Genomic DNA, 57,671 nt, shown 5'->3' with positions numbered 1-57,671 from the left:
AGCGTCTAATAACTTTTGTATAGCCGTTGCTGTGTAAGCGGATTTGTAATTTTTTAATAACTCAGAACTTGCAGTCGTGGTTGTTCCCTGAAGCATAAATACATCTTTAATTCCAAAAGGAATGCCTTCCAATAAACCAATGGCTTCGCCGTTAGCAATTTTATGATCTATTTTCTTTGCTAGGTTAATAGCTGTGTCATCTAAGGTCGAATTTACGGTGTTGTTGGTATTAGCTTTTAATGCTTCTAACTTTTCTTGAACGAGTTGGGTGCAAGATATTTCCTTGTTAACAAGTTGCTGGTGTATTTTGTGTATTTGTGATTCCATAATTACTCTTCTATAATTTTAGAAACCACCAAATAGCCATTTTTTTCTTTTGGGAAGTTCTCTATAATAATCTGTTTTTCGATGGCTGAACTTTCAACGACGATATCGTCTCGCAAATCATTTAATGATACACAATTATTACCCTTATTATTAAAAGAGTTATTATTTGTTGATTGTGCATTTTTAATGACATCAAATAATTTGCTCACGGCTTCACTGGGCTGTGCTCCTTTAATACTCGACAATATGTCGACAGTCATAATTTTACTCATATCTTAAATTTAGTATTAAAAAAAGGCCTTCCACATTTGGAAGGCCTTTCATATTTTTTAACAATAACCTTCCTGTCCTAAAAATTAGGATTATTGAAATTATTATTGTTGTTATTGATTGTCATAGGTTTAATTCTCCTTCAAAGATATATAGAATAAATAGACTAGGAGTAATTTTTTTTATTCAGATTTGGTCTATTGTAGAATTGTTAATAAACGTATGTTTAATTTGTTTTTTCTATAATCGATTTAAAATAATCCTTAAAATTATTAAAACAATTTCTCCAAAAGGCTTGTTAGAATTGATTTAGAACTCTTTTATAGATAGTTATTTCAATGAAATTTGATATTGAAGAACAGCCATGCCTTTGTAGTCTTTTTGTTTTAAGGTTTCGGCTTCAAAGATTGGTCGATGCTGATATCCTAAGCTTATTTTATTGCCTTGAGACCCGTTAATAAGAAAGTTTACAGTAAAATCATAAACTGTCATATGATTATTTAACGCATCCCAATCAGAATATTGTACCGCAATATTAGGTTGAATTACTGTTAAATGATTTAATATCTGTGTTTGCTTAAATGCATAACCAAATTGTCCGTACCATGTTGTGCCTGTACCAATCATAGGAAAGGCAACTCCTGGTCCGTTAAAGTCTGTACCTCCGCCGGTAGTGGGGTTGTTGGCACCCACATTACGAATGTAATTTTTTCCAAAATCATAATCGTAATAGCCAAGATAAGCCGTAATGGCATTACCATTTGCTAATGGTAGGTTTAAAAAAGAGTCTGCAGCAAAATGTGAAATATCATAAATATTGGTTTCAGGAAGGTTTGCATCACCGTCACTCATAGCTTCGGGTTGAAATTGAAAACCGGCACCAATATTAAAAACTTTCTTATTTTGTAGATAGGTACCTATTTGGTATGCAGATTTATTAGATTCGTGTTCAAAAATTTGATATTTAACATACGCCGAGGTTTTTACTCTAGGTTTATTATTAGCAAAATTTACCGAACCATTCGGGATTTTTTTAACATAAAAGGGACGGTTAAAAGTCATTCTATAGTCAAATTTATCTGCTTGACCTTTAAACCAAAAACCGAATAAGCGACCTATGTCATCATTAATCTCCACGGAGTTTAAAGTAAAGAGAGGTGAATCCAGTCCCATAAGTGTCATACTTGATCTAATGTTCCAACGGTTTAATCCTTGCCAGCCCGATTTTCCAAAACCAATTTCAAATTGTTTAAAAAATGAATATTCAATATATAAATCTAGGACTCCAATTGGGAAAGAATCTCCTTTAAAGTTATAATTGTTGCCTCCAAAAATAGCATAGGCAAATATTTTAGGGGTAATTTGAGATGAAACAGGGATGCGTAATCTTCGAATAGAAACATCGAAAAAATCTGATGTGGGTTCGCCGTGAATTTCAGAACCTTCATTAAGGTCGGAATACCTTAGCCAAAATTGAGACTTAAGATTCCACTTGATAGTTGGTTTGAATGGTTTTGGTTCCTGACTGAAAGAATAAAACGTAAAACTTAATGTTAAAAGTAAAGTAATTAAGACTTTTGTAATTGGTCTTTTCATAAGGTAATTTGTTAGTGAAGGAACAAAATTATTGTTTACTTAAGTCTAAAAAAGTGACATACATCATATTCTAATTTTTTTTCTTTTAAACCCTCTTATTTTGAATTTTTAGAGGATTTATTTGATTTTAAAATGGTTTTCAAGTATTAAAATAAGACTTTAGAACGACTTTCTGAAAATTATCTTTTAAAAACGAGTTGAAATTTGTTAAAATCGATTTTAAGATGATTTTTAAGCGATTTAAGCTAGTTTCTCGAAATTAACAAATGTTGATAATTTTATGCATGTATCGATAAAAAGCTTTCTGAAAGCCTTAGAATTTACTATATTTGTTTGTATTCAGAAAGGATGCTTTTCAGCATCTTTTTTTGTGATATAAAGCTTAACTAAAAAGATAATATTTAAAATATGAGCGAAGCAAAAGAAGAATTTAACAAGCACGGGTATTCGGCTGATAGTATTCAGGCTTTAGAGGGAATGGAGCACGTACGTATGCGTCCGTCGATGTATATTGGAGATGTTGGTGTGCGTGGTTTACACCATTTGGTTTATGAGGTTGTAGATAACTCTATTGATGAAGCTTTAGCAGGACACTGTAATAATATTACAGTAACAATAAATGAAGATAATTCGATTACTGTTGAAGATGATGGTCGTGGTATTCCTGTAGATTTACATAAAAAAGAAGGGATTTCTGCACTTGAAGTCGTAATGACTAAAATTGGTGCCGGAGGTAAGTTCGATAAAGATTCGTATAAAGTATCTGGAGGTTTACACGGTGTTGGTGTCAGTTGTGTTAATGCATTGTCAGAACATTTAAAAGCAACTGTACATAGAGATGGTAAAATATGGGAGCAGGAATATGAGCGTGGAAAATCAATATATCCGGTAAAACAAATTGGAGAAACCGATAAACGTGGTACTGTTGTAACCTTTAAACCGGATCCTACAATATTTCAACAAACCTTAGAGTATAGCTACGATACATTAGCAAGTCGATTACGTGAGTTGGCTTACCTAAATAAAGGTATTATTATACATATTATTGATAGACGTTCGACTAAAGATGATGGAGAGTTTGAAGGTGAAACATTTCATTCTGAAGAAGGGCTTAAAGAATTTATAAAGTATCTAGATGCGACTCGTGAGCCTTTAATGAAGGATGTTATTTCTTTTGAAGGCGAAAAAAATGGTGTTCCGGTTGAGGTTGCTATGGTGTATAATACTTCTTATGCTGAAAACTTACACTCTTATGTAAATAATATTAATACCCATGAAGGAGGAACCCACTTATCAGGATTCCGTCGTGGATTAACACATACTTTAAAGAAATATGCCGATGAATCTGGCATGTTGGATAAGTTAAAGTTTGATATTGCAGGTGATGATTTCCGTGAAGGATTAACGGCTATTGTTTCCGTAAAAGTTGCAGAACCTCAATTTGAAGGACAAACAAAAACTAAATTGGGTAACCGTGAAGTATCAGCTTCGGTTAGTCAGGCGGTTTCAGAGATGTTGTCTGATTATTTAGAGGAACACCCTGATGATGCTAAAATTATTGTGCAGAAGGTGATTTTGGCAGCTCAGGCACGTCATGCAGCTCAAAAGGCACGTGAAATGGTTCAGCGTAAAACCGTTATGAGTATTGGTGGTTTACCAGGAAAATTGAGTGACTGTTCAGAACAGGATCCTGCAAAATGTGAAGTGTTCCTTGTAGAGGGAGATTCGGCGGGTGGAACCGCGAAACAGGGACGTGACAGAGCATTTCAGGCTATTTTACCATTGCGTGGTAAGATCTTGAATGTGGAAAAAGCCATGACTCATAAAGTATTCGAGAATGAAGAGATAAAAAATATTTTTACTGCGTTAGGGGTAACTATTGGAACTGAGGAAGATAGTAAGGCATTGAACTTGTCTAAATTGCGTTATCACAAGATTGTAATTATGTGTGATGCCGATATTGATGGTAGTCATATTGCAACACTAATTTTAACATTCTTCTTCCGTTATATGAAAGAGCTTATTGAGGAAGGTCACGTTTATATTGCGACCCCTCCTTTATATTTGGTTAAGAAGGGGAATAAGAAGTCTTATGCTTGGAACGATAGAGAACGTGATAGAATTGCAGAAGAATTTGGAGGTTCTGTAAACATTCAACGTTATAAAGGTCTTGGAGAGATGAACGCGGAGCAATTATGGGATACCACGATGAATCCGGAATTTAGAACGCTACGTAAAGTTCAAATTGATAATGGAACTGAAGCCGATAGAATTTTCTCTATGCTAATGGGAGATGAAGTGCCACCTCGTAGAGAGTTTATTGAGAAGAATGCTGTTTATGCAAAAATTGATGCGTAAAAAGTTAGTAAATTATAACCATAAAAAAAGCCGCTTATAGCGGCTTTTTTTATGGTTATTAATAGTTTTATTTACCTCCATTTGCTTTTAAATCGGCAAGGCACTGCGCGTCTAAAGGTGGGGGCGTACTAGTGTTTGATAAATTTGATATGGCTGCCGCTGATTCTGCTTCCCAGTACATTAGGCAATCTTCATCATTACAATGTTTAGGATGATTGGTGTCTTCATGGTCGGTTTGCATATCTGTTCCTAAATTTGTTAATCCTAGTAAATGGCCTAGCTCATGGTTTATAACGGTACTTTCCAATAAACTTCGGCTGGGTTCTATAGGACTGTTGCTTAAACCCTGAATGGTTTCTTCGAAAATAACAAATGAAGTGTTCCAATAAGCTGTTCCTAGGACAACACTATTAGATTCATCCTTATCTGATTTACCATCTGTAAAGAAAGCCCAAATAGCAAGCTTATCCTTTGTATTGTATTGTGTTCTGTTTTCTCTTTCGATATCCGCTATGTCTTCGGTAGAATACGTTTCTGTTCCTAAGCTAGGTATGGATCGTACTTGTACATCTATTCCATTAGGTTTGTAGGTGTGATTTGTTAAAAAAGTAACAAAATTATCAATGCTAGCCTGTCTGGGTTGAAATCCTTCTACGTATACTAGTTCGATCACTAAACTTTTAAAAGTGTTATCAGATAAAATGTCATTTGCTGAGCTTCCTGTGGTTTGTCGGTTGTTAACAATGTTTTGTTTTGAATCAGTAGTGGTATCCTGACTACAACTGAATGACAAAAATACAGCAGTAAGTATTAGTGCTAATTTTAATTTCATGGGACGTAAATTATACAGAGTTATAATAAATTATCTAATTTAAAACCTCTGCTATGTAAGTTCAAATCTAATTTATATTTTTAAAATAAGCCAAAATATAAGTTGGTTTTAGAAATGTTCTTTAAATAAAACGTCGAATTTTAAGAATATTGTGGGTGTTATTTAATGTTGGAGTAATAGGGTGTTTTTAATAATATTTATCGATTAAAGGTAAAATTAACCGATAAAATGTTGTTTGTGAATGTGTTTTCTATATTTTTGTACGAACCAAATTTAAAATACATGAAAAAAATAATTCTATCAGTAATGGCTGTTATGGCAGCAATGAGTTTACATGCTCAAAGTGGGTTGGGAGGTTTGTTAGATGCTGGTGTAGAAAATGCGGAGCGTTTCTCTAACGATTTTTTAAACCCAGGGGCTAAGGCTGTAATGCATAGTATGAATGCTAACTGGTTTAATTCGGGAGACTCAAAACCATTAGGAGGTTTCGAAATTTCTATTATCGCCAATGCTGCTATTGCCAAAAAGGCCGATAGAACATTTACGATGAATATAGCAGATTATAACAGTGATGATTATAATTTCAAGGTTGAATTTGCAGACGGCCCAAATGTAGTTTCTAAAAATGTTTCTAGCGTGTTTGGAGAAAACAAGGAGGATGTTGAATTAATTATCAAATCGAAAATAAATCCCTTAATTGAAGATCGCATAACATTGCCATCCGGGGTAGGTATCGATTATATGCCAACAGGCTATATTCAGGGTGCCCTTGGTTTAATAAAAGGTTTGGAAGTAAAGGCTCGTTTATTACCAAAAGTTAAAACCGATGAATTTGAAGCCAGTATGGTTGGTGGTGCTTTGCAAGCAGAATTCACAAAATGGTTACCAGCAGATAAAATATTGCCAGTGGCAGTATCAGGGTTAGTGGCTTATACACATTTAGGAGGTGAGTACGATTTAACAGAGTCTTCTGGAATCTTTGGTCAAGATCAACGCATTGAAAACTCAACCGATACTTGGTTGTTTCAATTGATTGCTTCAACAAAATTACCAGTTATTAATTTTTATGGTGGTGTTGGGTATATTTCAGGTGAGTCATCCTCTGATGTATTAGGAACGTATCAAGTTAATAATGGCGTACTTAGTGAAACGGTTACCGATCCTTTTTCTGTAACAAGTACGGTGGAATCTGTTCGTGGAACTATAGGGGCAAAACTAAAACTAAGCGTTTTCAGACTAAATGCAGAATATCATATTTCGGAGTTTAATTCCTTTGCTATTGGTTTAAATTTTGGATTTAGATAATATCATTTTACATAAATTAAATTTATGCGATTTATGGTTTAAATGATATTTAAAAAAATAATATAAAAAAGTGAAAGATAATATCTTTCACTTTTTTATTTAGAGTATTATAATTTGTAATTTGCATGACTAATATCATAAAATAAACACTTTAGTCTATGGAAATTTGTTAGACTAACAAAGTGGAAGAATAAAGTTAACTATAAAATATTAAATTTTAAGACATGAAAGTAACAGTAGTAGGTGCGGGAGCTGTAGGAGCCAGTTGTGCGGAGTACATTGCGATTAAAGATTTTGCTTCAGAAGTAGTTTTGTTAGACATTAAAGAAGGTTATGCCGAAGGTAAAGCTATGGATTTAATGCAAACAGCTTCGTTAAATGGGTTCGATACCACCATTACAGGTGTAACTAACGATTATAGTCAAACAGCTAATAGCGATATTTGTGTTATTACCTCAGGTATTCCTCGTAAACCAGGAATGACTCGCGAAGAATTAATAGGAATTAATGCAGGTATTGTAAAAACGGTTTCTTCTAATTTAATTGAGCATTCTCCTAATGCTATTATTATCGTGGTAAGTAATCCAATGGATACTATGACCTATTTGGTGCATAAATCTACAGGGTTACCTAAAAATAGAATTATTGGTATGGGTGGCGCTTTAGATTCTGCACGTTTTAAATATCGATTAGCAGAAGCTTTGGGAGCACCTATTAGTGATGTTGATGGTATGGTAATTGGAGGGCATAGTGATACTGGTATGGTGCCTTTAACCTCGCATGCAACCAGAAATAGTGTAAGAGTTTCAGAATTTTTAAGTGAAGAACGTTTAGAGCAGGTTGCAGCCGATACTAAAGTGGGAGGTGCGACACTAACGAAATTATTAGGAACTTCAGCATGGTACGCTCCTGGAGCAGCAGTAAGTGGATTAGTTCAGGCAATTGCTTGCGACCAAAAGAAAATGTTCCCATGTTCTACTTTATTAGAAGGTGAGTACGGTTTAGAAGATATTTGTATTGGTGTACCTGTTATTTTAGGTAAAAATGGTATTGAAAAAATCGTTGATATTCCATTAAGTGATGCTGAAAAAGCACATATGCAATCAAGTGCCGAAGGCGTTAGAAAGACAAATGGTTTGTTAGAATTTTAATAATCCATATATTATCACATAAATTATTTAAAGACTGTAGAAATACAGTCTTTATTTTTTTATATTTGGCGCATGAGAGCAAAATGGTACTTTGGTGCTTTATTAATAATTATTACTGCTTTAGGTATATATCAGAATCAAATTTCTGAACCTAATCAGGAAATAGTATTGCAATTCACGGATGCAACAATCACATCTGCTGAAACCGAAAGTGCTATTGTGGTTGTTAAAGAACAGCTTCATGCTATTGGTGTTAGACATATTAATGTTCAAGAGCTTCAGGACGGTCAGATTAAGATTAGTTATTATAGTGCTGCTAATGTTGCAAGTGTAAAGCGCTTATTGTCTGTAAATGAAAATCTGAAGTTAAACTATGCTTCTAATGGTCAAATCTCTAAAACTTCCGATTTACCGACTGAGAAGGATTCTAAAAACTACAATCTTAATGTCTATGAAATTCAAAAAACCAGTAATACTGGTTGGGATTTAGATGGTAAATGTGTCCTTACGGCTAAACAAGATTTAGATCGATTTTATAATCCGAATGTGTATTTCTACTCTAATAATGTAAATGCACATGGCGCTAATAAAATTTCTGAAGAAGCCATAAAAGTCTTCAAAAATATAGCAATTGCTATAGATAATACATTAGGCAATATTCCAGAAGGTCGAGCAGGACCTATTGCTTAGGGATGCTTTGTTATAAGACCACTTTAAAGTGTAATTTAAAGTGACTATCCCGATGATTACAGAAACTTATTATTAAAAAATAAAGAATTACAACACGTAATTTTTTAGACTTTCATACATTCAATTAACCAAATTTAAAGGTTAAAATGCCGAGTACAGTAATACTATAAGGTGTTTTAACGAAACATTAAAAACATGCAAAATAAAGGATTAGTAAAATTATTTGCTGTTTTATTCGGATTAGTAAGTATTTATCAGCTTTCATTCACGTTTAAAGCAAGTCAAATAGAGCGTAATGCCGAGGAGATGGCAATTAATAAAATCTCTGAAGATGAAGAGAATTACCGCGCCAAGCGTAGTGCCGAGGAGATTGAATATTTAGAAAGTATCGCTAATGATACCGTATTCAATATTGGAATTGCAAAGTTCACTTATAATGATGTGAAAGCAAAAGCCATGAACCTTGGATTAGATTTAAAAGGTGGTATCAATGTAATTCTTCAGGTGTCTGTAAAAGATATCTTAAAAGGATTAGCAAATCACAGTAAAAACCCTGTTTTCAATAAGGCCTTAGATGATGCTTCTGCACTTCAAAGAGAAAGTCAGAATACGTATTTACAGGATTTCTTTATTGCTTTCGATAAAATTAAAGGTGATACAAAATTAGCCTCACCAGATATCTTTTATACGAAGGCATTAGATGGAGAGATTGACGGTACTATGACCGACGATCAGGTTAAAAAAGTAATTGAAACAAAAATAGATGAGTCTATTGTTTCGGCTTTTGAAGTATTACGTAAGCGTATCGATGAGTTTGGTGTTACATCTCCAAACATTCAGCGTTTAGGAGATTCTGGTCGTATCCTTGTAGAGTTACCGGGTGTTAAAGATGTTGAAAGAGCAACAGCTTTATTACAAAGTACGGCTCAATTGGAGTTTTGGGATGCATACAAAGGCGAGCAATTTTTTAACTTTTTAATACAAGCTAATGAAACGTTAAAAGATATTGTTAAGGTTGATGCGGATGAAGAAGCTCCAAAAAGTGCCGATGAAGAATCTGCAGATGATTCTACCATTGATGATCTATTAGGAGATGCCACAACCGATTCTACAGAAGTGAAAACTGTAAATCCAATTTTCGACTTACTTCGAGGACAAGGTTACCAGGGAGGTCCTATCGTGGCTCGTTTTGCGGCTGAAGATAAAGCAACTGTTTTAGAGTATTTAAATATGCCTCAGGTAAAATCATTATTACCTGCTGAATTACGTTATGTGAAATTTGCTTTTGGTAAGCCAGAAAAAGATAGCGAGTTAGTAGATTTATATGCCTTAGTCGGTAACAGAGATAATACTCCTGAATTAAGTGGTGCTGTAGTTACCGATGCTCGTAATGCATTCGGACCAACAGGAAAACCAACGGTATCTATGCAAATGAATGCAAAAGGTGCGAAGATTTGGGAAGAAATGACCGGAAGAGCTTATTCTCAAGGTAGTCAGATTGCTATTGTTTTAGATAACGTGGTGTATTCTGCTCCAGGAGTTACTTCAGGTCCTATTTCTGGTGGAAACTCAGAAATTTCTGGAAACTTTACTTTAAATGAAGCAGTCGATTTAGCAAACGTTTTACGTGCAGGTAAATTACCGGCGTCGGCAGACATTATTGCAAGCGAAGTTGTAGGACCTTCTTTGGGTCAGGAAGCTATTGATAGTGGTACAATGTCGTTTATGATTGCTTTAGTATTAGTGCTGTTGTGGATGGTGTTTTACTACGGTAAAGTAGGTGCTTTTGCCGATATTGCAATGTTATTAAACATCTTGTTAATCTTCGGAATCCTTTCTGGATTAGGAGCAGTATTAACATTACCTGGTATTGCCGGTATTGTGTTAACTATTGGTATGTCGGTGGATGCTAACGTACTTATATTTGAGCGTATACGTGAAGAAATAACTAAAGGTAAGGGACAAAAAGAAGCTATTCAGGATGGATTTAACAATGCCTTATCTTCAATTTTAGATGCCAATATTACTACTGGGTTAACAGCGTTAATTTTATTTGTATTTGGTACAGGACCCATTAAAGGTTTCGCAACAACTTTATTAATTGGTATTGGTACATCGTTATTTACGGCTATATTCATTACCAGATTATTAATCGACTGGTATGCTAACCGTGGTGGTAATTTAGATTTCTCAACAGCGCTTACTAAAAACTTATTTAGAAATATTCATATCGAATTCTTAATTAAGCGTAAAGTAGCGTATATCGTTTCTGGAACTATCATTGTTTTAGGTTTAGGGTCGTTATTTACTAATGGATTAGATCAAGGGGTTGATTTTGTTGGAGGTAGAACTTACCAGGTTCGATTTGCTGAAGACGTCAGTGCTTCTGAAATTACAGCGAAATTAGTAGACGTTTTTGGAAGTGCTAATGCTAAGACTGTAGGTAGTGCAAACCAATTAAAAATCGTTACTAAATATAAAGTAAATGAAACGGGTACCGAAGTTGATGAAGAAATCAGATCTGGTTTATATAACGCTTTACAACCATATTTAGATGGTATAACTTACGAAGAGTTTATAGATAATACCAATCAGAATAAGCAAGTTGGTATTATGGAATCATTTAAGGTGAGTCCTACAATTGCAGATGATATTAAACAAGCATCATTCTGGGCTATTTTAGGGTCTTTAATAGTGGTGTTCCTATATATCTTATTCCGATTCAAAAAATGGCAATACTCTCTTGGAGCGGTTGCAGCCGTATTCCATGATGTATTAATCGTATTAGGTGTATTCTCTATTACTTATAAATTTATGCCTTTTAGTATGGAAATCGATCAGGCGTTTATTGCGGCTATCCTTACAGTAATTGGGTATTCGTTAAATGATACTGTGGTGGTTTTCGATAGAATTAGAGAGTACTTTAACGAGCACACTTCTTGGGAATTTAAACGTGTTGTAAACGAATCTTTAAGTAGTACCTTGAGTAGAACTTTAAACACCTCTTTAACTACATTAGTGGTATTACTTGCAATCTTCATTTTTGGTGGAGATTCAATTAGAGGCTTTATGTTTGCCTTAATAGTTGGTGTAATTGTGGGTACTTATTCATCATTATTCATTGCAACTCCTGTAATGTTTGATGCGGTTAAGAAATTAAATAAAAAGAAAAACTAATAAGTAGTTTTTAATAATTTAAAAAGCCTGTCAATATCAATATTGACAGGCTTTTTTTATGCAAAGTCATAATGTATTGTTTTATAAGTTGAAAGGTTTTGATCTAAATGATGTGGTTAGAATTAGGGGTGTAAACCAAAGTGTGTTTTGTTCAGTATTAAAGACAAATACTAAGACTTATAAAACACGTTTTAAGAGACTTTATTAATTTAACAGATATATTTTAGGAGGAAGAATTGGTGTTTTTAAGTCTTATAAAAACTTACTGTTTTTTTTGACTGAAAACCTAAAGTGCTATTAGATACATGAATCTTATAACGATAAAATAAATTTAGAGAGTAGAGTAGGCAATACTATCAGAAACCTTTAAATTCCACATATCAGATAAGCCTGCATTAATTTCTAACACGTATTTAGCCGGGAAATTAGAAGGAAGTGAACGTTCATCAAAAGGTTTTGCGTTTTTTTGAAAGCTTACTATTTTATTGTTTGGATCGATGTAAATAATGTCTAAAGGAATGTGGGTATTTTTCATATAGAAATAACGTTCGGTAACGTCTTCAAAAATAAATAACATTCCTTGATATTGTTCCATAGAGTCTCGATACATTAATCCGGTTTGAATCTCATAATCGGTATTGGCTATTTCAATATCTAAGTTAATTGTTGAGCCATCGGATTTAAATATTTTGAGTTCACCCTCCTTTTTGAAGCTAACTTTGGTTCGATTTACTGTTTTATTGTGCTCCTTACATGAAATCAAGCCTAACGTCAATAGCATTAGGCTTGTTAAAAGGTTAATATGTAATCTGGGCGAATTCACCTTATTTTACTCGTTGTTTTGGTTTGTATACAAACATAAAGTATAAACCAATTAAAATAAACGGAATACTTAACCACTGGCCAGTATTTAGTCCGAACCAGTTAATATATTCCTCTCCTTGTGGTTCCTTTACAAACTCTACAAAGAATCGAATGGTCCATAGTAGAATTAAAAATAGCCCAAATAAGAAGCCTGTTTGTTCTCTTTTTGATGTTTTAGAATAGAAATACCATAATATTAAGAATACGAAAACATAAGAGAATGATTCGTATAATTGAGCAGGGTGTCTGTAAGGCACAGCATCCAGCAAATTTTGAAATTGTGGGTTGTTGGTCACGGCATTATAAGCCTTTTGTGGGTCACGGATACCTGTTAGCTGTACAATTTCCCTTTTATAATATTCGTCCTGAATGAAACGAACACCAAAAGCCGAATCCGTAATTTTTCCAATAATTTCAGAATTTATAAAGTTACCTATTCTAATAAATATGGCTCCTGAGGCTACAGATATAACCACCCGGTCTAAAATCCATAAAAGCGATTTGTATTTATATTTTTTGCGGTATAAATACATACCGATGATAATCCCGATGGCAGCACCATGGCTAGCTAAGCCCTGAAAACCGGTAAATTCTATGCCGCCTTTAAATTTAAATGGCAAAAATATGCTGAAAAAATCTTCGGAGATCAATTCAGATTGATAGAACAGAACATGGCCCAATCGGGCACCAATCATAGTTGCTAAAACGGTATATATAAAAAGTGGATCTAAATATTCTAAGGAAACTTTTTCTTTTGTAAAAATGCGTTTCATGATGTACCATCCTAATATAAATGCAATCACCCACATTAAGCTGTAAAAGTGTAATTTAAAATTTCCGATGATATCGATGCCGGAAACTGGATTCCAATCAAATTTTAATAAGTACATAAAGTTTTATTTTGTTTTAGGATGATTTTTATAATTTCTTAGTCTATTTTTATTTGAGTAATTCTAAAATTTCTACTTCAAATATCAAGTTGGATTTTGGTTTTATACCTCTGTTACCTGTTTCGCCATAAGCAAGGTGATAAGGAATAAATAAGGTGGCTTTATCTCCAACCTGTAGTTGTTGTAGTCCTTCTTTAAAACCTGCTATCATGCGTGCATTTGGGCTGATGTCTGCCTCTAAAGGCTGGTAACCATTGGCTAATTTGCGTTGTTCGTTAAGCGCGCCATTGGCTTCTGCAGTTTCTAATTTACTGGTATCAATGAGTTTGCCGTCTTCATAATATACCGAATAATGGGTAAGTACTTTGGAATTTGAAGTTAAGGCTTCACCCGAACCCTTTTCTGTAATGATATACTGCAGGCCGGAAGGTAAAGTAATGGCTTGAGATTGTTGTTTTTCAAATCGCTCTTTACAAGCTTTAATAATAGCAGCTTCTTTTTCGGCTTTTACTTTTTCTTCATGTTCTACTTGTGCAAAATGCGCTTTAAAAACTTTTGGAGCATCAAATGATTTAACGCTGCGGCCTTTTCTTATAATGTTTAACTGTTCGATAATATCGTTTTTTTCAATAGAATCTATAACTTCCAAGCCTAGAACAATTTCTCCAAATACCGTGTGACAACTTACACGTCGACCAGAACAGTTTTTTAAAATATTATTGTCATCATATGCATCTAACCAAGGGGTTGCCTTGTGTGTTATGTAAAATTGACTGCCGTTTGAATTTTGACCGGAATTAGCCATGGCTAGAATGCCTTTTTTAGTATGTTTTAAACTCGGGTCGAATTCATCATTAAAACGATATCCTGGATTACCAGAGCCATCACCATTCGGATCGCCGCCCTGAATCATAAAATCATTAATAACGCGGTGGAATTTAAGTCCATTATAGAATGGTTTATCTAAATATTTTTCATCAACTAAAGTGTTTTCTCCTTCTGCAAGCGACACAAAGTTAGCCACTGTTACAGGTGTTTTATCGTAGGCTAATTTCGCAACCATAACACCTTTATTTGTTACAAATTCGGCGTATAAGCCATCTTCAAGCTCTGGATATTGCGCTTTACAAGCGGATAATGTAATTGTAAGAACGAGAATTAAGAATTTAAATGATTTAAAAACAAAGGACATGTTAATTATTTTCATTTTTTGTAATAGAGTTAAGAGTAACTTCACAGACTAAGGGCGTATTTCGACCTATTTTATTCTCATCGCCATAATAACCGTATGCTTTTTGAGAAGGGAAAAGAAACGTAACCGTTTCACCAGATTTCATGAGTTTTAATCCTTCACGTAACCCGGTAAATAGTTCCTCTTTATCCATAACATAGGTTTGCGTTTTCAGGTCTTCGATAGAATATATTAATTGGCCTTTTAAAGTTTTTAAACTGTAGTTGTAGTTTACCAAATCTCCAAATTCTGGAGTTGTAAGGCTATCAGAATCAATTTTATTGTTGTAATAATACCAAAACCCGCTTTCTGAGGCGAAGTACGTATGGTGCTTTTGGTCAGTCATTATTTTTTCAATAAGAGCCTGTTCTTTAGCGTTTAATGTTTTATTACGCTCTACGGAAGCATCTATAAATGAGCCAGATTTAACAGATATGGGGCGACGAGCTTCGGGAGATTTACATCCTATAGCTAATATTAAAACGATTAAAATGAGTAATTTATTCATTGTTTAGGGCGTTATTATAACTAGGCAATATACTAATAAATTTCTCAACAGTTTCTTCTAATGTAGATTCACTTCGACCTCCAGCGGCATTTATATGTCCTCCTCCATTAAAATATGATCTGGACATATCGTTTACCGAAAAGTCACCTTTAGAGCGTAAAGAGATTTTTATGATGCCTTCCTGTTTGTCTTCAATAAATATAGCCGCTAAAACAATATTATTCAAGGATAGCCCATAATTAACAATACCTTCGGTATCTCCTTTTTTATAATCAAATTTGTTTAATTCATCCTGCGATAAGGTTATATAAGCAGTTTTATACTCCGGCAAGACTTTTAAGTTTGATAATGCACAACCTAACAATTGTAACTTTTGGTAACTATTTGTGTCGTATATGTTATTATGAATTTCAGAATTCTTAGCTCCTTTATCAATTAAATCAGCTATAATCCGGTGCGTTTTACTAGTTGTACATGGAAACCTAAATGAGCCGGTATCTGTCATTATTCCAGCATACAAACAAGTTGCTACATCAGGATTAATGAGTTCATTATCTCCAAGCATATCTATAAAGTTATACACCATTTCGCAGGTAGAACTCATGGAGACATCACTATAAGTAAAATTAGGATATGGATCTGGTGCCTGGTGGTGATCGATCATGATTTTAATCGCCTCACTTTTAGAAAGAATGCTTTCCATATTACCAGCACGATGTAAAGCATTAAAATCCAGTGTAAATATAATGTCGGTGTCTTGTGTTAATGTACTACAAACCTCTGTTTGAGTATCATATTTTAAAATACTGTTTTCACCAGGCATCCATTTTAAAAAGTGTGGATATTCATTAGGTGAAATAACTTTGACATCATGATTTAGTTGGCATAAGTAATGGTATAAACCCAAGGTAGAGCCAATAGCATCACCGTCAGGATTTTTATGCGGAACAATAATGATTTTCTTTTTACTTGATAATAAGCTCTTTATGTCGGTGATATTTACTTTATTCATAGGGAACGAATATACAATTTTTTTAAAATTGGAGGGGCTTGTTTTTAATGATAAATAGCGTACTTTTGCACGAAAATTAAAGGATTTTCGGATGTAAGCAGGCTTTACAAAGTTTGTGTCTGAATATTTTAAAAGCGATAAAAATTAAATAAATAAAATGGCAACAAACAGAACGTTTACAATGTTAAAGCCAGATGCTGTTGAAAAAGGACACATTGGCGCAATCTTAGAAAAAATTTCAGCTTCAGGTTTTAGAATTGTGGCAATGAAATTAACCCAAATGACAAAGGCAGATGCAGAGGCTTTTTATGCAATACATAATGAGCGCCCATTTTTTGGTGAGTTAGTAGAATATATGACTCGTGGACCAATAGTAGCAGCTGTTTTAGAAAAGGAAAATGCCGTTGAAGATTTCAGAACTTTAATAGGTGCAACAAATCCAGTAGATGCTGCAGAAGGTACTATTAGAAAATTGTACGCAGCTTCAATTGGTGAAAATGCGGTACATGGAAGTGATAGTGATGAAAATGCAGCGATAGAAAGTGCATTTCATTTTTCAGGTAGAGAGATGTTTTAAGACATTTTGATACTAATAAAAATTAAAATCCCGCAACAATGTTGCGGGATTTTTTGTTTCAAAAAAATTAAATAGTATATATTAAATTACTTTTACATTTACTGCGTTTAATCCTTTTTTACCTTCTTTCAGTTCAAACTCAACGTTATCGCCCTCGCGAATCTCGTCAATTAATCCTGAAATGTGAACGAAATGTTCTTTTTGCGAACCTTCTTCAATAATAAAACCGAAGCCTTTTGAGTCATTGAAGAATTTTACTGATCCTGTAATCATGTTAAAATTATTAGTTATTAATATTATAAAAATATGTAAAAAAAAATATCAATAAATAATTTGAACTACTTTTTTTATAAAAAGTTTAAAACAAAAAAAGCTATCAATTTAATTGATAGCTTTTCGTGTAATTGTTAAAGTATATGTTGTTAGACTACTTTTACGTTTACGGCGTTTAATCCTTTTCTACCTTCTTGTAGATCGAATTCAACTACATCACCTTCACGAATTTCATCGATAAGTCCAGAAATGTGTACGAAATGTTCTTTGTTGTTGTCGTCTTCAACGATGAATCCAAAACCTTTAGAGTCATTGAAGAATTTTACGGTACCTTTACTCATTGTATTTGTTATAAAAAATTAAGCAACAAAGGTACACTAAATAATAATAGCTTGTTGTTTTATTTTCGTTTTTCTTTAGAAAAGTTTTTATTCTAATTATCTTAGAATCAATTTTTTAATTATTTCCTTGCCTAAAGCTTCGTTAAGCATGTCGATAATTTTTTGTCTGCCATAGCCCAATTCTTCCCTTAAAACACTGGAGTTCAGTTGAACATAAAGCGTATCGCGTTCTAGATTTATGGCTTTGGTGTAATTGTTAACACCGTTTCCCATTAGTTCTGCCCAGGCATCGGCTACATTAACTTTATTTAAACCTTTTTCTAATTTGTTGGTTTCTACAAATTCCTTCAGCGCATCAGAAATGCTAATATGTTCATTGTTACGTTTTGCCATTGGATGGGTGTTAGGAGTGGTAAAGGTAATAGGTTTTGCAGGTCTATTTGAAATAATTTTTCAACAGGCAGTGTGTTTGGAGTTGAAAAATTGTGAATAAGTACTGATTTTGTAATTATGATAGTCTGAAAATTTCATAGGACTGATGAGCCTGCTTCACGGCATTTTCTGTGCGATCGGTATGGGTATCACTAATAAATAACTGACCGAAATTTTTATCGTCTACCAATTTAATAATTTGAGCAACACGATTTTCGTCTAGTTTATCAAAAATATCATCAAGTAATAGAATGGGATTTACGCCACTTTGAGCTTTAATGAAATCGAATTGCGCAAGTTTTAAGGCGATTAAAAAGGATTTTTGTTGTCCTTGGCTGCCAAATTTTTTAATGGGATGACTTTCAATATTGAATTGTAAGTCGTCTTTATGAATGCCAACGCTGGTATACTGTAGACTTTTATCTTTATTAAGGTTTTTCTGTAAGAGATTGTTTAAATGGTCTTCGGATAAATCACTTCTGTATAGGAGGTCAACTGTTTCTTTTCCATTACTGATGGCTTCGTGTCTGGCTTTGAAAATTGGGATAAAGTCTTCAAGAAAATTTGCTCGTTTTTCATAAATTAAACTGCCATACTCGTTTAATTGGGCGTTGTAAACTTCAAGTGTATCTTTATTAAAGGTATGGTTCAATGCAAAATATTTTAATAAAGCATTTCGCTGAGCTAGAATCTTATTATAATTTATAAGGTGATTCAAATAATTTTTGTCACTCTGCGAAATAACACTGTCTATAAATTTTCTACGTGTATCACTACCTTCAATAATTAAATCACGGTCGGCAGGTGAAATTATTACAAGAGGTAAAAAGCCAATATGTTCACTGAATTTTTCATAGGGTTTACCGTTGCGTTTAATAACTTTTTTTTGCCCACGTTTTAAGCTAATTACAATTTTTTCATCTTTGTTATCTTTAATGTAGTCGCCATTAATTACAAAGAAATCTTGGTCATGCTTAATGTTTTGAGATGCCACAGGATTAAAATAACTTTTACCAAACGATAAATGGTAAATAGCATCGAGTACATTTGTTTTTCCAATGCCATTATTCCCAACAATACAGTTTATTTTGTGATTAAACTGAAAAGTTTTGCTTTTAAAATTTTTGTAATTGAGTAATGACAGGGATGTTAAAATCATAAAATTATTAGCTTAAACCCAACAATAAGCGCAGACTGTTTAAAAGGCGGTGCAAATTATTGAAAAATATCAAATAATTTAGCTTTTAGATATGAAGAAAAATTATATTTTTGCGACACATTAATATAGACAACATAAATGGCGACATATAACAAAAGAGGTTACAAACCAAAAACGAAGGTAGAGAAAGAGCACGATATCGAAGAGGGGTCAACAACGGCAGAGGTATTTAATACGCTTGATGAGACGGCTTCAAAAACAGAACTTTTTGTTGAAAAGAATCAAAAACTTATTTTAATCTTTATCGGTGTTGTAGCTGTTGTGGTTTTAGGGTACTTAGGGTTTAATGAGTTTATATCAAAACCTAAGCAGGAAGCTGCAATGAATGATATGTTCCAGGCCCAGAAATATTTTAACGAAGCCGTTAATGGTGTAGAGCAAGATTCTTTATTCAATTTAGCATTGAATGGTGGAGAAGGTAAATATGGTATGCTGGATATTATTTCAGAGTATAGTGGAACACCTTCTGCGAACCTTGCTAATTATTATGCAGGTACAGCTTATTTACGTTTGAAAGATTACAAAAATGCTGTGGAGTATTTAAGTAAGTTTAAAAGTGAAGATGAAATTTTAGCTCCTTTAGCTAAAGGTAATATTGGAGATGCTTTTGTGCAATTAAATCAACCAGAAGATGCGTTAGATTATTATGAAGAAGCAGCTTCTATGCGTAATAATGATTACACAACGCCCATGTACTTGTTTAAGGCAGGAACTATAGCTTTAGAATTGGATAAGGCTGGTAAAGCTCTTGATTTCTTCGAAAAAATAAAAGAAGAGTATCCTAATTCTACCGAAGCAGGAAAAGTAGATGTGTTTATTGGTAAAGCAAAAGTATTAGCAAGCAAATAAAATATGGCTACGGCAAATAAAAATTTATCGGATTACGATAAGAAAACAATCCCAAACGCGAGTAAATTTCGGTTTGGGATTGTTGTTTCAGAATGGAATGACACTATTACCGAGGGGTTGTTTGAAGGGGCTTATAATGTGTTAATCGAGAATGGGGTTCTGCCTGATAATATCATACGTTGGGATGTACCTGGTAGTTTCGAACTTATCTATGGTTGTAAAAAAATGCAGGATCATATTGTCGATGCTGTCATTGCTATAGGTTGTGTTATACAAGGGGAGACAAAACATTTCGACTTTGTTTGTGAAGGGGTTACACAGGGGATTAAAGACTTAAATGTTTTGCATGAAACGCCGGTTATTTTCTGTGTACTTACAGATAATAATATGCAACAGTCTATCGATCGTTCCGGAGGTATACATGGTAATAAGGGAACCGAAGCTGGTATTGCGGCTATAAGAATGGCTAACTTGCGCCATAATTTCTAAAAATTAGTTCTTAGTATAAATTTGTCCCTTATTTTGTTTAAAAGCTCGTTGATGGCTTAAATTTATTAAGCTTATAGCAATTTGTTGTTAACAATTTTTAGCAAGGCCTCTGCTTCATTCTCCCTATTTTTAAGTATTTTTGAAGTATAAGATGCGGTATTTTGTTTAAACAACGTAAAAATAAAACCTTTAATTATCGACCAAGATTTTCTAAGGAAAACCAAGAATTAGATGATTTCGAGACATCTCGAATTCGCAGTTTTTCTGACAAATGGAACGCTTCACGTGGTAATAATCAAAAAAAACGAGGAGGCATGTCAATTCGTACCTTAATTATAATTTTGGTACTATTATTGATTTGTATGTATATATTAGAAACAAAGTACATGTAAACTTTGTAAAGTCTTAAAATTATGGGTCTTTTAAAAACACGAAAAAATAAAAAGTTTAATTATACACCACGTTATTACAATAATGACGGAGAGGGTAGTCCTTATGAAATTAAACATAAATTTGATCATTTTAGAAAGACCGTTGGACCAAATACCGGATTAAAAACTAAATTTATTAATGCTTTAGACGATTTTAAAAATAATCCAGATAAAGAAGTGAACAAACGTATTTTAATTATCGTTTGTGTACTTATACTGGTATTTCTTTTTATTATCGATTTCGATTTATCTATATTTTTTAAATAATACATGGCCGATATAATACAGCTATTACCTGATCATGTTGCAAATCAAATAGCAGCCGGAGAAGTTGTTCAGCGTCCGGCATCTGTGGTAAAGGAGTTATTGGAAAATGCCATTGATGCGAATGCGACTCAAATTAAACTTATAATTAAAGATGCGGGTAAAACTTTAGTTCAAGTTATAGATAATGGCAAAGGTATGAGTGCAACTGATGCCAGATTAAGCTTCGAACGTCATGCGACATCTAAGATTAGGAGCGCCGAAGATTTATTTCAAATTAATACAAAAGGATTTCGTGGAGAAGCTTTAGCGAGTATTGCTGCGATAGCTCATGTAGAGTTAAAAACGAAACAAGAGTTAGACGATATTGGTCACACCATAGAAATTGAAGGTAGTGAAGTGGTGTCACAAGATGTAGCCGTAGTGCCAAACGGAACGTCTATTTGTGTTAAAAACCTGTTCTTTAATATTCCCGCACGACGAAATTTTTTAAAGTCGAACAATGTAGAATTAAGACATGTGATTGATGAGTTTCATCGTGTCGCTTTGGCACACCCTGACATAAATTTCATGTTTTATAATAATGGGAGTGAAAATTTTAATTTGCCTTCTGGTAATTACAGGCAACGTATCGTAAATATTTTTGGTAATAGAACTAATGAAAAATTAGTGCCTGTAGAGGAAGATACTGAGGTGCTTAAAATTTCAGGCTTTGTTGGTAAGCCAGAATATGCCAAGAAGACTCGTAATGAACAGTATTTTTTTGTTAATAATCGCTTTGTGAAAAGTGCTTATCTAAATCATGCCATAAGTTCAGCTTTCGATGGTCTGCTTAAACCAGGAACACATCCTAGTTATTTTTTAAAACTAAGTGTAAATCCGGAGACGATTGACATTAATATTCATCCGACCAAAACTGAAATAAAGTTTGATGACGAGCATACGTTGTATGCCTTATTGCGTTCTGCCGTAAAACACAGTTTAGGGCAGTTTAATATTGCACCTGTTTTAGATTTTGATCGTGATTCCAGCCTTGATACGCCTTACGATTACTCAAAAAAACCTACAATAACCCCTACTATTGAGGTCGATAAAACCTTTAATCCTTTTAAAGAAGAGGCCTTGTCAGGGGTTCGTGTGGCAGCGGCCCGAGGTGGTGCTTCAAAGGATTCTCCCAGTTGGGAAAGTTTGTATGTCGGACTTGAATCTAAGAGTAATGAGCATGAGGATGATGACTTTAAGGGGGTTGAGTTTGAAAGTGAAGAAACTACGGAAACTATTTTTACAGAAGATAATGAGGTAGAAAAAATTCAAACGACGTATCAAATTCATAACAAATATATTGTTAGTACTATAAAATCTGGCATTTTGGTCTTAGACCAACATCGTGCGCATCAACGTATATTGTATGAAGATTTTCTCCGAAATATGACAATTAAAGAAGGGGTGAGTCAGCAGTTATTATTTCCACTGCAGCTTCACTTTTCAAGTCATGAGGTTCATATCATTGAAAACCTTATGGAAGACTTAACTCATATTGGATTTATATTTTCGAATATAGATGAAGATCTTGTTGAAATAACTGGTGTTCCTGTGAGTGTGCCGGAAAGTGAGGTGTCTATTATTTTGGAACAGCTTATCAGTGATGTGGAAAATGAGGTGCCTGAAAGTAATTTTAGTGCTACCGATTTATTAGCGAAGTCATTAGCTAAAAGTTTAGCAATAAGAACAGGGCAATCGCTACAAAGAGAAGAACAGGAACATTTGGTAAATAAATTGTTTGCATGTAAAGAGCCAAGTGTTTCACCAACTAACCGTACAACATTCATAACAATGAGTGTCGAGGAGTTGGATAAAAAATTTATTTAGTATATGATAAGAATTTCCGAAACCGTAAAACATCTAATAATTATTAATGTTATTGTGTTTATCGGTACCCTAACCATAAGTAATGGCGTTTTTTATGAATGGTTTGCCTTGTATTTTCCTAAAAATCCGGCTTTTCAACCTTGGCAAATTGTTACACATATGTTTATGCATGGAGGCATAACACATATTCTTTTTAATATGTTTGCATTATGGATGTTTGGTACGCCAGTAGAACAGATGTTAGGAAGTAAACGCTTTTTATTTGTTTACTTTTCAGCAGGATTAGGTGCTGTACTTTTACAATTAGGGTATTATTATTTTGAATACGTTCCAAGTTTTAACAATTTAATTGCCTCAGGATTATCTTCAGATCAAATCACCCAAATGCTCTCTACTAATAAAGTAATGGGTAATATTTCTAAGGCTCAATTAATGGAATTGCAAAATATATTTCCTGTTTTCAATGGAAGTATGGTAGGTGCTTCAGGTTGTATTATGGGAGTTTTGGTAGCTTTTGGTATGCTAAACCCGAATGCAGAACTAATGTTAATTTTTTTACCAATACCAATAAAAGCGAAGTATTTTATTCCGGGAATTATTATTTTAGATTTAATATCTGGTATTACAGGGCAGTCATTCTTTAGTCCTAGTAATACGGCCTATATGGCGCATGTTGGAGGCGCTTTAGCAGGTTTTATTATTATGTGGTACTGGAAGAAAAATCAATTTAATCAAAATCGCTGGTATTAATGAGTAGCTTGTTAGACGACGTAAAATATAAATTAAAACGGCTTAATGTTCTTGAGAAAATCATTGTAGCTAATGTGGTAATCTTTGTTTTAGGATTGATATTAAGGCGTTACATGGTTTGGTTAGAATTACCGAGTGATGCAGGCGATTTCATTCTCAAGCCTTGGAGTATCATTACATATGCATTTATACATTACGATTTTATTCATATTCTGTTTAATATGCTTTGGCTCTACTTTATAGGGCAAATGTTTTTGAACTTGTTCAGTCCTAAAATGGGACTAAGCATTTATTTTTTAGGTGCTATCAGTGGTGGTTTATTATATATGCTTAGTTATACATTGTTCCCAACGGTATTTGGTGTGAGTTCGTCTTTAGTTGGAGCCTCAGCTGCTATTAGAGCCTTGCTTATTTTTATATGTGCTTATTTGCCTTATCAGGAAGTACGTTTTTTCACCTTTAACATAAAACTATGGTATATAGGATTAGCAATTGTTATTTTGGATGTAATTGGTTTGTTTGGGATTAATGCTGGTGGGAATTTAGCGCATTTAGGGGGGGCTTTATTGGGCTTTGTTTATGCAAAACAATTAACTAAGGGACATGATATAGGGAAGGGATTTGGTGAATTTTTGAGTAATATTAAATGGACAAGAAAGAGACCATTAAAAACGGTTCATAAAAATAAAGCCAAAATGGCTGGTTATCAAGGTTCCGATTTTAATGAATTTAATAATCAAAAGAAAATAGATGTTATCTTAGATAAGATTAGTAAAAGTGGTTACGACAGTTTAACAGCAGAGGAAAAGGAATTTTTGTTTCGTGCAGGTAAATAATTTAGTGTTTTAAGTATTAATCGCTGGATGTTTTAAATGAAAAACTTAAGTATTATAAATAAATTTATCTATCTGCTAAATGTAATAGTGGCCGTGGTACTTTTGTTTTCTTATGTATTGCCTTTTTTTCCGCCTAAAACCTTCGCAATACTTTCAGTATTAAATTTAGGAGCCCCTTTTCTAATCTTAAGTAATTTGTTGTTCTTCATTTATTGGTTGATAAAATTAAAGAAAGAGCTTATTTTATCCCTTCTGGTGTTGGGTATAGGTTATGTGTTTTTTGGGTCTATTTATAAGTTTTCTTCATCAAATAACAAGGAATTGAGCAATACTATTAAAGTGATGAATTATAACGTACGTCTCTTTAATTTATACGACTGGATTCCTGAACAAGGTATTGATACTAAAATAGTGAACTTTGTAAAGGAGCAAGCGCCGGATGTGTTGTGTATTCAAGAATATCATCCAGGTAAAGCAGTAGATTTGTCTTTTTTTAAATATAAATTTGAGCAGGTATCGGGAAATAAAACGAAACATGGTCAAGCCATATTTTCAAAATTCCCAATTATTAATTCGGGATCCGTTGAATTTCCAAACACCCCGAATAATGCTATATTTGTAGATATTGTTAAGGATATAGATACCTTGCGAGTATATAACGTGCATTTGGAATCTTTACGAATCACAAAAGATATTGAACATTTTAAGAATGAAGATTCCGAACGATTAATCAATCGGGTAGGGAGTACGTTTAAAAGGCAACAAGAGCAAACGGAACTATTTTTAGAGCATAAAAAAGCCTGTAAGTATCGAATGGTTGTGTGTAGTGATTTAAATAACACGGCATTTTCCTATGTTTATAGAGAAATTAAAAGTAATCTAAATGATAGTTTTCGGGAAGCTGGACATGGTTATGGAAGCACTTATGATTTAAAATTTTTTCCTGTAAGAATAGACTATATTTTTGTCGATAAATCCTTTACCGTAAATAGTTTTAAAACTTATTACGAAAAATACTCCGACCACTATCCTATAATGGCTTCTCTGTCTATTAATTAGGTTACATAAAACTGCAATCTACCGTATCGGAAATAATGTGTAGAATTAAGCCCAGACCTACTAATCGGGTCTTTTTAATGCTGCTTAGAATACTATAGACAATAATCGCGTAATAGCTATGTAAAGGATGAAAATTAATACTACAGCGGTTTGGTGAGAATACAGGAGTAGCCAATAGGTGGTCGATATCAATCCATATACCTGAAAGCATAATTAAAAATGCTATTTTCCATTGACTTTTAAAAAATAGGAGTGCCACTACTAGAGGAAGAAACACATGGCAACTGTAATGAACGAGAGGTTGAAGCATTACGGAATGGTTAAAGTTTGTTCTTCAAGATAGGTTAGGGCATTAGGGCCTTCATTAAAAAGTAAATCTAAGATACTCAGGTTTGAAATGAAGCCGTGTTTTTCACTGAACACTTGTGTGTATTCGGTAAATTTGTATTCTGGTTCTTTTTTCGCATGGACTAAGTAACGACAATCCTTAACATTAGCGGGTTCTTTTTCAAATATTTCATTTTTTGACATAGGAATATCTAGCTGTAAACAATCTAAAATCGTTTGGAAGCACTTTAAATTAAAGTCTAATAAATATTCCACCTTTTCATGAAATAACGGGTAAAGCTCATCCTCATAATATTCAAAAAAGGGAGAGGTTCTATAAGCCGACAGTAGAGATTTCCAATGCAAACTTTGCCAGTTTTCCTCATTAAAAACCTTAACCTCGTGGTATTTTAATCGGTTCTTTTGTGAGAATATTACCGGAATATTAAGCGCTAATTTGCCATTAGCACCATAAATATAAGCGCGGTTTCTATAGGTTTGTTTTACAAAGTTATCCTGAACTTCCAAAATCACATGTTCTGCGGCTGCAATAGCAGAAAAATGTGCAATACTCGGAAAGTATGTTGGATGAATTAATATATTCATTGGTGTTAATAACTTCGGTTACCTAAGAATTTTAACGTTAATTCTTCGTTTTTTTGTGTTGTCTGTATTTGTTAAATCCTAAATAACCAAATAATAGCACTAAGAAAGGAATTAAATATGATGTTGGTTCACCACTTCCTCCAACGGTCGTGAAGAAACGTTCCCAACGTGGACTTTTACCATCCCAACTCATCCAAATAAATACAGGTTTACCAACAACATGATCGAAGGGTACAAATCCCCAGGCACGGGCATCTATAGAATTATGACGGTTATCTCCCATCATCCAATAGTAGTCCTGTTTAAAAGTGTAAGTATTGGCAACTTCACCATTAATTAATATTTGATTGCCTTTAACTTGTAGAGTATTGCCTTCGTATTCGGTAATAACGCGCTTGTAGAGAGGTAGTACATCTAAATTAATAGCGATGGTTTTTCCAGCTTCGGGAATGTATAACGGACCAAAGAAATCGGTATTCCAGTTATAATTAGGATCGTGCGGGAAAATTTTAGAATCTCGTACGCCTTTTTCCTGAATGATAGGAGTAATACTAGCAACGTTCGGGTGGTTTTTAAATTTCGATAAAGCCTCATCTGAAATAGCCGAGAAATAATAGGTGTTATTTTGGTTTGCTATGCCTATGCCAAAGCCATCCGTAATGTCATACCGTTCTTTTAAATAGGCCGGGTTAAATTGATTGGTTTTCGGCTGCACATAATAACTGAATTGTAAATGCGCTCGGTCTGGCAGCACATTTTTTTCGCCATTAATGTATACAAAGCCATTGCGAACTTCTAAAGAATCTCCAGGTACGCCCACACATCGTTTTACCAGATTGGTTTTTTTATCAATAGGTTTATAGTAATTTCTGTCAGGATGAAAATTATTCATATCTAACAGGGTATCGGCGGGCTGGTTGAACACAACAATATCGTTGCGTTCAATGCTTTCAAAACCAGGAATTCTTAAGTAAGGAAGTTGTAATTTGTTTTTCCAAGATTTGCTGCCTTTGTGGTCGTCAAATAAATACGATTTTGTTTTTAATACGGGAATAGTATCATGTACCATAGGTGCTCCAACCGTGGTCATAGGAACACGTGCACCATAATGAAATTTACTTACAAATAGGAAATCGCCAACTAACAAAGATTTTTCTAAAGATGATGACGGAATAGTAAATGGCTGAATAAAATAGGTGTGTACAATAGTGGCAGCTACAATAGCAAATAAAATTGAACTTGTCCATTCCCCCGATCCAGATTTTGGAGTTAGGCTGCGGTTTTCTATGTATGATATCTGTGCCGCATAATTCAAATAATAATTATAAAAGCCTAAAGTTGCTACGGCTAGAAAGGTGTCTAAATAACTGTTCTTGCCAAAACTGCGTGCGGTTTCTACCCAAATAACTGCAAACATAATAAGGTTTACAATGGGTAAAAACAATAGTATAACCCACCACCAGGGGCGGTTAATTATTTTCATTAAAACAATACCGTTATAAACAGGAACAAAGGCTTCCCATGCTTGTTTACCGGCTTTTGTGTATAATTTCCAGGTGCCTAAACCATGAATTACCTGAATTATTAAAATAAAAACAAACCACTGCGTAAGCGTCATAATAGAAAATATTTAATTGTTAGTTTGTAGCAAAACCATTTGGTTAGTTACAGTTTGAAATGATGTTAACCAATGTTTAACACATCGTTCATGGTAAAAATGCCGGTTTTACCAACAATCCACTCCGAAGCAACAACAGCACCTAAGGCAAAGCCTTGTCTGTTATGGGCAACGTGTTCAATTGTTATGGTGTCAACTTCACTCTCGTAAGTTACGGTATGGGTTCCTGGAACATCTTCGATACGTTTCGCTGCAATTGGAATGACCTGATTGCCTGATTCCTCTAATTTCCATTGGTTATAATTACTGTTATTAGCAATGATGTCGTTAGCTAAAGAAATAGCTGTTCCGCTAGGGGCATCAAGCTTTTGAGTATGGTGAATTTCTTCCATACTCACATTGTACTGCTTTAAGGCAGTCATCATTTTCGCTAAAGTTTTATTTAGTTCGAAAAATATATTAACTCCCAAACTGTAGTTCGAAGCGTAAATAAAAGCTCCATTTTTTTCTTTACATAAAGCTACGGCATCATCATATTTGTCTAACCAACCTGTGGTTCCTGAAATTACGGGAACGCCATTGTTTAAACAATTAGAGATGTTATTATAGGCCACAGTAGGGATGCTGAAATCAATCGCAACATCAGCTATGGTAATGTCATAATCCTTATCATCTTTATCTACTTTTAGAACAATTTCATGTCCACGATTTATGGCAATTTGCTCAATGGTTTTACCCATTTTTCCGTATCCTAATAAAGCAATTTTCATATTTAAAATCTAAAATTTAATGTTAATCCGAGATTTCCATTGGCGTTAATCTCATCAATTTTATAATGTGGTGCTACCGATAGGCGCTCATCAACATTGTATTGTAATAAGTGCGCATCCACGTTGGCATCAATAATATTTAAGGCATAAATTCCCAGCGTAACCAAAATTGATATTTCTTTGTTTTTCCGGTAGAATTTCTGTGCGCGCTCCAGGCCTTCTGTAGTTACCCTGGGGGTTTCTAATTGATTTCCTTCCGGGTCGAAATAAAACTCATCGGTTTTGTTACCAGCCAATCGGCTTTTGTAAGCATCTCGGTAACGGTGATATTCTTTATTGTTGTTTATGTAGAAGTAAGTTCCCGTACCTAATGCGGCATAAACAAGAGGTATTTTCCAATATTTTTTATTGTAAGCTTGCCCTAAACCAGGTAATACGGCAGAATAAAAAGCCGCTTTAGCGGGTGAAAGCGGATTTATTGGAGTCGTTACAATCTCAGATTCTGAATCGAGAATAACTTCTTCAGGAAGTTTGTCTTTTTTTGCTTTTTTTTCCTGAGCTGATAAACAGAAACAAAATAAAAATGATAGAATACTGGTTATGACGAGCTTATTTGTCACCTTCAACTAATTTTTTAATACGTTTAAAATCTTCCTCAGAATGAAAAGGAATAGTAATTTTTCCTTTTCCATTTTTAGAAACTTTAACGTCAATTTTATGTCCAAAGTATTCTGAAAAAGAGCCAATACCTTCTTTTATATAGGAAGGAATGCTGGTTTTCACTGTTTTTGGTGCTACTTTAACCTCGTTTGTTTCGTTATAATTACGAATTAAGTTTTCGGTATCGCGTACCGACAATTCGTTAGAAAGCACTTTTTCGTAAATATCTAACTGTATCGTCTGGTCTTCAATACCAATTAAAGCGCGGCCATGTCCCATAGATATAAATCCATCGCGCATACCAGTTTGAATAATCGGGTCTAATTTTAGAAGACGTAAATAGTTGGTAATGGTTGACCGTTTTTTACCAACACGCTCACTCATTTGTTCTTGAGTTAAATTAATTTCGTCAATTAGTCGCTGGTAAGATAATGCAATTTCTATTGGGTCTAGATCTTGACGCTGTATGTTTTCAACCAAGGCCATTTCTAACGATTCCTGGTCGTTTGCAATTCTTATATAGGCAGGAATAGTCTCTAAATTTAATAATTTAGAAGCGCGATAACGACGTTCTCCAGATACCAACTGGTATTTATTAAAGCCTAGTTTTCTAACGGTGATTGGTTGGATAATTCCCAACTCTTTTATAGAAGATGCTAACTCACGAAGTGATTCTTCACTAAAGTTAGAACGTGGTTGAAACGGGTTAACTTCAATAAAATCTATATCTAGCTCAATGATATTGCCAATAACTTTATCGGCACCTTTATCTTGAACCGATTGAATGTCGTTATTTGGATCTTTTAATAGAGCCGATAATCCTCTCCCTAAAGCTTGTTTTTTAGTTGCCTTAGCCATAATTACTCATTTTTATTGATAATTTCCTTTGCTAAACTCAAGTAGTTTGTAGCTCCTTTGCTCGCGGCATCATAGTTTATAATACTTTCCCCATAACTTGGAGCTTCACTAAGCCTTACATTTCGTTGAATGATGGTTTGAAAAACCATATCGTTAAAATGCTTTTGTACTTCTTCTACCACTTGATTAGAAAGTCTTAACCTAGAATCGTACATGGTTAGTAATAACCCCTCGATATCCAGATCCTTGTTATGCACATGCTGAACACTTTTTATGGTGTTTAATAATTTTCCTAATCCTTCTAAAGCAAAGTATTCACATTGTATTGGAATAATTACAGAATTAGCAGCTGTAAGTGCATTTAGTGTTAATAATCCCAGAGAAGGTGCACAATCGATTAAAATAAAATCATAATCGTTTTTTACTTCTTCTAAGGCGTTTTTTAGCATATATTCTCTGGCTTCTTTATCTACAAGTTCTATTTCTATAGCTACTAAATCGATATGTGCCGGAATAATATCTAAATTAGGTGTTTCTGTTTTAATAATAGCCTCTTTTGCCGAACTAGAATGTTCAAGTAATTGGTAGGTTCCTACTTCAACAGTTTCGACATCAATTCCTATTCCAGAAGTTGCATTTGCTTGAGGGTCAGCATCTATAAGTAATACTTTTTTTTCCAGAACGCCAAGAGAAGCCGCTAAGTTTATCGATGTTGTTGTTTTACCAACACCGCCTTTTTGGTTAGCAATTGCAATAATTTTACCCATTAAATGATTTGGTTTTAGTAGCGGTAAAAATACAACTATTTGCGAGTATAAAAAATGTTACTTGTTAACAGTTTTTTTTAATCGAAACTGCCTATTGTAAATTAAATTGTATATTATTTAAATTGGGTTATGTTATGGGACGAGTTAAATAAGACATTTTTATTTACTCCATTAGTGCAAGTCTATATCTAATGTGTTTCATGTCAGATAATTCGCTTAAAAGGGATTACGTTGTTGTTTGATATCTTGTTTGTTAATAAGTTTTACCTTGTTATATTCAAATCCAAAAATTAAGATTGTAAATCAAGAATGTTTTAGTCAATTAAAATATTTAAAATTTTTATAGCAGTGTCACTAATTTTTGTTCCAGGACCGAATACGGCTATAGCACCAGCGTCAAAAAGAAAAGTATAATCTTGCTTAGGGATAACACCTCCTACAATAACCATGATGTCCTCGCGATTATAAGATTTCAGGGCTTCAATAACCTGCGGAACGAGGGTTTTATGTCCGCCAGCTAAAGATGAAATGCCCAAAATATGCACATCATTTTCTACCGCTTGCTTAGCGACTTCCTCTGGAGTTTGAAAAAGCGGACTGATGTCGACATCAAAACCAATATCGGCATAACTTGTGGCTACTACTTTGGCACCCCTGTCATGTCCGTCCTGTCCCATTTTTGCAATCATAATGCGTGGGCGTCTACCTTCTTGGCTGGCAAAAGTATCGGCTAATGCCTGAGCTTTTTTAAAGCTTTCATCGTTTTTTATTTCTTTGCTATACACTCCGGAAACTGATTTGTTTTGTGCTTTGTATCGTCCATAAATCTTTTCTAAAGCAAGACTAATTTCACCTAAGGTTGCTCGTTCACGAGCAGCCTCTACAGCTAAAGCTAATAAATTTTCACTTCCTGATTGTGCCGAAGCGGTTAATTTTGCAAGTATGCTATTAACTTTTTTTGTATTTCTGGAATGTTTAATCTGGTTTAAGCGCTCAATTTGTGAATTTCTAACGGACTGATTATCGACTTCTAGGGTCGTTATAGGGCTTTCTTTGTCTAATTGGTATTTGTTTACACCAACTATAATATCACGACCAGAATCTATTCGAGCTTGTTTTTTAGCAGCCGAGGCTTCAATTCGCAATTTAGGAATACCGGCTTCAATAGCTTTGGTCATGCCTCCTAAACTTTCAATTTCTTCAATTAAATTCCATGCTTTATGTGTGATGTCACTAGTCAGTTTTTCAACGTAATAACTACCGGCCCAGGGGTCTACCGTTTTAGTGATTTTAGTTTCTTCTTGCAGGTATATTTGCGTGTTTCTAGCAATGCGAGCAGAAAAATCGGTAGGCAAAGCAATAGCCTCATCTAAGGCATTGGTATGGAGGCTTTGGGTGCCACCAAAAACCGCAGCAGCAGCTTCGATTGTGGTTCTGGCAACATTATTAAAAGGGTCTTGTTCTGTTAAGCTCCAACCACTTGTTTGACAATGGGTGCGTAGGGCTAAAGATTTTTCATTTTTCGGATTAAATTGTTTTACCAGCTTAGCCCAAAGTATTCTGGCAGCTCGCATTTTGGCAATTTCCATGAAATGATTCATGCCAATGCCCCAGAAAAACGAAAGTCGTGGCGCAAAAGTGTCAATATCCATCCCTGCTTCCAGTCCTTTGCGAATATATTCCAAGCCATCAGCTAAAGTATAGGCTAATTCAATATCTGCCGATGCTCCTGCTTCCTGCATATGATACCCAGAAATACTTATACTGTTGAATTTAGGCATATTTTTACTGGTATATTCGAATATGTCAGCAATAATTTTCATGGATGGGGTTGGCGGGTAGATATAAGTATTACGAACCATGAATTCTTTTAGGATATCATTTTGAATGGTGCCTGAAAGTTGTTCTGGTTTAATGCCTTGTTCTTCGGCAGTAACAATATAAAACGCCATGATAGGCAATACAGCTCCATTCATGGTCATTGAAACCGACATTTTATCTAAAGGAATTTGATCGAAGAGTATTTTCATGTCTTCAACCGAATCGATAGCAACACCTGCTTTTCCAACATCGCCAACAACGCGTTCATGGTCACTATCGTACCCCCGATGGGTGGCTAAATCGAAAGCAACAGAAAGTCCTTTTTGTCCAGCTGCTAAATTGCGCCTGTAAAAAGCATTACTATCTTCAGCCGTTGAAAATCCGGCGTATTGTCTTATTGTCCAAGGTCTTTGAACATACATAGTGCTATAAGGGCCTCTGAGAAAAGGTGGAATACCAGCTCCGAAATTAAGATGTTCTAAATCTTCAATATCATGATTTGTATACACCGATTTAAGCACGATGCCTTCCGCAGTTTCTAAGGTGTTTCCTGACGCAATATTTGTATTCGGGTAGGACGGTTTTAAGGTGATATGTTGCAGGTCTTTTCTAGTCATCTATTTTTTTGGCGTTTGATTAAAATCAACAGCTGATTCTGGCTTATCAAAATTTACTTTCGAAAAATCGATACCAAAGAGTTTAGCATAATATAAATCGAAAGCAATGTAAGTAGCTAAATATTTATCAGATAAAGCCTGTCTGTATTGGGTACTTAGAGGTGCTCCAAATAATTTCGGACTCATACTATTTGTTGAAATAAGAGCGTTTAAGGTAGTTTTTAAATGTTTATTCTGCATGTTGATTGAGATGCATTCAAGTAGTGGGCCATTATAGTTTAAATGACTTGACGGGTTATTAGCATCCCAAAGGTTATTCTCGTTTTTTAGAGCTTCAAAAACGTTTAAACTATGTTTAGAAATAATCTGGTCGTATTTCGCACGATTACCTGTCGCATCACGAACAAATAGATTATATGCCTGAACTAATGTTGTATTACTTCTGTTTGATTTATAATAATTTAAAATGTCGTCCTCAAAGCTGTATAAAGCTTCATTAAATAACTGTGAATTTAATTCAGGACAAGTAATAAGTGCTTTTTTGTCACTGTATTTAAAATCTTGAAATGTTTCTTTTTGTTTGCAGTTTAAAAAAGTAATAGCTAATAAAAATGCAATAAATTTAAATGTTGAATTCATACTAATTTTCATTTTTTAATCGGTTTTGTTCTAATATTTCAGATAATCTTTTTTCAATAACGGGCTCTATAAGTGTTTTACGTTTAATGGTCTTTACAAACGGGTAAATTTCCAAATGCTCATTAATACTTTCTTCAGAGTTAGGGTATTTGTTGGTTCCCACTAAAACTTCAATTTCTTTATCGAAAAGTTGTTGTTCTTTGTTGGCACTTTCTTTTATTTTTCTTTGAATAGTACCGTTTTTCAACTGTTTTAAAAATCCACCGTTATTTTCTATGTCTTTAAATAAATCTAAAGCTTTTTGAGCAAGTTGTTCGGTAAGCGTTTCAATATAATAAGCACCATCGACTGGATTTTTAACTTTATTGAAATAGCTTTCGTTTTTTAAAATGAGTAATTGATTTCTGGCAATTCGAGCACTGAAATTATGGTCTTTTTTGAATGGAGCATCATAAGGTAAATTACATATGTAGTCTGATCCTCCCAAAATAGCACTCATGCATTCTGTAGTAGTACGAAGCATATTCGTATTAGCATCATATATAGTTTTATTTCGTTTAGAGGGTATGCTGAAAATGATACAGTCATTATTTAACTTGTATTCATCAGCAAGCGTATTCCATAATTGTTTTAATGCTCTGAGTTTGGCAATTTCAAAAAAATAATTGCTACCAATGGCTACGTTGAAAATAATTTTTAGAGTTTCTTGATTTGTATTATGTACAACGTGTTCTGAGTAATTTAAATATTCGTTTACATGGGCTAGACCGTAAGCTAATTGCTGTACCATAGTAGCGCCCGCGTTTTGATATAAATCTACGTTAATCGATATGGTCTTCGATCGAGAAACTATGTTGTTGTAATTGTTAAAATCAGCTCTAAAATTATCGTAAAAGTTGCCTGATCTAGCTAAATTTCCAATAATATCAAGATTGACAAAAATTCCGGCTTCCGATTGGAATGCGAGAATTTGATTCGTGTATTCGAGATCTAAAAAATGTAAATCGAAAAAAATAGATATTTCATTTAGGTTAATATCATTTAATAAGGCCTGTAATAAAATATTGTTATTGGGAATAATGAATTTTAAGCTTTCAGCTCCATTATGAATGGCATTTATAGCTGTTTCATTCGATTTGCTAACATCCGACACATAGATAGTCTGGCAAATTTTCCAGTTTGTGGCATTGGTATTAGAAAGGTGAACAGGCGTTTTAATACCATCTCGATGGTAAAAGGGTTTTACATCGATATCCTCATTCGAATTCCAGATAAGCGCTTCATTGTAGTCGACACCTTTTAAGTCGAATTGAATTTTTTGTTTCCATTGTTTGGCAGAAACCGGATTAAATTCGCTGAATAAATTTTTACTCATCTTCCTTTGTTTTTAAGCTGTCTTCATATTCGATAATAAAGATTTCTTCGTTTTCACGTTTCATGTAATAGGTTTCACGTGCAAATTTTTCTAAGCCTTCTTCCGAGCTTAGCTTTTTGAGGGCTTTTTTATCTTTTTCTATTTCTTTCTGGTAGTATTCCTTTTCGTTTTCTAAATCATTTATTTCAGAATTTAGTTCGTGGTGAATCAGCCATGAATTAGCATCGAAAAACAGCATCCAGACTGTAAATAATACTAGAATTAAGACGAATATATTTTTGAATGGTTTAAATATTTTATGTTTAAATAGGGCCATTTTTACAAGCGATTGTTTATAATAGTTCGTACAATATCTATGGCAACAGTGTTGTATTTGTTATTGGGGATAATGATATCTGCATATTCTTTCATGGGTTCAATAAATTGGTCGTGCATAGGTTTTAAAGTGGTTTTGTACCGTGTTAATACTTCATCTAAATCACGACCTCTTTCAGAAATATCACGTTTTAATCTTCTTATTAATCGCTCGTCGGTGTCTGCATGTACAAAAACTTTAATATCGAACATATTTCTTAATTCTGGATTGGTTAGTATTAAAATGCCTTCAACAATTAGAACCTTTCTGGGGTGCGTTAAAATTGTATCTCCGGTGCGGTTATGTTCTGTAAAAGAGTAAATTGGCTGGTGTACTGATACGCCATTTTTTAAATTTTTTAAATGTTGCTCTAGCAAGGGGAAATCTATTGAGCGCGGATGATCGAAATTTATTTGTACACGTTCTTCGTATGATAAATGAGTCGTGTCTTTATAGTAGGAATCTTGTGAAATAACACCGACCTCGCCCTTTGGCAATTCATTAAGTATTTGGTTTACAACAGTTGTTTTTCCACATCCCGTTCCGCCTGCAATTCCTATTATAAGCATGCTAATTAGTTTATTTTTATTCACAAAGTTAGTTAAATCCAAAGTGAATTATGTTTTAACTAATATTATTTATTAACCTTTGAAACCGCTTCCGCAGTAATTATTTTTTTGTTTTCGTTGCCCCATGAATTGTTAATATAATTCATAACATCGGCTATTTCTTTATCACTCAAACCAAGAGGCATCATAGTGTTGTTGTAATTAATATCATTCACAGTTATGGGGCCCGTAATACCAAACTTTATAGCTCTAATGCTTGCTTCTTGATTCTTAATTAAATAATCAGACTTAGCAAGTGGCGGGAACATTTTTTTTACACCTTCGCCATTAGGTAAATGACAGCTCATGCAGAAATCGGTATAAATTTCTTCACCTCGATTAATACTATCCTTTAACGGGTCATTTTGGGGTTTATTTATTGTGATTACAGAAGTAAATATTAAAATGCTGATTAAAAAAAGTTTCATCATGTATGGTATTTAATTTTTTGGAATGATTTTAAGTATGCCTTTGCCTTCAACACCTAAATAAATAAAACCATCGGGACCTTGAATAACATTTCTAACTCTACCTAAATTTTCAAAAAGTTTTTCACGTTTTACAACTTTATTGTTTTCAAGAACTAAACGTTCTAGATATTGAAATTTAAGAGATCCTACTAATAAATTGCCGTTCCAGTCAGGATATTGATCTGAGTTTACAAATGTCATACCACAGGGAGCAATAGAAGGTACCCAATAAAATAAGGGTTGTTCCATCCCTTCTTTTTGGGTAAGATCAGTAAATGTTGTCCCACTGTAGTTTATACCGTATGAAATGATGGGCCAGCCATAGTTTTTACCTTTTATAATAATGTTAATTTCGTCACCACCTTTTGGACCATGTTCATGTGTCCAAATTTCCCCGGTTTCAGGGTGTTTTGTCATACCTTGTGGATTTCTGTGTCCGTAACTATAAATTGCGGTTTTGGCATTTTCAGAATTTACAAATGGATTGTCTATTGGGATGCTGCCATCTGCATTTAATCTATAGATTTTGCCTCCATCACGAGTTATATCTTGAGGGTTGACATCACGTTGACCGCGATCTCCAATAGAAAAATAAAGATACCCTTGATTATCGAATTCTAAACGAGAACCGAAATGTTGTCCTTTGGTAGTATTTGGCGTTGCTTTGTAAAGAAGTTCTTTATTGGTTAATACCGAGTTATTTAATTTGGCACGCATAACGGCAGTATTACCACCATCACCGTCACCTTCAGGAGACGCGTATGAATAATATATCCACCCGTTATTAGCATAATCGGGATGTAGTTTAATGTCCATAAGACCACCTTGACCTCTTACATAAATATCTGGTAGTTCACTAATATTTATTTTTGTGTTATTTTTAAAATGGATAAGCTTACCTGATTTTTCTGTTATAAGTAAACTACCATCCGGCAGAAAAGCCATGCCCCAAGGATTATTTAATTCGGGAACCACAGTCTGGGTTGTGTAGTTTATATGAGTAGGTGATTCTGCCTTTATTTCAGATTCTGCTTGTTGAGCACAAGAGCAATAGCTTATAAGTATTGTTAGAATGGTAAATAGATGTTTCATAGCCTTTAATATACGTTATATGTAAAGATAATCCCTGAAAAGTAATTTAAAGGGTTTCCAGGGTAGTAATATCTTGGTTGACTTCCATTGAAGCCCGATGCATTAATAAGGATTTGTGATGCATAGGTTGTATCAAATATATTATTTATGCCAAAAAAAACATTACATTTTAATTTTTTGTTTAAAATTTTCTGCCAACCAATTTTAAAATTGGATAGACTATATGCTTCAGAATAAAGTGAGTTACTATCGGTTATAGGCATGCTCCCAATATATTGAAAATTTACATGCCCATACAGTCCGAAAGTTGTGTTGCAATCAATCCCCATATTATAAATATGTTTTGGAACTCCGGTTAAATCATTACCGGAATAGTCATTTATATTATCCTTATAATCTTTAAAAAAGTAGTTGTTAAAAGAATAATTGATATGGCCTTGTAACTGCATTCTCTTGTCTTTTAGGAATTGATAATTGGCCGAAAGTTCTAATCCATCATGTTGGGTTTTTCCCGCGTTAATTCCAATATATTCATCATCACCTATTCTTTTGGCTACAAGTAGGTTTTTAACCAGTAAACGATATAAAGAAATGTTGCAATGTAAACGATTATTAAGACCCTTCATTCGGGTTCCTATTTCAAAATTCCAACCTGTTTCAGGTTTAATATTTTGATTTATTAATCCGTCCGGTAAAAGCGTTTCTGTTGTGGTTGGTGGAGAAAAACCATGACTGATGTTAGAATATAAATTTAAGGAGTTAGAAACTTTGTGTGACAAACCAAAAGTGGGAGATAAGATGTTTTTAAATTTATAAGACCCCGATTGATTCAAGTTTGGTTTTATGTTGAATCTGTCAATAATATTATAACCCGTTTTGTTGTAATTAATTCCAAAGGAGATGATTGTTTTTAAAGTTACATGATAATCGCTTTCAAAGAAAATATTGAAATAGTGTCTCTTTTCTTTAAAGTTTGATAGCATATTACCTTGAATACTACCCGTTCCAGGGGGGTAATCTTTATAGAGGTTTTCAAATGTTTTCAAAATATAAAAATCCTGAAAGTATTCTCCGCCTAATGTCCACTTTAAGTTTTTTGTATCTTGAATTAATCGACTACGTATACCATTAGCAAATAAATTTTCAGATAAAATGCTAAAAGGTCTCGGTTCGTAAGCTTTTTTTAATGATGTAAAAATACTTGTAGAATGTGAAATGGAATGTGTAAATTGATGTTTCCAGGTGAAACCAAAAATACTTCGTTTTGTGTCTTCAAAACCTTTCGATTGTGCCCAAGTTGGTGCAGCAGATGTTGGGTTATTTAAAAAGGTTTCTTTATTAATTGAGCTGGGTATGTAGCCCTTTAATTTTACCAAGCTACCTAAGAAGGAGATGTTATTATTTTTATTAAGATAGTGATTGCTGTTAAAGGTGAAAGTTTGACGGTTATAATAGTTGTTTTCCCTATAACCGTCACTTTGAGTATGACTATAAACCGTGTTCACATTTGTTTTAGTACCACCATAAGTTATGTTAATTAGATTTTTAAATAAACCAAAAGAGCCAACCGTCATTGTATTTTGAATTTTACTTCGATTTAGAAGTGCTGTTTCTGGAATTAAATTAATTGTGCCTCCTAAGCCTGCTCCATGTATGCTTGAATTGGCTCCTTTAATTATTTCTATCCGAGCAAGTGAACCTAATTCAAAATCTTCAATGGTAGTTTCGCCATTCCCGTTTGTTAAAGGTATGTTTTTGAAATAGGCACGTATTTTAGAAGTACCATATAAATTTCTTGAACCAATTCCTCTTATTATTATTCGATTCGTGTTGAGTGCGCCATTTTGCATAAAAATGCCAGGAATTTTGTTTAATATTGGGGCAAAGTCAACAGAGTTTCCTCGATCAATTTCTTTTTTATTGATAATGTCGGTAGATGAATAAAAGGTTTTTAGGCGTTTAGAAATCAAATTCGAGGTAATTACTACTTCGTGAAGTTCAGAGGGGTTTATACTTAGTTGGATGACGGTATTAAGATTTTGGATATAAAAATGTTTTTCTGAATATCCAATTTTTCTAAATATATATTCACCTGTGTTTTTTGTTCTAACATAACCATTGATATCAGTAAATAGGGTGTCTTTAGTTTGTGTGTTAATCACCTGAATGTTTTGAATAGCTTCATTAGTATCTATGTCTATAACTTTTATTTTATAATCTGATTGTCCAAAGCCGATTATACAGAATAAAAGAGAAGTAATAATTGTATGTGTATGTTTTAAATGGAACAATTTTAAATTGTTAATTAACTGTTAGCTAATGTAATTGAAAATGTATATAAGAAAAATAGAATAAATATTAAAAAAACAATTGTGAATTTAATTTAAAGGAGTATATTTGCATCCGCTTAGAGATAGCTAATTCGGGGTGTAGCGTAGCCCGGTTATCGCGCCGCGTTTGGGACGCGGAGGTCGCAGGTTCGAATCCTGCCACCCCGACTAGATAAGAAATCAATAAATATAAAGCCTTGGTAATTTAATTGTTATCAGGGTTTTGTTGTTTTTATGTGTTCGTATTATTTGAATTGGTTTATTTAAAAATGGGATCTATTCGGTTACCACTTTTAAAAACATCGAAAAAGGTAACCGAGCAATTTGATTTGGCTTTTGTTTTTAATGTTTAATTTTTTAAAACAAAATTGTATGAAAACCACACGAATTTTCATAGTTCTGCTATAGATACTGCAGCCCGCATGCCTTCAATTATAATCCTGATTTTGTCTTCAGAACTATATACTTTTCTATTTTTTTTTTAAGTTTACTGATGAACGAACTGGCATTTTGTTTTTTGCCATAATAGATAATTTTAAAGGTTGTTAATTTAAGAAACATCTCACTTAAATTTAGTCTCTAAAAGTTCACTTTTTGCTATGGCTAAACAAGAATTTCACTAATACATATGGATATTATTGTAGATTTTAATTGATAATCGAGAATTCATTAAAATAGTTTATATATAAATAATTTATTATCTATTTAAATAAGGGCTTGGTTAGTTTATTTTGTGTTAAATCAAAACTAAACTTATTTCCTACTTCAATGATATTGTTGGTCATTATGTCGGCTATATTAATAATGGGCAACTTTTTTATTTATGGTAGATTTAAAATCAAATTTGAATGAAACGCCTGTTCATAGATAATTAAGACATGGTTTATTATAGTAAATATATGCTGGTTCTTCATTTAATCCTTCAATCTAATTAGTGTATAAGATTTGAAAAGACTGAAGTTGGATAAAAACAAAAGCAGGAGGAGTTTAGGTAATTATAAGTCTAAGAAAAGCAATCCTTAATATTAACAGGTCTTTTGTTTTTAGTGGAACAGATGGTTGTATAAGAGAGGAAAAGGGGAGTTGAATTAAAAATAAGATTGAACATTAAAATAACTAAAATTAATTAATATTAGATTTTTCCATGGAAAAAATAATGTCACAGAGGGCGTCTGAAGTTAGAATATATGGTTTAAACAGAGGTAAATGACAGTTTGATGAGATTGTCTACTGTTTTCGACTATTTATCCCCTGTCATTTTTTTAATACCATGCTTAATTTTGGAAAAACAAGACTAATATTTTACCAACATTAAACTTATTAAAATGAAAAGCAAAACTATTTAGATAATCTGGTGTTTTAGAAAATTTAGTATAACAAAAATTAAATATAAACACAAACATGAAAATAACTAAGAATTAATTTATGTGAAAATCACAAAATTTTAAACGTGTATGTTTTATTATAACTACTTTTATTATAACTACAACTAGTACTGTAAGGGAGAGTTTTAGATAAAATGGTACACAAAATATATCTAACAAACTATAAATATGATTTCTGATTTATGAAGCAATTACAAAACCAAACATTAAATTACTCTAAAAGAGGTGTTTTTCTTTTTGTTCTTCTATTGTGTAATGTTTTGTGGTTAAGTGCCCAAAACATTACTATTACAGGACAAATTAAAGATCCTAACGGAATGCCTTTAGCAGGGGTTAATGTAATAGAAAAGGGAACTAATAATGGAGCAGTAACCGATTTTGACGGAAAGTATGTCATTAAACTACAAAATAAAAAGTCAATTTTAGTTATGAGCTATATTGGCTTTAAAACACAAGAGGTTTCTTTCAAAGGAGAAGATACCATTAATATTGTTTTAGAAGAAGACGCAGAGTCTCTTGAAGAGGTGGTGCTTGTAGGTTACGGGCAACAAAAGAAAGTTACTGTAACTGGAGCTATTTCCTCCATAGATACAGAAGAATTAACAACATCTCCTGCTGCAAGTGTAGCAAATGCATTAGCGGGAAAGGTAACAGGATTAAGTTCAATACAGTATTCTGGTCAGCCTGGTAGAGATACTGCACAGCTTCTTATTCGTGGTGTGGCAACGCTTTCAGAAGGAAGTTCATCGCCTTTGGTGATGGTGGATGGTGTAGAGCGTAATTTTACACAATTAGATCCAAATGAAATTGCAGATATCACTATTCTTAAAGATGCTTCTGCCACAGCTGTTTATGGGATTCGAGGCGCAAACGGTGTGATTTTGGTAACAACTAGAAGAGGTAAAAAAGGAGCGGCTAAAATGTCTTTTGATTATTCTTATGGACTTCAGGCACCTGTGAGATTGCCTGAGTTCGCAGATAGCTATACTTATGCTACAGCCTATAATAATGCTCAAATAGGAGACGGTACAAGTCCAGAAAATGTGCAGTTCCCGCCTGAGGTTGTAGAGGCTTTTAGAACAGGTTCAAATCCTATATTATATCCTAATGTAGATTGGATGGATTATATTATACGTAAAACGTCACCTCAATCTAAAGCTAATTTTAATGTGTCTGGAGGTACAGATCGCGTTAAGTATTTCATGTCTTTTAGTTATTTGACCCAAGATGGTATGTTTAAAACCTTTGGGACAGAGACCGATGAGAATTTTAGCTTCAAACGCTATAATTACCGTTCAAATATCGACATAGAGGTTACTAAATCAACTCAATTGTCTTTTACACTTGGTGGTAGAAGTGGAGTAAGAAGACAACCAGCTGCAGGTGATTTGAATCAGTTCTTCAGGAGATTATATGCGGCATCGCCTTTTGCTTCTCCTGGTATAGTAGATGGTCGTTATATTGTAAATAATGGAGAATATATACCAAATGGAAATGAATATACTGATGGATTATTTTATTATGGAGTTGGTGGTTCTACTAGCACAACTACGGTATATAATTTTGATTTAACTTTGAAACAAGATTTAGATGCGATTACTAAAGGCTTGGATCTTAGTGTTAAAGCATCATTCAACCGTAACTCAGTTCAAACAAAATATCGTAACACATCACCTGATATTTATACCGCCTTTTATGCGAGGGATTTTGATACATCGCTTCCTGAAGATGATCAAACCTTGGTGTATCCACAATTATCATCAGGTATGAGGTTAAATTATGCTGAAGATTACGGAAAGGATAGAAGCTGGTATTTCGAAACTGCAATAAACTATCTCCGTCGATTTGGAAATCACGAGGTTAAGGGATTGTTGCTTTATAACCAAAGGTCTAACTATTATCCTGGTGGAGCTTTTAATTATTTACCTAGTGGATATGTGGGTAGTGCCGCGCGTGCAACATACAACTACAAGCATAAATATATGGCCGAGGTGAACATTGGATATAATGGTTCTGAAAATTTTGCAAGAAGTCAACGCTACGGTTTTTTTCCTGCATACTCTGTAGGATGGGTTGTTAGTGAAGAAAACTTTATGAAAAACAATGGTTTTTTCGATCAGTTGAAATTGAGAGCATCCTATGGTAAAGTAGGTAGTGATAATCTGGGCAGCAATCGCTTTTTATATTTACCAGATTCATATGCTCGTGGTACGCGCCCCAATGAAGACTATAGTTTTGGTATAGATGTGCCTCAGGAACAACCTGGTTTTGTTGAAACAACATTGGGGAATCCATTAGTAACATGGGAAACGGCTATCAAACAAAATTATGGTATTGATATTAAGTTTCTTAAAAAGAGATTGAATTTAAATGTAGATTATTTTATAGAAAAAAGACGTGATATCTTAACAAATAGAAATACTGTACCAGATATTGTAGCTGCTGATTTACCTGCGGTTAATATTGGAAAAGTAGATAACAAGGGGTATGAAATTACTTTAAGGTGGCAAGATAATATTGGTAAGTTTAATTATTGGATAAACCCTAACATGTCTTACGCAAAGAATAAAATTGTATTTAAAGACGAGGTTCCACAAAATTATGATTATCAATACGAAACAGGAGGGCTTGTAGGACAACCTTTTGGTTACGTTACCGACGGGTTTTTTAGAGCAGAAGATTTTAATGAAGATGGTAGTTTGAAAGATACATTTCCAGAACATAACTCTATGGTTCAAATAGGAGATTTAAAATATGTGGACCTAAATAATGATGGGGTTATTAATATTGATGATCGAAAGGCCATAGGATATCCAAATTATCCATTATACACGGTTGGATTGAATACAGGTTTTAAATATAAGAATTTCGATTTTAGAATGTCTTGGACAGGTGCTTTCAAAACATCTAGAATGTTGAATGACAATTTGAGAGAAGCCTTTGGAGGAGTAAACCCTACAACTGGTTTACCAAAATACTTAGCAGATGACACTTGGACACCAGAAACGGCTGATACGGCAAAATACCCAAGATTAACTTTTCTTAATTCAATTAATAATTTTGGATATGATTCTACAATATATCAACTAGATGCCTCTTATGTTCGTTTAAAAACGTTAGAAATGGGCTACAATATCAAGTCTCCTTTTATAAAAAGTGTGGGAGTGTCTAATGCCAGAGTGTATCTGAGTGGCTTTAATTTATTGACTTTTGATAAAATGGAAGGTATAGTAGATCCGGAATCTAGAACTAATAGGAGACCTACTTATCCAGCAATGAAGATATATAATATTGGAGTAAAGTTAAATTTTTAAATAAAAAGCAATGAAAAAGTATATAAGTTTTTTGAGTTTTATACTATGCTTACCTTTTTTTATGGTGAGTTGTGAAGAAGTAGAACTGGGTGATGATTTTTTATCAAAACCCCCAGGAGGTGATATTACAATTGATACAGTTTACGCAAACTTAGAAAATGCAAACCGAGCTTTAACAGCGGCATATGCAACCTTACCTTATTCATTGCCCTGGGGCTGGTCGTTACATCAATCGGTAATGTATATGGATAATTTAGAAAGTCTTACAGATCTAGCTAGTAGTTATGTTCCTTATGGTGGGCCAATAAATGCGTATTATTCAGGAGCTTATGCGCCTAGTATGGATTATCAAGGAGATTCTAATGGGAAATATCTTAGGTATGGTTTTAAGAAAGCAAAACCCTGGTTAGGTATTAGAAGGGCTTATACTTTCATTAACAACATAGACCGTGTTCCCGATGCAGATCAAGAGACTAAAGACCGATTAAAAGGCGAGGCCATGATGGTTGCAGCGGTACATTATAATGATTTGTTTAGAAATTATACAGGCGTGCCTTGGGTTAATAAAAATTTCGCGCCAACAGATGATACATTTTCTCCACGTTTAACGGCAGAGGCAACTATGGATTCTATTGTAGGGCTTATTGATCGTGCAGCAAAATTATTGCCATGGCAAGTTAACGACATTAGTAATAATGAAGGTAGATTTACACGTGCCGCAGCAAAAGCTCTTAAAATACGTGTATTGCTTTTTGGTGCTAGCCCTGTACTAAACTCAGATACACCATATCGTGAAGGTGAAGCCTCAGATAAAAAGCTTTGCTGGATGGGTGGTTATGATGTAAGCCGTTGGCAAGACGTAGTAACTGCCTGTGAGGATTTCTTTAATGAACTTCAAGCAAATGGTGGCTATCAATTGGAAGATACTGGGAATCCTAGAGAAGATTTTACAAGAGGTTATTTAAGAAGGGGAAGTAAAGAATTATTAATTTCAACCCGTAATAGTTACAGGTTTCGGAATTTATTTTTTGGTCAGTATTCAAGATTTGGAGCTGCACGTCCTACACAAGAATTGGTTGATTTGTATCCTATGAAAAGTGGTAAAAGTATTACTGATCCAACTTCAGGTTATGATCCATCGAACCCCTATATCAATAGAGACCCTCGTTTATATGAAACGGTTATTGTAAATGGCGATGCATACAGGGGGCGTACAGCAGAACTATTTAATGGCGGTCGCGAGAAAAGAAGAGGATTAATAGCTGCTACAGGATACATGCAACGTAAATTTTATTTAGATGGAAATAGAGCAACATCTCAATTCTCTGTAATTCAGTGGCCATACTTGCGTTTGTCTGAAGTGTATTTAAGTTATGCCGAGGCTCTGAACGAAGTGAATGGAGGTCCAACAGCTTTAGCTTATGAGTATCTTAATAAAACACGCGAGCGTGTAGATGTAGGTCCCGCTCCTACTGGGCTAACATTAGAAACCTTTAGAAAAGAAGTATTGGATGAGCGTGCACGTGAATTAGCCTATGAAGATGTACGTCTTTTCGATATCATACGTTGGAAAATACCTTTTATTCAACCGCATATGGTCAAATTACAAGGAAGCACTAGTGGTATTACCAATATAGAATATTTTGAAGTAGAACCTAGAAGGGTGTGGGTTGATCAATGGGATCCTAAATGGTATTTCTGTGGTTTCCCACCAGATGAGATTAACAAAGGCTATGGTTTGATTCAAAACCCAGGTTGGGAGTAAGGCAGAGTCAATTACTAAGATAAAAACTAATTGAAAAAAATATAAGATGAATAACTATTCTAGAAAGAAACATAGTATTCTTTGGTGTCTGCTCGTATTTTTACCGTGCATGACTTATAGTGTAATGGCACAAAACCAGAATACAGCAGTTACAATTAAGAATCAAGACTCTACAGTATTAAAAAATGCGTTGGTGCAAAAATTAGTTTCTGAAACCATTTATACTGGTAATGGTATGCAAATTGAAAAACAGAAACTTACTTCCGCAATTAATAAAGTATCTGGGGAGGAATTGGAGAAAACAAATTCATTTAATCCAGCCAATTCACTTTATGGTTTGTTACCTGGTTTAATGGTGTTACAAAATGGAGGAAATGTAGGTGCTCGAGATCCTGATTTGTTTATAAGGGGGTTAAATACCTTAAACAACAATTCCATTCTCATTTTAGTAGATGGGATTCAAACAGATATTGGCTATTTAAATACGCAATCCATTGAAAGTGTAGAAGTTTTAAAAGATGCAGCAGCGTTAGCAATATATGGACAGCGTGGAGCTAATGGGGTATTGCTTATTACTACCAAAACAGGTGTAAAACAAAAAATGGATGTAAGCCTAAGTTACCAAAGTGGGATTACTACCGCTGTTGGTTATCCAGACTTTTTAGATGCCAGTGGCTATGCTCTTTCTGTTAACCAAGCACGAGAATTGGATGGGTTGTCACCATTGTATTCTCCAGCAGCCATTCAAGCATACAAAGACGGAAGTTTACCTGATTTTTATCCAAATGTTAACTGGATTAATGAGAGTATGAGAGGTACTGGTACCAAAATGAACCTTAATGCGGCGTTCCGTGGTGGAGATGATAGTATGACGTACTACGCAGCTATCAATTATCAGGCAGAGAATGGTTTGTATAATGACAGGGGATTGGAAGAGTACGCTACTCAATCAAAATATGATAGGGTAAATTTTATAAGTAATTTGAATGTAAAATTAACATCAACAACACAACTTGATGCTCGCTTATTAGGAGCTATTGATGAGTTATATTCTCCAGGTAGTTCATATAGGAGCATTATGGATGCTATGTACGGAACGCCTGCAAATGCTTTTCCGGTAAGAAACTATAAAAATGTTTATGGAGGTACTAATATATATGGAAACAATCCGGTTGCAATGATTAATTCAACAGGATATGAAAAAAATCAAGCAACAAATATAGGTATTGGTGGTACGCTGAAGCAAGATTTAGGGAGTATTTTGGAAGGTTTGTCAGCTGATTTTACGGTAGGTCATTTTAACCGTGCAACTTCTATCGATGGACAAACTAAAACCTATTTATATGAAGAGCTAACAAGAAATGAGACAACTTTGGATACCATATCCCAAACCTACAGTGAAGATTCAGCATTGAGGGCTAATTCTGGAAATGGTTTCCTTAATAGGTATACTAATTTCTTCGGAAAGTTAAACTATGAAAAACAAGTTGATAATCATGAGTTTAACTCGTTTTTAATGTTTGCTCAAGATAAATATGTAGGCAAAGGTCAATACACCACATACTTGCGTCAAAATTTAGCAGGAAATTTCCATTATGGTTATAAGGATAAATATTTGGTCGATGTAACTCTATCTTATGCAGGATCTAGTGTATTGCCTAAAGATCGCTTTGAATTTTATCCAGCTGTTTCTTCTGCTTGGGTTATTTCGAATGAAGATTTTATTAAAGAAGATTCTTGGATAAAATATTTAAAGCTTAGAGCGTCTTTTGGTTATGCAGGAAATGACAGGATTCAGCAGAATACCGAAGATCAAAGATATGGTAGTGTTGGCAATTATTTTTTCACAAGGAATAACAATGCTTCTTGGAGTAGTGGAGAAGGTCGCTTAGGTGGAAATCCGAAAATGGAAAAGGCCATGATGACCAACATTGGTTTAGATGTTAATTTATTTAGAAAATTAAATCTAACGGTAGATGCCTTTTACAACAAAAGAACCAATATTCTAGTGTTTTCAGATGGACAAACATCTAATTTATTAGGTGTAGGTGCGCCAGTACTTCCTAATGGTGAAGTTACCAACAGAGGTTTAGAAGCATCGCTTACATGGCAAGAGAGCGGCAAAGATTTTAATTACGCTGCAACCGCTATGTTCTCTTATTCAAAAAATAGAATTGAAGAAATGAGCGAAACACCTAGACCTTATGATTATATGAAAAGAACAGGTCATTCTATTGGGCAGGCATTTGGACTTGTTTCAGATGGATTTTTTAATAGTCAAGCAGATATTGACAATAGCAATCCACAGTTGTTCTCTTTGGTTTCTCCTGGAGATATTAAATATGTAGATCAAAATGGAGATAATGTGATTGATAATTTCGATCAAGTAGCTTTAGGTTACAGTACAAGCGTTCCAGAAATGTATTTCTCACTTAATTTAAATGCCGAATATAAAGGTTTGGGAGTTAATGCCATTTTTCAAGGTATAGCTAATCAATCCGTATTATTGAATACACAAAATGTGTATTGGCCGTTGATAAATAATGCCAATATTACAACGTTCTCAAATAATGCTTGGACACCAAGTACTGCTGCTACGGCTACATTGCCTAGATTGACCACATTAGACAATGATAATAACTACCGTTCTAACGATATTTGGTTAAAAGATGGAGGTTATGTAAAACTTAGAACATTGGAATTTTATTTTAATTTACCTCAACAATTTGTAAATAAATATGGTGTGAATGAATTTAAAATTTTTGCTAGAGGAACCAATCTTTTTTCATGGGATAGTATAGAGCAGATGGATCCAGAGGCGTTATCTACTACTTATCCGCTTCTTAAAACCTTAAGTTTAGGTTTAGATTTTACTTTTTAAATTAATTTACTAATGAGAAAAAATTTAACAATGAAATATTCAATAATAGTATTGCTCATTTTTAACTTGTTCCTAAGTTCATGTGACTATTTAGACTATAATGAGAAGGATTATCTATCCCAAGATGATGTTTTTTCAGATTTGGACAGAGTAAGTGGGACACTAGTAGGAGTTTATATTGGTTTGCCAAGCGGTTTTACACAGGTTGGGGGTGCAATGCTGGCTTCAGGTTCAGATGATGCTGTGTTTGTAGATGATATAAATTTAGTTAACAAGTACTTTAATGGTTCATGGAGCCCATCACAACCAATAGATTCTAAATGGGGTTATTATGAAGTTATTAGACGTGCAAACCGTTTTTTAGAAGAGGTAGAGAAACATGAATATGAACAGCATTTATATGACAAGGATCCTACCTATGATGTATTAATGGCCGAACTAGAACGTAAAAAATATGAAGCTAGAGCATTACGCGCTTTTTATTATTTTGAATTGGCCAAACGCTACGGTGACATTCCTTTAATCACCAAGGTGATTTCAATAGACGAGGCCAATACAATCTCAAGGAGTTCCTTTCAAGATGTTATAGCTTATGTAGTTAGTGAATGTGATGCTGTTGCTCCTAATTTACCAACTACTTATGTCGGGGAGCGATTAGCTGAAACTGGCCGTATAACCAGAGGGGCTGCTTTAGCAATAAAAGCAAAAGCACTTTTGTATGCTGCGAGCCCACTTCACAATCCTCAAGGAACTACATCAGCTTGGGTTAAAGCTGCTGAAGCTGCGTATGATATTATCGATTTAGGAGTATATTCTTTAAACAATAATTATTCTAGCGTGTTTAACAACTACAGCAACTCCAATAGAGAATTGATTTTGGAGCGAAGACAAAGTCCTAGTAATAATTTTGAACGCATTAACTTTCCAGTAGGTTATGTTGGTGGTAGTTCAGGAAATACCCCAACCCAAAACTTAGTTGATGCTTACGAAATGAAAGCCACAGGTTTGGGGGTTGATCAGCCAGGTTCTGGTTACAATCCAAATAACCCATATGCAGGAAGAGATCCGCGATTAGCTGAAACTGTTATCTACAATGGTTCTACTTTTAAAGGTCAGACAGTTGAAGTTTACGAGGGCGGACGTAATGGGGCACCTTTAAGATATGCTTCAGAAACCGGCTATTATTTGAAAAAATACGTAGATCCAACGATAAATTTAGAAGCCCCAAATGTTACTCAAAAAGAGCATACATGGGTATTGTTTAGATATGCAGAGGTATTGCTTAATTATGCTGAAGCAATGAACGAAGCTTATGGACCAGAGGATCCAAGTATTTTTGGTAAAACAGCACGCCAAGCCGTTAATGAGGTACGCTCAAGAGTGGGGATGCCTGCATTCCCTTCAGGGATGTCCAAAGAGGAATTCCGTGCAAAACTTAGAAATGAAAGACGCGTAGAATTAGCATTCGAGGGTCATAGATTTTGGGATGTACGTCGTTGGAAAATAGGGCCAGAAACTACAGCTATTTACAAAATGGATGTGCAACAAAATGGTACAGGTGGTTTTATTTATACAAAAGAGCTTTTAACAACAAGACCTTTTGACCCAAAAATGTACTTATATCCAATTCCTTTTTCAGAAACAGTTATCAACCCTAATATGACACAAAATCCAGGGTGGTAAACTATTAATACTAGACTTTAAAAGGCTGTCTTGATTCAAACAAGACAGCCTTTGTATTTATATAGTGTGTTACTTCAACAAAAAATGAACTTTTAAGTTAATTTTTAAGTTTATAGCTTGTTAAGTTTACTATATTAGTTGGAGTTTCAGGTCTTCCTGCTGCCCCAACAAAAGCCGATAATTTATTATCAGGCTTTTTTTATATAGGAATTTTATGTTATTGTCATTACTAAGAATTCATAATCAATCATCTTCGTTAGAATTCTTTGATTTAATCTGATATTATTATTATATCAATGACCATCTTCTAAGTGTAGTATCTCTCAAGTATTCTTGATGAAATTAGAAGTCGTTTTAATTAAGTAAGTCCGAAGTATTTCGGGGGTTAAAAAATAACTGTCTAAAATAGAATATTATTCGGCCATTATTATGAACTGTTTAACAATAGATAAATTTATTCTAAGTACTGTTGAAAGTTTTCAGAGTTAATAATATCAATTGGAAGTAGAATGCTTTTCGGAATGTCTTTATCGAATAGTAAGTGTTCCGCTAGGGTGCTCAATCCCACAAATGCTTGCTGTTTCGGGTTTTGGTTTATTAAGAAATCAATATAGCCTTCTTTTAAAAGCGTAATATTTTTATCTACTAAATCATAGCCTACAATTTTTAAGTTTTTTTGATATGTTTTTTTAAACTCCGCTATCTTATATGTTTTTGAGGTTGTTACAAAAACGCCATTAATATCTTCATGGTTATTGAAATAGGCTTCTAGGGATTCCTCATTTTCAAAATTTAAATTCTTATCAAGGTTAATCGTAGAAATTTTATAGCTTGAACTGTTTTTGTCTTCAAAATAACTTTTAAAACCTCGCTCTTTTTGCTGCATATGAGTCGCATTTTGCACTATTTCATCTACATGAATAATAGCAATGTGTCCTTGGCCTAATAATGTGTCTAATAATTTAGCCGCGATACGTCCACTTTGAAAAAGGTCTTGTCCAATATAGTTAGAAAACCCTTCTTTTCTAATAATGTTATTGAAGGTTGAAATAATGATATTTTTATCATGACATAGTTTTGAGACGGCCTGGGCCTCATTAAAAAATAATGGCGCCATTAAAATAGCATCGGGTTCTGTACTGATTAAACTTAGCGCAGTTTCCTTGAATGATTGAGGTGAGGAGGAATTATATCTATATTGTTCAGTTTTAACTCCTAAAGACTGATAGTTTTCTTCGAATTCTGTAATAGCATCTAAACAAGGTACCCAATAGGAGTCTTTGTGAGATTCTGGAAAAAGAATACAAATACGATAAATTTTATTGTTCTTCAGGTTTTTAGCAATAGGATTGGGTTTAAAATTTATTTCTTCAAGAATTTTAGTGATTTTTTCCTTGGCGGAGTCGGAAACCTTACCTCTGTTATGTAATACTCTATCTACCGTGCCTTTTGATACACCTGCCATTTCGGCAATATCCTTTATCGTGTATTTTTTTGTCATAAGCACAAATATAAATAAATCATTTAATAGTATGCTTATTTTGTTCTCGAACACACAATTATATGTGCTCGAGAACATTTTTTTGTGTGTTCGAGCACATTTTCGAAAATAAATTGTATATTTGGCCTATTAATGAATAGAAATGAATAAACAAAAACCAACTTTAGTAGTATTAGCAGCAGGAATGGGAAGCCGTTATGGTGGACTTAAACAGATAGATGCCTTCACTCCTGAAGGAGATACCATCATAGATTTTTCAATTTATGATGCCCTACGTGCAGGATTTGGAAAGTTTGTATTTATCATCAGAAAAAGTTTTGAACAAGAGTTTAAGGAGATATTTAATAAAAAACTGGAGGGAAAAGCCGAAGTTGATTATGTATATCAGGAATTAGAGAACGTACCCGAAGCTTATATAAATCCTGAGAGAACAAAACCTTGGGGTACAGGACATGCACTTTTAATGGCTAAAGATGCCGTAAAAGAAAATTTCGCCATAATTAATGCTGATGATTTTTACGGAAAACAAGCCTTTGAAGTGATGGCTAAATCTTTAATGGATAAGGATTCTGATTCTTACCAATTCTGTACGATGGCATATTTATTAAAGAATACAGTTTCCGATCATGGATTTGTATCACGTGGAGAATGTCAAGTAGATGATAAGGGCTTTTTAGTTGATGTAACTGAAAGAACTCATATTGAAAAAATAGATGGTGAATTATTTAGAAAAGATGATGATGGTAATTTAATTCCAATCGACGAAAATACGGTTGTTTCTATGAATTTCTGGGGGTTTACACCAAAATGTTTTGAGTTTGGAGGTCAATTGTTTTTAGAGTTTTTAGAAGCTAATAAAGAGAACTTAAAGGCAGAATTTTATTTGCCATCAATAGTTAACGAGATTTTAAAATCGGGGAAGGCGACAGTTGAAGTTTTACAGTCTAATTCCAAATGGTTTGGAGTAACCTATAAAGAAGATAAAGAAATTGTTCAAGAAGCAATTGGTAAATTAAAAGCGGCTGAAGTGTATCCTAAAAATCTTTGGTAGTATGTTAGAACAGCAATTAAAAAATATTTTCAACGAGTTTAATCATGGTGCACAGTTCAAAGGATTTAAAGAACTGGCTTCGGGGCATATTAATGATACCTACTTGATTACAACGAAGGAGAAACCTTATTTCGTTTTACAACGTATTAATCATGGAGTATTTAAAGATGTGCCAGGATTAATAAATAATAAAGTAGTTGTAAGTAGCCATATTCAGAAGAAATTAGAAGATAAGTCAATAAAAAAGCAACAACGAGGAGTTTTAGCTTTTGAAAAAACTCATGATGGTTTGTCTTACTATAAAGATGAAGATGGGAATTATTGGAATTTAATGTACTTCATAGACAAGAGTGTAACTTACGAAACTGTTAGTAGTGAAAAGATTGCTTATGAAGGAGGGAAACTTATGGGTAAATTCTTAAGATTAACCGAAGATTTCGATGCGAACCAGCTTATAGAGGTTATTCCCAAATTTCACGATATGTCTTTTCGTTATTGGCAATTTGAAGAGTCTTTAAAAGTAGCCACAGAGGAGCGTTTAAAAGATGCTAAAGGTTATATTGAATTAGTAGAGTCTTTAAAAGACGAAATGCACATACTTCAAAATTTAAAGGAATCTGGAGCTATACGTATTCGAGTTACACATAACGATACCAAAATTTCTAATGTGCTTTTTAATAAAAAGAATAAGGGCTTATGCGTTATTGATACCGATACGGTGATGCCTGGGATTGTACATTATGATTTTGGTGATGCCATACGTACTATTTGTAATACGGCTGCCGAAGATGAAACGAATTTAGATTTGGTAGAATTCAATTTTGATTATTATAAGGCATACACCAAAGGCTTTTTAAAGAAAATGAAAACTTCTTTAAACGATATAGAGCTTAAGTACTTGCCATTGGGCGCAAAAACTATGATATTTATTATGGCCCTACGCTTTTTAACCGATTATCTGAATGGTGATATTTATTATAAAATAAAGTATCCGGAGCATAATTTCGATAGAGCTAAAAACCAGTTTAAATTATTAGAGAGCTTAAACCAACAAATTGATAAACTAAATTAAAAACTATGCAAACAACAAAAACTAATAATATAGTACCAATAGCGATAATTGCAGGGTTATTTTTCATCTTCGGATTTGTTACTTGGATAAACGGAGCTTTAATTCCGTTTATGAAAACGATCAACGAATTAACGGAAGCGCAATCGTATTTAGTGGCATCAGCATCCTACATATCTTTTGTAGTGATGGCCTTACCGGCTTCTAAAATACTCACTAAAATAGGTTATAGAAAGGGCATGTCTCTAGGGTTGTTTATTATGGCTATTGGAGCCTTGGTTTTTATACCAGCCGCTGAGGCTCGAACTTATTGGATCTTTCTAACAGGAATTTTTATTCAAGGTATAGGAATGACATTGCTGCAAACGGCAGCCAATCCATATATTACCATTTTAGGACCTATAGAAAGTGGTGCGAAACGTATTGCTATCATGGGGATTGCTAATAAAACGGCAGGAGCCCTCGGGTCTTTAATATTTGGAGCCTTGTTACTGTCTGGTATCGATGAGGTAAAAGCAAAATTATCGACGGTGAGTTTTGATGAAAAGGAGGTTTTATTAAGTACAATGGCAGATAGTGTTTTTGTTCCATATCTGGTTATGGCTATTGCATTGGTTGTATTGGCGGTTTTAATTAGAAAAGCTCCTTTACCACATGTTGAGGCTGCTCCCATTGAAGAGAATACTTCGGGCACTACCGAAAAGACTAATATTTTTCAATTTCCACATTTATGGTTAGGGGTGTTAACCTTATTTGTTTATGTAGGCGCGGAAGTTATTGCAGGTGATACCATTATAGCCTATGGTATTTCATTAGGGTTTGCTGCCGAAGATGCCAAGTTTTTTACAACCTTAACCTTGTTGGCTATGGTCTGTACTTATGCTCTGGGGGTGTTTTTAATTCCAAAGTACTTAAAACAAGGGACAGCTTTAAAAATAAGTGCCTCTTTAGGTATTATTTTCAGTATTTGCATCTTATCAACCACAGGATTTACATCGGTATTATTTGTGGCAACCTTAGGTATTGCAAATGCTTTGGTTTGGCCAGCCGTATGGCCTTTAACTCTAGAAGGATTAGGGAAATTCACGAAAACAGCTTCGGCCTTATTAATCATGGCTATTTCAGGAGGGGCTATCATACCACCACTTTACGGAAGAATGGTTGATGCCGGCAAGCATGAGCTTATTGCAAGTGGATTAGAACAAGCGGAAGCGACAGCAAGTGCAGCAACCAGTAGTTATTGGATTTTAATTCCGTGTTATGCCATCATATTGTTTTTTGCAGTGTGGGGACATAAATTAGGAAAGAAAAAATAGAGTTTACAAGAAATAAAAGTTAAATACAATAAAAATGATAAAGAGTAGTATAGATAAAGCAACAGGATTTGAAAAGCGATTCGAAAATATCGATACCGTTGTTTTTGAAAATTCATTAGGCGCCTCAAAAGCAGTAGCCGAAGAAATAGCTGCGTTAATAAGAGTAAAGCAATCACAGAAACAACCATGTGTTTTGGGATTAGCTACTGGTTCTACCCCAAAAGGATTGTATGCTGAACTAGTTCGCTTACATAAAGAAGAAGGTTTAAGCTTTAAAAATGTAATTAGCTTTAATCTGGATGAGTATTACCCAATGCAGCCGGATTCTGTACACAGTTATGTGCGATTTATGAATGAATTATTATTCAAGCATGTCGATATATTACCTGAGAATGTTCACATTCCGGATGGTACTTTAACAAAAGCAGAAATCTCTGAATATTGTAATGACTATGAAGCAAAAATAAAGGCATTAGGCGGAATTGATTTACAGATTTTAGGTATTGGAGGTAATGGTCATATCGGATTTAACGAATCAGGATCTTTACAAAATTCTAGAACACGATTGGTAGCCTTAGATCATATTACCAGAGTAGCAGCCAGTAATGATTTTGGCGGATTAGATAAAACTCCTAGAACGGCTATAACCTTAGGGGTTAAGAAAATTATGGAGGCCAAACGTGTTATTTTGATGGCCTGGGGAGAAGGAAAGTCCAATATCATTAAGGCCGCGGCTGAAGGTCCGGTAACCAATCTGGTACCAGCCTCTTTTTTACAGGAACACACGAACTCTGTTTTTGTTATGGATAAGAGTGCTGCTTCAAAGCTAACGCGTATTAATACGCCGTGGTTAGTAGAGAAGATAGAATGGACCGAAAAGATGACCAGAAAAGCTGTACTAGGATTGGCTCTTAAGTTGAAAAAGCCCATTTTAATGCTTACCGATGCCGATTATATTGAAAATGGAATGAGTGATTTACTGGCCGATTCAGGGCCTGCTTATGATATTAATATAAATATTTTTAACAATGTCCAACATACTATTACAGGTTGGCCTGGAGGAAAGCCTAATGCAGATGATAGTAAACGACCAGAGCGTGCAGAACCTGCAAAAAAACGTGTACTTATATTTAGCCCACATCCAGACGATGATATTATAAGTATGGGAGGTACTTTTAAACGCCTCCAAGAGC

The 57,671-nt window shown here is 34.1% G+C and carries 50 protein-coding genes and 1 tRNA gene (2 of these 51 cut by a window edge); 22 read left to right on the top strand and 29 right to left on the bottom strand.

The features are described from left to right. The 3 genes from H611_RS0103625 to H611_RS0103615 form a co-directional block, all read right to left on the bottom strand. Nucleotides 1-327, bottom strand: the start of a protein-coding gene (locus H611_RS0103625) for an amidase family protein (protein ID WP_027137064.1). 1,071 nt of this gene lie to the left of the window's left edge; the window shows 327 of its 1,398 coding nt (coding positions 1-327); its start codon is at nt 325-327; its stop codon lies off the left edge, out of view. A 2-nt stretch (nt 328-329) separates the two neighbouring features. Beyond that, nucleotides 330-599 (bottom strand): Asp-tRNA(Asn)/Glu-tRNA(Gln) amidotransferase subunit GatC, encoded by a 270-nt coding sequence (locus H611_RS0103620; protein ID WP_027137063.1) that lies wholly within the window; start codon nt 597-599, stop codon nt 330-332. Between the two features lie 328 nt (nt 600-927). Continuing rightward, complete coding sequence (locus H611_RS0103615) at nt 928-2,193, bottom strand: porin family protein (protein WP_027137062.1); 1,266 nt, start codon at nt 2,191-2,193, stop codon at nt 928-930. Between the two features lie 408 nt (nt 2,194-2,601). Here H611_RS0103615 and gyrB point away from each other — a divergent pair, with 408 nt between their 5' ends. Continuing rightward, nucleotides 2,602-4,551, top strand: coding sequence for a DNA topoisomerase (ATP-hydrolyzing) subunit B (gyrB, locus tag H611_RS0103610; protein ID WP_027137061.1), 1,950 nt, complete (start codon nt 2,602-2,604; stop codon nt 4,549-4,551). A 67-nt stretch (nt 4,552-4,618) separates the two neighbouring features. Here the strand turns inward: gyrB and H611_RS0103605 are convergent, their stop codons facing one another. Further along, on the bottom strand, nt 4,619-5,383 hold the full coding sequence (locus H611_RS0103605; RefSeq protein ID WP_027137060.1) for a membrane metalloprotease: 765 nt from the start codon (nt 5,381-5,383) through the stop codon (nt 4,619-4,621). A 282-nt stretch (nt 5,384-5,665) separates the two neighbouring features. On the opposite strand from H611_RS0103605, the gene H611_RS0103600 reads away from it, so the two are divergent. The 4 genes from H611_RS0103600 to secDF all read left to right on the top strand — a co-directional run bounded on the left by H611_RS0103600 (nt 5,666) and on the right by secDF (nt 11,706). Further along, complete coding sequence (locus tag H611_RS0103600; protein ID WP_027137059.1) at nt 5,666-6,688, top strand: DUF6588 family protein; 1,023 nt, start codon at nt 5,666-5,668, stop codon at nt 6,686-6,688. Nucleotides 6,689-6,912: 224 nt separating this feature from the next. Then, nucleotides 6,913-7,839, top strand: coding sequence for a malate dehydrogenase (gene mdh / locus H611_RS0103595; RefSeq protein ID WP_027137058.1), 927 nt, complete (start codon nt 6,913-6,915; stop codon nt 7,837-7,839). Between the two features lie 72 nt (nt 7,840-7,911). After that, complete coding sequence (locus tag H611_RS0103590; protein ID WP_027137057.1) at nt 7,912-8,529, top strand: hypothetical protein; 618 nt, start codon at nt 7,912-7,914, stop codon at nt 8,527-8,529. A 195-nt stretch (nt 8,530-8,724) separates the two neighbouring features. Then, nucleotides 8,725-11,706, top strand: a complete 2,982-nt coding sequence (gene secDF, locus H611_RS0103585) for a protein translocase subunit SecDF (RefSeq protein ID WP_027137056.1) — start codon at nt 8,725-8,727, stop codon at nt 11,704-11,706. 331 nt (nt 11,707-12,037) lie between these two features. On the opposite strand, the gene H611_RS0103580 is transcribed toward secDF, so the two are convergent. From H611_RS0103580 to H611_RS0103560, 5 genes are read right to left on the bottom strand one after another with little or no spacing between them, the layout of a single operon-like run. After that, on the bottom strand, nt 12,038-12,487 hold the full coding sequence (locus H611_RS0103580; protein ID WP_035483304.1) for a DUF192 domain-containing protein: 450 nt from the start codon (nt 12,485-12,487) through the stop codon (nt 12,038-12,040). A 43-nt stretch (nt 12,488-12,530) separates the two neighbouring features. Further along, nucleotides 12,531-13,460 carry a prolipoprotein diacylglyceryl transferase gene (gene lgt, locus H611_RS0103575; RefSeq protein ID WP_027137054.1) on the bottom strand — a complete coding sequence of 310 codons (930 nt, stop codon included), beginning with the start codon at nt 13,458-13,460 and terminating at the stop codon, nt 12,531-12,533. A gap of 49 nt (nt 13,461-13,509) precedes the next feature. After that, nucleotides 13,510-14,667 (bottom strand): peptidylprolyl isomerase, encoded by a 1,158-nt coding sequence (locus H611_RS14985; RefSeq protein ID WP_084158133.1) that lies wholly within the window; start codon nt 14,665-14,667, stop codon nt 13,510-13,512. After that, nucleotides 14,654-15,199, bottom strand: coding sequence for a gliding motility-associated peptidyl-prolyl isomerase GldI (gene gldI / locus H611_RS0103565; protein ID WP_027137052.1), 546 nt, complete (start codon nt 15,197-15,199; stop codon nt 14,654-14,656). Before gldI ends, H611_RS14985 begins: the two co-directional genes overlap by 14 nt. After that, the gene (locus H611_RS0103560) at nt 15,192-16,211 is read right to left on the bottom strand and encodes a DHH family phosphoesterase (RefSeq protein WP_027137051.1); all 1,020 of its coding nucleotides are present in this window, start codon (nt 16,209-16,211) and stop codon (nt 15,192-15,194) included. Before H611_RS0103560 ends, gldI begins: the two co-directional genes overlap by 8 nt. A 157-nt stretch (nt 16,212-16,368) precedes the next feature. On the opposite strand from H611_RS0103560, the gene H611_RS0103555 reads away from it, so the two are divergent. Beyond that, nucleotides 16,369-16,788, top strand: a complete 420-nt coding sequence (locus H611_RS0103555) for a nucleoside-diphosphate kinase (protein ID WP_027137050.1) — start codon at nt 16,369-16,371, stop codon at nt 16,786-16,788. Between the two features lie 81 nt (nt 16,789-16,869). Here the strand turns inward: H611_RS0103555 and H611_RS0103550 are convergent, their stop codons facing one another. The 4 genes from H611_RS0103550 to recF all read right to left on the bottom strand — a co-directional run bounded on the left by H611_RS0103550 (nt 16,870) and on the right by recF (nt 18,993). After that, entirely contained in the window at nt 16,870-17,061 is a 192-nt protein-coding gene (locus tag H611_RS0103550; RefSeq protein WP_027137049.1) for a cold-shock protein, read from the bottom strand. A gap of 149 nt (nt 17,062-17,210) precedes the next feature. After that, nucleotides 17,211-17,402, bottom strand: coding sequence for a cold-shock protein (locus H611_RS0103545; RefSeq protein WP_027137048.1), 192 nt, complete (start codon nt 17,400-17,402; stop codon nt 17,211-17,213). Nucleotides 17,403-17,498: 96 nt separating this feature from the next. Further along, nucleotides 17,499-17,795 (bottom strand): DUF721 domain-containing protein, encoded by a 297-nt coding sequence (locus tag H611_RS0103540; protein WP_027137047.1) that lies wholly within the window; start codon nt 17,793-17,795, stop codon nt 17,499-17,501. A 115-nt stretch (nt 17,796-17,910) separates the two neighbouring features. Beyond that, nucleotides 17,911-18,993: a DNA replication/repair protein RecF gene (gene recF / locus H611_RS0103535; RefSeq protein WP_027137046.1), complete on the bottom strand. Its 1,083-nt coding sequence runs from the start codon at nt 18,991-18,993 to the stop codon at nt 17,911-17,913. 138 nt (nt 18,994-19,131) lie between these two features. Between recF and H611_RS0103530 the strand changes: the two genes are divergently transcribed. The 7 genes from H611_RS0103530 to H611_RS0103495 all read left to right on the top strand — a co-directional run bounded on the left by H611_RS0103530 (nt 19,132) and on the right by H611_RS0103495 (nt 25,600). Then, on the top strand, nt 19,132-19,902 hold the full coding sequence (locus H611_RS0103530; protein ID WP_027137045.1) for a tetratricopeptide repeat protein: 771 nt from the start codon (nt 19,132-19,134) through the stop codon (nt 19,900-19,902). A gap of 3 nt (nt 19,903-19,905) precedes the next feature. Beyond that, nucleotides 19,906-20,391: a 6,7-dimethyl-8-ribityllumazine synthase gene (gene ribH, locus H611_RS0103525; RefSeq protein WP_027137044.1), complete on the top strand. Its 486-nt coding sequence runs from the start codon at nt 19,906-19,908 to the stop codon at nt 20,389-20,391. Between the two features lie 413 nt (nt 20,392-20,804). After that, nucleotides 20,805-21,089 carry a hypothetical protein gene (locus tag H611_RS0103515; protein WP_027137042.1) on the top strand — a complete coding sequence of 95 codons (285 nt, stop codon included), beginning with the start codon at nt 20,805-20,807 and terminating at the stop codon, nt 21,087-21,089. Nucleotides 21,090-21,092: 3 nt separating this feature from the next. Further along, complete coding sequence (mutL, locus tag H611_RS0103510) at nt 21,093-22,955, top strand: DNA mismatch repair endonuclease MutL (protein ID WP_027137041.1); 1,863 nt, start codon at nt 21,093-21,095, stop codon at nt 22,953-22,955. A 3-nt stretch (nt 22,956-22,958) separates the two neighbouring features. Further along, on the top strand, nt 22,959-23,705 hold the full coding sequence (locus H611_RS0103505) for a rhomboid family intramembrane serine protease (RefSeq protein WP_027137040.1): 747 nt from the start codon (nt 22,959-22,961) through the stop codon (nt 23,703-23,705). After that, nucleotides 23,705-24,541 (top strand): rhomboid family protein, encoded by an 837-nt coding sequence (locus tag H611_RS0103500; protein WP_027137039.1) that lies wholly within the window; start codon nt 23,705-23,707, stop codon nt 24,539-24,541. The genes H611_RS0103505 and H611_RS0103500 overlap by 1 nt, the downstream gene beginning before the upstream one ends. A 36-nt stretch (nt 24,542-24,577) precedes the next feature. Then, nucleotides 24,578-25,600 carry an endonuclease/exonuclease/phosphatase family protein gene (locus H611_RS0103495; protein WP_027137038.1) on the top strand — a complete coding sequence of 341 codons (1,023 nt, stop codon included), beginning with the start codon at nt 24,578-24,580 and terminating at the stop codon, nt 25,598-25,600. A 1-nt stretch (nt 25,601) separates the two neighbouring features. On the opposite strand, the gene H611_RS13925 is transcribed toward H611_RS0103495, so the two are convergent. The 15 genes from H611_RS13925 to H611_RS0103425 all read right to left on the bottom strand — a co-directional run bounded on the left by H611_RS13925 (nt 25,602) and on the right by H611_RS0103425 (nt 40,474). Beyond that, nucleotides 25,602-25,910, bottom strand: a complete 309-nt coding sequence (locus H611_RS13925; RefSeq protein WP_035483301.1) for a DUF6122 family protein — start codon at nt 25,908-25,910, stop codon at nt 25,602-25,604. Next, nucleotides 25,910-26,533 (bottom strand): WbqC family protein, encoded by a 624-nt coding sequence (locus H611_RS0103490; protein WP_027137037.1) that lies wholly within the window; start codon nt 26,531-26,533, stop codon nt 25,910-25,912. Before H611_RS0103490 ends, H611_RS13925 begins: the two co-directional genes overlap by 1 nt. Nucleotides 26,534-26,570: 37 nt before the next feature. Further along, nucleotides 26,571-28,151, bottom strand: coding sequence for a signal peptidase I (gene lepB, locus H611_RS0103485; protein WP_027137036.1), 1,581 nt, complete (start codon nt 28,149-28,151; stop codon nt 26,571-26,573). Nucleotides 28,152-28,216: 65 nt separating this feature from the next. Continuing rightward, nucleotides 28,217-28,921, bottom strand: a complete 705-nt coding sequence (gene dapB / locus H611_RS0103480; RefSeq protein WP_027137035.1) for a 4-hydroxy-tetrahydrodipicolinate reductase — start codon at nt 28,919-28,921, stop codon at nt 28,217-28,219. A gap of 2 nt (nt 28,922-28,923) precedes the next feature. Beyond that, a complete protein-coding gene (locus H611_RS0103475) occupies nt 28,924-29,541 on the bottom strand; it encodes a DUF5683 domain-containing protein (protein WP_027137034.1) in 618 nt (205 codons plus the stop codon). Then, nucleotides 29,531-30,439: a ParB/RepB/Spo0J family partition protein gene (locus H611_RS0103470; protein ID WP_027137033.1), complete on the bottom strand. Its 909-nt coding sequence runs from the start codon at nt 30,437-30,439 to the stop codon at nt 29,531-29,533. Before H611_RS0103470 ends, H611_RS0103475 begins: the two co-directional genes overlap by 11 nt. A 2-nt stretch (nt 30,440-30,441) precedes the next feature. After that, complete coding sequence (locus H611_RS0103465) at nt 30,442-31,206, bottom strand: ParA family protein (protein WP_027137032.1); 765 nt, start codon at nt 31,204-31,206, stop codon at nt 30,442-30,444. Between the two features lie 314 nt (nt 31,207-31,520). Continuing rightward, complete coding sequence (gene scpA, locus H611_RS0103460; RefSeq protein ID WP_027137031.1) at nt 31,521-33,644, bottom strand: methylmalonyl-CoA mutase; 2,124 nt, start codon at nt 33,642-33,644, stop codon at nt 31,521-31,523. Beyond that, nucleotides 33,645-34,283, bottom strand: a complete 639-nt coding sequence (locus H611_RS0103455; RefSeq protein ID WP_157515039.1) for a hypothetical protein — start codon at nt 34,281-34,283, stop codon at nt 33,645-33,647. A gap of 1 nt (nt 34,284) precedes the next feature. Next, nucleotides 34,285-35,658 carry a methylmalonyl-CoA mutase subunit beta gene (locus H611_RS0103450; RefSeq protein ID WP_027137029.1) on the bottom strand — a complete coding sequence of 458 codons (1,374 nt, stop codon included), beginning with the start codon at nt 35,656-35,658 and terminating at the stop codon, nt 34,285-34,287. Beyond that, nucleotides 35,651-35,974: an FtsB family cell division protein gene (locus H611_RS0103445; RefSeq protein WP_027137028.1), complete on the bottom strand. Its 324-nt coding sequence runs from the start codon at nt 35,972-35,974 to the stop codon at nt 35,651-35,653. The genes H611_RS0103450 and H611_RS0103445 overlap by 8 nt, the downstream gene beginning before the upstream one ends. 2 nt (nt 35,975-35,976) lie before the next feature. Next, entirely contained in the window at nt 35,977-36,582 is a 606-nt protein-coding gene (udk, locus tag H611_RS0103440) for a uridine kinase (RefSeq protein WP_027137027.1), read from the bottom strand. A 65-nt stretch (nt 36,583-36,647) separates the two neighbouring features. Continuing rightward, entirely contained in the window at nt 36,648-37,052 is a 405-nt protein-coding gene (locus H611_RS0103435; RefSeq protein WP_245574762.1) for a c-type cytochrome, read from the bottom strand. A gap of 9 nt (nt 37,053-37,061) precedes the next feature. Then, entirely contained in the window at nt 37,062-38,183 is a 1,122-nt protein-coding gene (locus H611_RS0103430; RefSeq protein WP_035483296.1) for a PQQ-dependent sugar dehydrogenase, read from the bottom strand. A gap of 5 nt (nt 38,184-38,188) precedes the next feature. Continuing rightward, entirely contained in the window at nt 38,189-40,474 is a 2,286-nt protein-coding gene (locus tag H611_RS0103425) for a TonB-dependent receptor family protein (protein ID WP_245574761.1), read from the bottom strand. A gap of 132 nt (nt 40,475-40,606) precedes the next feature. Here H611_RS0103425 and H611_RS0103420 point away from each other — a divergent pair. From H611_RS0103420 to H611_RS0103395, 5 genes are all read left to right on the top strand, one after another. Then, nucleotides 40,607-40,681: transfer RNA gene (locus H611_RS0103420), tRNA-Pro, on the top strand. A gap of 1,399 nt (nt 40,682-42,080) precedes the next feature. Beyond that, on the top strand, nt 42,081-45,212 hold the full coding sequence (locus H611_RS0103410; protein ID WP_027137023.1) for a SusC/RagA family TonB-linked outer membrane protein: 3,132 nt from the start codon (nt 42,081-42,083) through the stop codon (nt 45,210-45,212). Between the two features lie 10 nt (nt 45,213-45,222). Continuing rightward, nucleotides 45,223-46,977 (top strand): RagB/SusD family nutrient uptake outer membrane protein, encoded by a 1,755-nt coding sequence (locus H611_RS0103405; protein ID WP_027137022.1) that lies wholly within the window; start codon nt 45,223-45,225, stop codon nt 46,975-46,977. A 109-nt stretch (nt 46,978-47,086) separates the two neighbouring features. Beyond that, nucleotides 47,087-49,858 carry a SusC/RagA family TonB-linked outer membrane protein gene (locus H611_RS13920; protein WP_169515977.1) on the top strand — a complete coding sequence of 924 codons (2,772 nt, stop codon included), beginning with the start codon at nt 47,087-47,089 and terminating at the stop codon, nt 49,856-49,858. Nucleotides 49,859-49,888: 30 nt separating this feature from the next. Continuing rightward, complete coding sequence (locus H611_RS0103395) at nt 49,889-51,541, top strand: RagB/SusD family nutrient uptake outer membrane protein (protein ID WP_027137021.1); 1,653 nt, start codon at nt 49,889-49,891, stop codon at nt 51,539-51,541. A gap of 454 nt (nt 51,542-51,995) precedes the next feature. On the opposite strand, the gene H611_RS0103390 is transcribed toward H611_RS0103395, so the two are convergent. Then, complete coding sequence (locus H611_RS0103390) at nt 51,996-53,042, bottom strand: LacI family DNA-binding transcriptional regulator (RefSeq protein WP_027137020.1); 1,047 nt, start codon at nt 53,040-53,042, stop codon at nt 51,996-51,998. A gap of 142 nt (nt 53,043-53,184) precedes the next feature. On the opposite strand from H611_RS0103390, the gene H611_RS0103385 reads away from it, so the two are divergent. The 4 genes in view from H611_RS0103385 to nagB are tightly spaced (at most 34 nt apart) and all read left to right on the top strand, a layout consistent with a single transcriptional unit that may run on beyond the window. Beyond that, nucleotides 53,185-54,093, top strand: a complete 909-nt coding sequence (locus H611_RS0103385) for a nucleotidyltransferase family protein (RefSeq protein ID WP_027137019.1) — start codon at nt 53,185-53,187, stop codon at nt 54,091-54,093. 1 nt (nt 54,094) lies between these two features. Continuing rightward, the gene (locus tag H611_RS0103380) at nt 54,095-55,165 is read left to right on the top strand and encodes a phosphotransferase enzyme family protein (protein ID WP_027137018.1); all 1,071 of its coding nucleotides are present in this window, start codon (nt 54,095-54,097) and stop codon (nt 55,163-55,165) included. Nucleotides 55,166-55,170: 5 nt separating this feature from the next. Continuing rightward, nucleotides 55,171-56,478 (top strand): sugar MFS transporter, encoded by a 1,308-nt coding sequence (locus H611_RS0103375; protein ID WP_027137017.1) that lies wholly within the window; start codon nt 55,171-55,173, stop codon nt 56,476-56,478. A gap of 34 nt (nt 56,479-56,512) precedes the next feature. Continuing rightward, nucleotides 56,513-57,671 carry the 5' portion of a glucosamine-6-phosphate deaminase gene (gene nagB, locus H611_RS0103370; protein ID WP_027137016.1) on the top strand. It continues 770 nt past the right edge of the window, so only the first 1,159 of its 1,929 coding nucleotides appear in the window; its start codon is at nt 56,513-56,515; the stop codon falls past the right edge of the window.

It is taken from the genome of Gaetbulibacter saemankumensis DSM 17032, from assembly GCF_000425645.1.
In the GTDB taxonomy this organism is placed as follows: domain Bacteria; phylum Bacteroidota; class Bacteroidia; order Flavobacteriales; family Flavobacteriaceae; genus Gaetbulibacter; species Gaetbulibacter saemankumensis.
Note: the sequence above shows the minus strand (reverse complement) of the source record. Positions and strands in the feature narration are given on the sequence as shown.

Bases quoted from the DNA above. Each gene is read 5' to 3' on its own strand.
- H611_RS0103620 (WP_027137063.1), bottom strand. From the start codon at position 599: ATGAGTAAAATTATGACTGTCGACATATTGTCGAGTATTAAAGGAGCA.
- H611_RS0103615 (WP_027137062.1), bottom strand. From the start codon at position 2,193: ATGAAAAGACCAATTACAAAAGTCTTAATTACTTTACTTTTAACATTA.
- gyrB (WP_027137061.1), top strand. From the start codon at position 2,602: ATGAGCGAAGCAAAAGAAGAATTTAACAAGCACGGGTATTCGGCTGAT.
- H611_RS0103605 (WP_027137060.1), bottom strand. From the start codon at position 5,383: ATGAAATTAAAATTAGCACTAATACTTACTGCTGTATTTTTGTCATTC.
- H611_RS0103600 (WP_027137059.1), top strand. From the start codon at position 5,666: ATGAAAAAAATAATTCTATCAGTAATGGCTGTTATGGCAGCAATGAGT.
- mdh (WP_027137058.1), top strand. From the start codon at position 6,913: ATGAAAGTAACAGTAGTAGGTGCGGGAGCTGTAGGAGCCAGTTGTGCG.
- H611_RS0103590 (WP_027137057.1), top strand. From the start codon at position 7,912: ATGAGAGCAAAATGGTACTTTGGTGCTTTATTAATAATTATTACTGCT.
- secDF (WP_027137056.1), top strand. From the start codon at position 8,725: ATGCAAAATAAAGGATTAGTAAAATTATTTGCTGTTTTATTCGGATTA.
- H611_RS0103580 (WP_035483304.1), bottom strand. From the start codon at position 12,487: ATGCTATTGACGTTAGGCTTGATTTCATGTAAGGAGCACAATAAAACA.
- lgt (WP_027137054.1), bottom strand. From the start codon at position 13,460: ATGTACTTATTAAAATTTGATTGGAATCCAGTTTCCGGCATCGATATC.
- H611_RS14985 (WP_084158133.1), bottom strand. From the start codon at position 14,667: ATGAAAATAATTAACATGTCCTTTGTTTTTAAATCATTTAAATTCTTA.
- gldI (WP_027137052.1), bottom strand. From the start codon at position 15,199: ATGAATAAATTACTCATTTTAATCGTTTTAATATTAGCTATAGGATGT.
- H611_RS0103560 (WP_027137051.1), bottom strand. From the start codon at position 16,211: ATGAATAAAGTAAATATCACCGACATAAAGAGCTTATTATCAAGTAAA.
- H611_RS0103555 (WP_027137050.1), top strand. From the start codon at position 16,369: ATGGCAACAAACAGAACGTTTACAATGTTAAAGCCAGATGCTGTTGAA.
- H611_RS0103550 (WP_027137049.1), bottom strand. From the start codon at position 17,061: ATGATTACAGGATCAGTAAAATTCTTCAATGACTCAAAAGGCTTCGGT.
- H611_RS0103545 (WP_027137048.1), bottom strand. From the start codon at position 17,402: ATGAGTAAAGGTACCGTAAAATTCTTCAATGACTCTAAAGGTTTTGGA.
- H611_RS0103540 (WP_027137047.1), bottom strand. From the start codon at position 17,795: ATGGCAAAACGTAACAATGAACATATTAGCATTTCTGATGCGCTGAAG.
- recF (WP_027137046.1), bottom strand. From the start codon at position 18,993: ATGATTTTAACATCCCTGTCATTACTCAATTACAAAAATTTTAAAAGC.
- H611_RS0103530 (WP_027137045.1), top strand. From the start codon at position 19,132: ATGGCGACATATAACAAAAGAGGTTACAAACCAAAAACGAAGGTAGAG.
- ribH (WP_027137044.1), top strand. From the start codon at position 19,906: ATGGCTACGGCAAATAAAAATTTATCGGATTACGATAAGAAAACAATC.
- H611_RS0103515 (WP_027137042.1), top strand. From the start codon at position 20,805: ATGGGTCTTTTAAAAACACGAAAAAATAAAAAGTTTAATTATACACCA.
- mutL (WP_027137041.1), top strand. From the start codon at position 21,093: ATGGCCGATATAATACAGCTATTACCTGATCATGTTGCAAATCAAATA.
- H611_RS0103505 (WP_027137040.1), top strand. From the start codon at position 22,959: ATGATAAGAATTTCCGAAACCGTAAAACATCTAATAATTATTAATGTT.
- H611_RS0103500 (WP_027137039.1), top strand. From the start codon at position 23,705: ATGAGTAGCTTGTTAGACGACGTAAAATATAAATTAAAACGGCTTAAT.
- H611_RS0103495 (WP_027137038.1), top strand. From the start codon at position 24,578: ATGAAAAACTTAAGTATTATAAATAAATTTATCTATCTGCTAAATGTA.
- H611_RS13925 (WP_035483301.1), bottom strand. From the start codon at position 25,910: ATGCTTCAACCTCTCGTTCATTACAGTTGCCATGTGTTTCTTCCTCTA.
- H611_RS0103490 (WP_027137037.1), bottom strand. From the start codon at position 26,533: ATGAATATATTAATTCATCCAACATACTTTCCGAGTATTGCACATTTT.
- lepB (WP_027137036.1), bottom strand. From the start codon at position 28,151: ATGACGCTTACGCAGTGGTTTGTTTTTATTTTAATAATTCAGGTAATT.
- dapB (WP_027137035.1), bottom strand. From the start codon at position 28,921: ATGAAAATTGCTTTATTAGGATACGGAAAAATGGGTAAAACCATTGAG.
- H611_RS0103470 (WP_027137033.1), bottom strand. From the start codon at position 30,439: ATGGCTAAGGCAACTAAAAAACAAGCTTTAGGGAGAGGATTATCGGCT.
- H611_RS0103465 (WP_027137032.1), bottom strand. From the start codon at position 31,206: ATGGGTAAAATTATTGCAATTGCTAACCAAAAAGGCGGTGTTGGTAAA.
- scpA (WP_027137031.1), bottom strand. From the start codon at position 33,644: ATGACTAGAAAAGACCTGCAACATATCACCTTAAAACCGTCCTACCCG.
- H611_RS0103455 (WP_157515039.1), bottom strand. From the start codon at position 34,283: ATGAATTCAACATTTAAATTTATTGCATTTTTATTAGCTATTACTTTT.
- H611_RS0103450 (WP_027137029.1), bottom strand. From the start codon at position 35,658: ATGAGTAAAAATTTATTCAGCGAATTTAATCCGGTTTCTGCCAAACAA.
- H611_RS0103445 (WP_027137028.1), bottom strand. From the start codon at position 35,974: ATGGCCCTATTTAAACATAAAATATTTAAACCATTCAAAAATATATTC.
- udk (WP_027137027.1), bottom strand. From the start codon at position 36,582: ATGCTTATAATAGGAATTGCAGGCGGAACGGGATGTGGAAAAACAACT.
- H611_RS0103435 (WP_245574762.1), bottom strand. From the start codon at position 37,052: ATGATGAAACTTTTTTTAATCAGCATTTTAATATTTACTTCTGTAATC.
- H611_RS0103430 (WP_035483296.1), bottom strand. From the start codon at position 38,183: ATGAAACATCTATTTACCATTCTAACAATACTTATAAGCTATTGCTCT.
- H611_RS0103410 (WP_027137023.1), top strand. From the start codon at position 42,081: ATGAAGCAATTACAAAACCAAACATTAAATTACTCTAAAAGAGGTGTT.
- H611_RS0103405 (WP_027137022.1), top strand. From the start codon at position 45,223: ATGAAAAAGTATATAAGTTTTTTGAGTTTTATACTATGCTTACCTTTT.
- H611_RS13920 (WP_169515977.1), top strand. From the start codon at position 47,087: ATGACTTATAGTGTAATGGCACAAAACCAGAATACAGCAGTTACAATT.
- H611_RS0103395 (WP_027137021.1), top strand. From the start codon at position 49,889: ATGAAATATTCAATAATAGTATTGCTCATTTTTAACTTGTTCCTAAGT.
- H611_RS0103390 (WP_027137020.1), bottom strand. From the start codon at position 53,042: ATGACAAAAAAATACACGATAAAGGATATTGCCGAAATGGCAGGTGTA.
- H611_RS0103385 (WP_027137019.1), top strand. From the start codon at position 53,185: ATGAATAAACAAAAACCAACTTTAGTAGTATTAGCAGCAGGAATGGGA.
- H611_RS0103380 (WP_027137018.1), top strand. From the start codon at position 54,095: ATGTTAGAACAGCAATTAAAAAATATTTTCAACGAGTTTAATCATGGT.
- H611_RS0103375 (WP_027137017.1), top strand. From the start codon at position 55,171: ATGCAAACAACAAAAACTAATAATATAGTACCAATAGCGATAATTGCA.